The organism is Nostoc sp. UHCC 0870 (assembly GCF_022063185.1).
In the GTDB taxonomy this organism is placed as follows: Bacteria; Cyanobacteriota; Cyanobacteriia; order Cyanobacteriales; family Nostocaceae; genus Trichormus.
Genome location: NZ_CP091913.1, coordinates 2,393,528 through 2,451,198 on the forward strand (window position 1 = coordinate 2,393,528; position 57,671 = coordinate 2,451,198).

The 57,671-nt window shown below is 41.6% G+C and carries 45 protein-coding genes, 1 tRNA gene and 2 pseudogenes (2 of these 48 running past the window's edge); 17 read left to right on the top strand and 31 right to left on the bottom strand.

Going from position 1 to position 57,671, the window contains the following annotated elements; translation table 11 throughout:
- The 7 genes and pseudogenes from L6494_RS30955 to L6494_RS10420 form a co-directional block, all read right to left on the bottom strand.
- Positions 1-52, bottom strand: partial view of a hypothetical protein gene (locus L6494_RS30955; RefSeq protein ID WP_330911074.1) — the start only. Its footprint begins 353 nt before the window's first position; only the first 52 of its 405 coding nucleotides appear in the window; it begins with the start codon at positions 50-52; its stop codon lies beyond the left edge, outside the window.
- 15 nt (positions 53-67) lie between these two features.
- Positions 68-1,219, bottom strand: coding sequence for an FIST signal transduction protein (locus L6494_RS10400; protein ID WP_237994507.1), 1,152 nt, complete (start codon positions 1,217-1,219; stop codon positions 68-70).
- Positions 1,220-1,347: 128 nt separating this feature from the next.
- Complete coding sequence (locus L6494_RS31135) at positions 1,348-2,154, bottom strand: sensor histidine kinase (protein WP_442947009.1); 807 nt, start codon at positions 2,152-2,154, stop codon at positions 1,348-1,350.
- Positions 2,155-2,268: 114 nt separating this feature from the next.
- Positions 2,269-2,649 (bottom strand): annotated as a pseudogene (locus tag L6494_RS31140) (response regulator); the annotation flags it as partial.
- Positions 2,650-2,840: 191 nt separating this feature from the next.
- A complete protein-coding gene (locus tag L6494_RS10410) occupies positions 2,841-4,058 on the bottom strand; it encodes a hybrid sensor histidine kinase/response regulator (protein WP_237994512.1) in 1,218 nt (405 codons plus the stop codon).
- Between the two features lie 49 nt (positions 4,059-4,107).
- On the bottom strand, positions 4,108-6,534 hold the full coding sequence (locus L6494_RS10415; protein WP_237994514.1) for a sensor histidine kinase: 2,427 nt from the start codon (positions 6,532-6,534) through the stop codon (positions 4,108-4,110).
- Between the two features lie 430 nt (positions 6,535-6,964).
- Positions 6,965-7,600 (bottom strand): response regulator, encoded by a 636-nt coding sequence (locus L6494_RS10420; protein ID WP_237994515.1) that lies wholly within the window; start codon positions 7,598-7,600, stop codon positions 6,965-6,967.
- 255 nt (positions 7,601-7,855) lie between these two features.
- Here L6494_RS10420 and lipA point away from each other — a divergent pair, with 255 nt between their 5' ends.
- The gene (gene lipA, locus L6494_RS10425) at positions 7,856-8,755 is read left to right on the top strand and encodes a lipoyl synthase (RefSeq protein ID WP_237994516.1); all 900 of its coding nucleotides are present in this window, start codon (positions 7,856-7,858) and stop codon (positions 8,753-8,755) included.
- 435 nt (positions 8,756-9,190) lie between these two features.
- Here the strand turns inward: lipA and L6494_RS10430 are convergent, their stop codons facing one another.
- The 4 genes from L6494_RS10430 to prfC all read right to left on the bottom strand — a co-directional run bounded on the left by L6494_RS10430 (position 9,191) and on the right by prfC (position 16,815).
- A complete protein-coding gene (locus tag L6494_RS10430; protein ID WP_237994519.1) occupies positions 9,191-10,459 on the bottom strand; it encodes a glycosyltransferase family 4 protein in 1,269 nt (422 codons plus the stop codon).
- 1,072 nt (positions 10,460-11,531) lie between these two features.
- The gene (locus L6494_RS10435) at positions 11,532-12,029 is read right to left on the bottom strand and encodes an RNA recognition motif domain-containing protein (protein WP_237994520.1); all 498 of its coding nucleotides are present in this window, start codon (positions 12,027-12,029) and stop codon (positions 11,532-11,534) included.
- A gap of 743 nt (positions 12,030-12,772) precedes the next feature.
- A complete protein-coding gene (locus L6494_RS10440; RefSeq protein WP_237994521.1) occupies positions 12,773-14,974 on the bottom strand; it encodes a zinc metalloprotease HtpX in 2,202 nt (733 codons plus the stop codon).
- Between the two features lie 212 nt (positions 14,975-15,186).
- Positions 15,187-16,815 (bottom strand): peptide chain release factor 3, encoded by a 1,629-nt coding sequence (gene prfC, locus L6494_RS10445; RefSeq protein WP_237994522.1) that lies wholly within the window; start codon positions 16,813-16,815, stop codon positions 15,187-15,189.
- A gap of 674 nt (positions 16,816-17,489) precedes the next feature.
- On the opposite strand from prfC, the gene hemB reads away from it, so the two are divergent.
- Positions 17,490-18,470 carry a porphobilinogen synthase gene (gene hemB / locus L6494_RS10450; RefSeq protein WP_237994523.1) on the top strand — a complete coding sequence of 327 codons (981 nt, stop codon included), beginning with the start codon at positions 17,490-17,492 and terminating at the stop codon, positions 18,468-18,470.
- Positions 18,471-18,575: 105 nt separating this feature from the next.
- Here the strand turns inward: hemB and L6494_RS10455 are convergent, their stop codons facing one another.
- Complete coding sequence (locus L6494_RS10455) at positions 18,576-19,721, bottom strand: transposase (RefSeq protein ID WP_237994524.1); 1,146 nt, start codon at positions 19,719-19,721, stop codon at positions 18,576-18,578.
- 574 nt (positions 19,722-20,295) lie between these two features.
- Positions 20,296-20,469, bottom strand: a complete 174-nt coding sequence (locus L6494_RS10460) for an AbrB/MazE/SpoVT family DNA-binding domain-containing protein (RefSeq protein ID WP_237994525.1) — start codon at positions 20,467-20,469, stop codon at positions 20,296-20,298.
- Positions 20,470-21,085: 616 nt separating this feature from the next.
- Between L6494_RS10460 and L6494_RS10465 the strand changes: the two genes are divergently transcribed.
- The 9 genes from L6494_RS10465 to L6494_RS10505 all read left to right on the top strand — a co-directional run bounded on the left by L6494_RS10465 (position 21,086) and on the right by L6494_RS10505 (position 31,632).
- The gene (locus tag L6494_RS10465) at positions 21,086-24,826 is read left to right on the top strand and encodes a CHAT domain-containing tetratricopeptide repeat protein (protein ID WP_237994526.1); all 3,741 of its coding nucleotides are present in this window, start codon (positions 21,086-21,088) and stop codon (positions 24,824-24,826) included.
- Positions 24,827-24,999: 173 nt separating this feature from the next.
- On the top strand, positions 25,000-25,962 hold the full coding sequence (locus L6494_RS10470) for a trypsin-like serine peptidase (RefSeq protein ID WP_237994527.1): 963 nt from the start codon (positions 25,000-25,002) through the stop codon (positions 25,960-25,962).
- 363 nt (positions 25,963-26,325) lie between these two features.
- Positions 26,326-26,616, top strand: a complete 291-nt coding sequence (locus tag L6494_RS10475; RefSeq protein WP_237994530.1) for a helix-turn-helix domain-containing protein — start codon at positions 26,326-26,328, stop codon at positions 26,614-26,616.
- A 280-nt stretch (positions 26,617-26,896) separates the two neighbouring features.
- Positions 26,897-27,880, top strand: coding sequence for an alpha-ketoacid dehydrogenase subunit beta (locus L6494_RS10480; RefSeq protein ID WP_237994532.1), 984 nt, complete (start codon positions 26,897-26,899; stop codon positions 27,878-27,880).
- A gap of 63 nt (positions 27,881-27,943) precedes the next feature.
- A complete protein-coding gene (locus tag L6494_RS10485; RefSeq protein WP_237994535.1) occupies positions 27,944-28,117 on the top strand; it encodes a hypothetical protein in 174 nt (57 codons plus the stop codon).
- A 44-nt stretch (positions 28,118-28,161) separates the two neighbouring features.
- On the top strand, positions 28,162-29,583 hold the full coding sequence (gene secD, locus L6494_RS10490) for a protein translocase subunit SecD (RefSeq protein WP_237995938.1): 1,422 nt from the start codon (positions 28,162-28,164) through the stop codon (positions 29,581-29,583).
- Positions 29,583-30,566 carry a protein translocase subunit SecF gene (gene secF / locus L6494_RS10495; protein WP_237994538.1) on the top strand — a complete coding sequence of 328 codons (984 nt, stop codon included), beginning with the start codon at positions 29,583-29,585 and terminating at the stop codon, positions 30,564-30,566. Before secD ends, secF begins: the two co-directional genes overlap by 1 nt.
- Positions 30,567-30,623: 57 nt before the next feature.
- Positions 30,624-31,028: a hypothetical protein gene (locus L6494_RS10500; protein WP_237994541.1), complete on the top strand. Its 405-nt coding sequence runs from the start codon at positions 30,624-30,626 to the stop codon at positions 31,026-31,028.
- Between the two features lie 133 nt (positions 31,029-31,161).
- A complete protein-coding gene (locus L6494_RS10505; protein ID WP_237994543.1) occupies positions 31,162-31,632 on the top strand; it encodes a GNAT family N-acetyltransferase in 471 nt (156 codons plus the stop codon).
- Here L6494_RS10505 and L6494_RS10510 read toward each other — a convergent pair.
- The 6 genes from L6494_RS10510 to L6494_RS10535 all read right to left on the bottom strand — a co-directional run bounded on the left by L6494_RS10510 (position 31,595) and on the right by L6494_RS10535 (position 36,704).
- Positions 31,595-32,506, bottom strand: a complete 912-nt coding sequence (locus L6494_RS10510; protein ID WP_237994546.1) for a sensor histidine kinase — start codon at positions 32,504-32,506, stop codon at positions 31,595-31,597. The two genes, L6494_RS10505 and L6494_RS10510, sit on opposite strands and share 38 nt — an antisense overlap.
- A 64-nt stretch (positions 32,507-32,570) precedes the next feature.
- Positions 32,571-33,167 (bottom strand): L-threonylcarbamoyladenylate synthase, encoded by a 597-nt coding sequence (locus tag L6494_RS10515; RefSeq protein ID WP_237994549.1) that lies wholly within the window; start codon positions 33,165-33,167, stop codon positions 32,571-32,573.
- A 225-nt stretch (positions 33,168-33,392) separates the two neighbouring features.
- Positions 33,393-34,328 carry a peptide chain release factor N(5)-glutamine methyltransferase gene (prmC, locus tag L6494_RS10520; protein ID WP_442946992.1) on the bottom strand — a complete coding sequence of 312 codons (936 nt, stop codon included), beginning with the start codon at positions 34,326-34,328 and terminating at the stop codon, positions 33,393-33,395.
- Positions 34,329-34,449: 121 nt separating this feature from the next.
- Positions 34,450-35,250 carry a Tic22 family protein gene (locus tag L6494_RS10525; RefSeq protein ID WP_237994551.1) on the bottom strand — a complete coding sequence of 267 codons (801 nt, stop codon included), beginning with the start codon at positions 35,248-35,250 and terminating at the stop codon, positions 34,450-34,452.
- A 734-nt stretch (positions 35,251-35,984) separates the two neighbouring features.
- Positions 35,985-36,058 (bottom strand) — tRNA-Pro (locus tag L6494_RS10530).
- A gap of 91 nt (positions 36,059-36,149) precedes the next feature.
- On the bottom strand, positions 36,150-36,704 hold the full coding sequence (locus L6494_RS10535; RefSeq protein ID WP_237994555.1) for a GNAT family N-acetyltransferase: 555 nt from the start codon (positions 36,702-36,704) through the stop codon (positions 36,150-36,152).
- 406 nt (positions 36,705-37,110) lie between these two features.
- Here L6494_RS10535 and L6494_RS10540 point away from each other — a divergent pair, with 406 nt between their 5' ends.
- Both L6494_RS10540 and L6494_RS10545 read left to right on the top strand, forming a co-directional pair.
- The gene (locus L6494_RS10540; protein ID WP_237995942.1) at positions 37,111-37,830 is read left to right on the top strand and encodes a hypothetical protein; all 720 of its coding nucleotides are present in this window, start codon (positions 37,111-37,113) and stop codon (positions 37,828-37,830) included.
- A 168-nt stretch (positions 37,831-37,998) separates the two neighbouring features.
- A complete protein-coding gene (locus tag L6494_RS10545; RefSeq protein WP_237994558.1) occupies positions 37,999-38,907 on the top strand; it encodes an alpha/beta fold hydrolase in 909 nt (302 codons plus the stop codon).
- A 304-nt stretch (positions 38,908-39,211) separates the two neighbouring features.
- Here the strand turns inward: L6494_RS10545 and tsaD are convergent, their stop codons facing one another.
- The gene (gene tsaD, locus L6494_RS10550) at positions 39,212-40,258 is read right to left on the bottom strand and encodes a tRNA (adenosine(37)-N6)-threonylcarbamoyltransferase complex transferase subunit TsaD (RefSeq protein ID WP_237994560.1); all 1,047 of its coding nucleotides are present in this window, start codon (positions 40,256-40,258) and stop codon (positions 39,212-39,214) included.
- A gap of 253 nt (positions 40,259-40,511) precedes the next feature.
- Between tsaD and L6494_RS10555 the strand changes: the two genes are divergently transcribed.
- From L6494_RS10555 to L6494_RS10565, 3 genes are all read left to right on the top strand, one after another.
- Entirely contained in the window at positions 40,512-41,006 is a 495-nt protein-coding gene (locus L6494_RS10555; protein WP_237994562.1) for a Photosystem I reaction center subunit III, read from the top strand.
- 38 nt (positions 41,007-41,044) lie between these two features.
- A complete protein-coding gene (psaJ, locus tag L6494_RS10560; protein WP_015137730.1) occupies positions 41,045-41,194 on the top strand; it encodes a photosystem I reaction center subunit IX in 150 nt (49 codons plus the stop codon).
- A gap of 162 nt (positions 41,195-41,356) precedes the next feature.
- Positions 41,357-41,869: a photosystem I reaction center protein subunit XI gene (locus L6494_RS10565; RefSeq protein WP_237994564.1), complete on the top strand. Its 513-nt coding sequence runs from the start codon at positions 41,357-41,359 to the stop codon at positions 41,867-41,869.
- 97 nt (positions 41,870-41,966) lie between these two features.
- On the opposite strand, the gene gmk is transcribed toward L6494_RS10565, so the two are convergent.
- The 5 genes from gmk to hetZ form a co-directional block, all read right to left on the bottom strand.
- On the bottom strand, positions 41,967-42,569 hold the full coding sequence (gmk, locus tag L6494_RS10570; RefSeq protein ID WP_237995944.1) for a guanylate kinase: 603 nt from the start codon (positions 42,567-42,569) through the stop codon (positions 41,967-41,969).
- A gap of 185 nt (positions 42,570-42,754) precedes the next feature.
- Positions 42,755-43,021, bottom strand: coding sequence for an extracellular matrix/biofilm regulator RemA (gene remA / locus L6494_RS10575; RefSeq protein WP_237995945.1), 267 nt, complete (start codon positions 43,019-43,021; stop codon positions 42,755-42,757).
- A gap of 306 nt (positions 43,022-43,327) precedes the next feature.
- Positions 43,328-45,652 carry a transglutaminase TgpA family protein gene (locus L6494_RS10580; RefSeq protein WP_237994566.1) on the bottom strand — a complete coding sequence of 775 codons (2,325 nt, stop codon included), beginning with the start codon at positions 45,650-45,652 and terminating at the stop codon, positions 43,328-43,330.
- 253 nt (positions 45,653-45,905) lie between these two features.
- Entirely contained in the window at positions 45,906-46,880 is a 975-nt protein-coding gene (locus tag L6494_RS10585) for a PatU (protein ID WP_237994568.1), read from the bottom strand.
- Positions 46,873-48,105 (bottom strand): heterocyst differentiation protein HetZ, encoded by a 1,233-nt coding sequence (hetZ, locus tag L6494_RS10590; protein ID WP_237994577.1) that lies wholly within the window; start codon positions 48,103-48,105, stop codon positions 46,873-46,875. Before hetZ ends, L6494_RS10585 begins: the two co-directional genes overlap by 8 nt.
- Positions 48,106-48,313: 208 nt before the next feature.
- Here hetZ and L6494_RS10595 point away from each other — a divergent pair, with 208 nt between their 5' ends.
- A complete protein-coding gene (locus L6494_RS10595) occupies positions 48,314-48,787 on the top strand; it encodes a hypothetical protein (RefSeq protein WP_237994580.1) in 474 nt (157 codons plus the stop codon).
- Positions 48,788-49,005: 218 nt separating this feature from the next.
- Here L6494_RS10595 and sds read toward each other — a convergent pair whose 3' ends face one another.
- The 6 genes and pseudogenes from sds to L6494_RS10625 all read right to left on the bottom strand — a co-directional run.
- On the bottom strand, positions 49,006-49,977 hold the full coding sequence (sds, locus tag L6494_RS10600; protein ID WP_237994582.1) for a solanesyl diphosphate synthase: 972 nt from the start codon (positions 49,975-49,977) through the stop codon (positions 49,006-49,008).
- A 1,540-nt stretch (positions 49,978-51,517) separates the two neighbouring features.
- Positions 51,518-52,375, bottom strand: coding sequence for a glutamate racemase (murI, locus tag L6494_RS10605; RefSeq protein ID WP_237994584.1), 858 nt, complete (start codon positions 52,373-52,375; stop codon positions 51,518-51,520).
- A gap of 120 nt (positions 52,376-52,495) precedes the next feature.
- Entirely contained in the window at positions 52,496-54,346 is a 1,851-nt protein-coding gene (locus tag L6494_RS10610) for an N-acetylmuramoyl-L-alanine amidase (RefSeq protein WP_237994586.1), read from the bottom strand.
- A 362-nt stretch (positions 54,347-54,708) separates the two neighbouring features.
- Entirely contained in the window at positions 54,709-56,544 is a 1,836-nt protein-coding gene (locus L6494_RS10615; protein WP_237994588.1) for an N-acetylmuramoyl-L-alanine amidase, read from the bottom strand.
- A 603-nt stretch (positions 56,545-57,147) separates the two neighbouring features.
- Positions 57,148-57,531 (bottom strand): annotated as a pseudogene (locus L6494_RS10620) (cation:proton antiporter); the annotation flags it as partial.
- An 82-nt stretch (positions 57,532-57,613) separates the two neighbouring features.
- Positions 57,614-57,671, bottom strand: the 3' portion of a protein-coding gene (locus L6494_RS10625; RefSeq protein WP_237994590.1) for an EVE domain-containing protein. It continues 362 nt past the right edge of the window; 58 of the gene's 420 nt are visible here — the last part of the coding sequence; its start codon lies off the right edge, out of view; its stop codon occupies positions 57,614-57,616.

Below are 57,671 nucleotides of genomic sequence, written 5' to 3' on the forward strand. Positions count from 1 at the left end.
GTAGTATTCTATTAGCTTTTTCAAGCTTTTGAATTTCCTGTTCGCAATTCATAATTTCTGTGAGATTTTATTTAGTTCCTAAAATTAAAGTAACGAATGTTTCATTATGAAAATGCGTTTTACCAGTAGATTTTATTGGGGCAATCTCACCATTAGAATAGAAACCACAAGCAGGTAAAAACTGATTAAAATAATTTTTTGTATTCAGGTATTCTTGCTGGGTTTCCATTCCCAATATTTGTCGTCTAGCTACACAAGAAAAAAATAGTACGCCTGCTGGTTCTGTCCCTGGATAATTATTCATAGCATTCATAAATGATGCGTGAGAAGCTGCCAAAATATCTTGATGTCCAGCTTCAGAAATTTGAATGTTTGCTTGCTCAGGAATATCTGCAAAAAATGTAATGCTACCTATTGTTTCATCATAGGCGATCGGTGCTCTCAGATAAAAACTTACTCCATCTTCATCAAACACTGCTAAGGGATATTCCATTGAAGGTGGTAGCGTGCCTAAATAATGTCGATAGAAGTCTAAAGCTGGTTGACCATCAATTTCATAGACTATGTTTTTCTTTACTTTAGTCACTTTGCTAGTTTTACCAATGGGAAACCAACCACTAGCTACGCCGTGGGAAAAAAGAACATTACCAGAAAACAATAAAACTGGGACTGAATCGCTGAAGACTTCTGTTTGAAAAAATTGATAAGTATTTTGATATTTTGATTGATCAGCTGCTAAACCACCAAATATGGGAAATTTTTCTCCCAAAGCTAATTTTAAGCCATTTAATATTGATACACCACTAGTTGTCAGACTTTCTGGATGGGTCAAGCATAATTGAGGTACTGCGGTAGTTTTAGTTTTTGCCTGTTCTACAGCTTGCTTGGCTGCAACAATGGGATCGATAGAAACGTTCAATCCCACTCCTGCAAAAATTTCAATTTCATCTGAGCAAAACAACATCAAAGTAATTGAGTCTTGCTGAAACTCTAAGACTGAAGAAATTTCTCCATCCGTAGTTCCACCAATTAACTCAATTCCAGGAAAAGCCTGATGAATTTGTTGCAAAATGAGAGTATGGTCAAAGTCAATAGCACTAAACAGAATTCCGGCTTGAGGAGTTTCTCCAGTTAGGGAAGTAGTACATTGCTGAATTACTTCCTCAACTGCTGCTAAGGAGTCTGGGTCATTGCTATGGCCAACTACTATCTTTAACATCAATTTAACTCTTTAGTGAATCAACCTCTATACCCATATAGTTCCCAAATTTATATAAAAAATTTACTATTGAGCAAAGTGAAGTATTTATACTCCCAAAATTTATTGAATTTTGAGATATGCAGAAGTTATATAGTAGGAATAGTAATTGTAAACTCTGAACCTTTCCCGATAACGGAATTTACATCTAAATTACCCTGATGCTTTTTCACAATAATTTGCTGGGCAATTGATAATCCTAAACCTGTACCTTTACCTACAGCTTTCGTAGTAAATAAATGGTCAAATATCTTTTGCTGAATTTCTTCAGACATACCTAGACCATTATCTTTAATTTTAATTAATACCAGATTTTTATTATTATTGAGAATAGTTTGAATAATAATATGATGAGGATGTTGTTGAATCTCCTCTATGCTACGTTTGGTATTTGATTCCTCTATAGCATCAATAGCATTAGCTAATAGGTTCATAAATACCTGATTCAATTGTCCAGGAAAACATTCTATTAAAGGTAAGTCTCCATAATCTTTGATAACTTCAATAGGAGGACAATTTTCAGAACCTTTGAGACGATGTTTGAGAATTAGAAGTGTACTATCAATACCTTCATGGATATTGCACTTAACTTTATTTTCTGTATCAGCCCTAGAAAAAATTCTGAGACTACTGCTAATATCTCGAATGCGCTGAATTCCTTCTTTCATTGCAGAAATCAAGTTAGGTAAATCGGCACGTATATATTCCAAATCCATTGCTGTGATTTCTTCCTGTATCTGTATTACAGGCTCAGGATAATGATGTTGATAAAGGTCAATGAGGTTAATCATGTTCTGGAAATATGTGAAACTATGACCTAAATTGCCATAAATACAACTCACAGGATTGTTAATTTCATGAGCTATACCTGTAACTAACTGCCCAAGTACAGACATTTTTTCTTGTTTTACAAGCTGGACTTGAAACTCTTGTAATTCTCGTAATGCGTTATCAAGTTTAGCCGTCCGCTCTGCTACTCTTTGCTCTAAATTTTTAGTTAGACTCCTCAGTTGTAGATGTGTTTTAATGCGAGCTAATACCTCTTCTTTTTGAAAGGGTTTTGTGATGTAATCAACTGCGCCCAAATTTAACCCATTGACTTTGCTATCTGTATCTGTAATCCCAGTCATAAAAATTACAGGAATATCTTGAGTGACTGAATTGGATTTTAAATATTTACAGGTTTCAAAGCCATCCATTCTTGGCATCATCACATCTAATAAAATTAAATCTGGTAATCGAGATTGTATCTTCTCGATTGCCTGTTCTCCATTACTGGCTGTAGCTACTGCAAAGCCTGCTGCTATTAGTGCTACTGAGATAATTTCTAAATTAGTCAGAGTATCATCTACAACTAAAATTAAGTTATTTTCTGTTGATATATCAAGCATTTTTATAGGAATTTTATTGTATAGTTATTCGTTAAGCTAAAAATAGAAGATAAATACTAGAGAAAAGGCATGATCAGGTTTTTATTATCTGAATATTGAGCATACATCATCTCAATATCAACAGCCTATAAGATTATAGTTCCCAGAAAATCAGTGATTACAACAACCCTACTAGTAAAAATTTTAAATAACTACAATATTTTACTAGTTGCTTGCTGAATAGGAATAGTAATCAAAAATTGCGTCCCCTCTCCTAGGGCTGATTTTACGTCTAAAGTACCTCCATGTTTTTCTACTATAATTTCATGAGCGATCGCTAATCCAAAACCTGTACCTTTTCCTAGGGGTTTAGTAGTGAAAAATTGATCAAACATCCTCTGTTGAACTTCTTCGGAAATTCCTGTACCATTGTCACTAATTGTAATCAATATAGATTTTTTATCTTCTGTAATAGCTGTACAAATTTCAATTGTGGGTGTGTCAGAAATTTTTTCGCTAGTTAATGATTCTTCTATAGCATCAATAGCGTTAGAGAAAAGATTCATGAATACTTGGTTTAGTTGACCTGCATAGCACTCTACTAAAGGTAATTCACCATAATTTTTAACTATGTTAATTCCTGAATTTGTTGATGTAGATTTAATACGGTTACTTAATATAATTAGTGTACTATCAATACCTTCATGTATGTTAAATAGTTGAAATTTTGTATCATCCAATCGTGAGAATAAACGGAGCGATCGCACAATTTTTTCAACCCTTTCAGTCCCCATTTTCATGGATGATAATAGCTGGGGTAGGTCTTGTTTAATAAAATCTAGATCAATCTCATTTGCGTAACTTTCAATCTCTGGAACTGCATTTTTAGTGTATTTTTCGTATAAGTTCAATAATTGCAATAGGTCGGCAATATAATGTTGAGCATGAATTAAATTGCCAGAAATAAAATTGACTGGATTATTAATTTCATGAGCAATGCCTGATATTAGTTGTCCTAAGGCAGACATTTTTTCTTCCTGTGCCAACTTTAATTGAGTGCGGCGTAATTCTAAATGAATATTAATTCTTGCCAATACTTCCTGATATTCGATGGGTTTAGTAATATAGTCTACTGCTCCTAGTTCTAATCCCTTTACTTTGTCAAGCAGGTCAGAACGAGCCGTCATAAAAATTACTGGAATATTTTTAGTTTTCGGATTTTGCTTAAGTTGATAGCAAGTTTCAAAGCCATCCATGTCTGGCATCATTACATCTAATAAAATCAAATTAGGTAATGTTTCTTCTGCTTTTCTTAAAGCACTTTTACCGCTTTTTGCCACAGAAACTTTAAACCCTGCTTGATTGAGAATTACAAATAGAACCTTGATATTTGTGGGAATATCATCTACAATTAAAATTGAATTAGTCATCTACTAAATCCTTGTAAAAAACCTAGTTTTCTTTCTGGTTATTAGGGAATTAATTCTGGGTAAATAATTTCCCATCTAAATAAGGTTGAATCATTTGGACAATTGCCTCATCTTCAAAATCTTCTAGGAATTGCAAAACTAGCCTAGAAAATTGGGTATATTTTTCATCTAAATTTTGAATGCGACTTATTTCTTCTTGAATACCAACAATATAGCCAGCTTTAGCAGCTTGGTATAAATTTATCAATTCGACTGAAGGAGGATATACTATTTCCTCCTTATCATTAGGAGATTCTCGCTCATATCCAATCATATTTTCTTTCACTATGGATAAATCTGATATTATCCCAACATTCACCACTGGTAAATCTAAGTCAAACCAAAATCTACTACCTTGACCATAGATACTCTCAACTTTAATTTCACTACCCATCATTTCTACAATTTGTTGACTGATGGTAAGTCCTAAACCTGTACCTTCTGATTTTTTTAAAGTATTCCCCACCTGCTCAAAAGGCAAAAATATTGTTTCTAATTGTTCATTGGTCATTCCCACACCTGTATCTACAATCTGAAATCTAACTGTAGATACAGGTAACTGCTGATTTGATTGGAAATTATCAATTACTTCTACAATAAAAGTTACTGTGCCATCTTGTGTAAACTTAATAGCATTACCTAAAAGATTAATTAAAACTTGGCGTAGGCGTTTTTCATCAGTCTTAATATTAGTTGGTAAATGACTATCTATTTGGCAAATAAATCCGATACATTTTTGATCTGCTTTAACTCGGCAAATATCAGACACTCCTAATAGTAATTTTTTAAAATCAAATGATTCTGGATAAAGCTCCAATTTCTTTGATTCAATTTTGGTAATATCTAAAATGTCATTAATCAAATTTAATAAGTAAAATCCGCAATCGTAAATAATATTAACACCCTCCATTTGTTCAGCACTGGTATGTGGATCAAATTGGATAATTTGTGCATAGCCAAGAATACCATTCAATGGTGTGCGAAGTTCATGGCTGATGTTAGCTAAAAATTCGCTTTTGGCATGGTTAGCAGCATCAGCAACCTCTTTAGCTGCTGTAATTTCTGCTGTTCTTTCGGCAACACGTTGTTCTAACTCTTGATTAGTCTTTTCTAAAAATGTAAAAGATTGACGTAGTTGACCTGCCATTTGATTAAAAGATTTGGCAAGAATACTCAGTTCATGAACGCTAGAAATGGCAAGTGTTTGCTCAATTTCGCCAGATAAGATGGCGTTCCGTCCGCCGTAGGCGATCGCACTACTAGCTTGAGTTAATTTTGAAATAGGATTGGTTATCCAACGAGAAGTATATATACCCAGTGCAGTAGCCAGAATTAAAGCCCCTAAACATAACAAAATAGTTGTACGAGTATTGGTATTAATTTGTGCCATAAATTCACTTTCAGGGACAACTACCACTACCACCCAATCTAAACCCAATGGATCATACCAAGGTGTGACTTGCACAAAATGATTTTCACCTTGTATTTTTATTACAGCTTCTTGAGTAGATTTAATATTTATAAGGCTGCCAAAATTATGTTGTAGATATTGTGCTGTACTTTGGATTAAATGATTTTTACTATTTAATGCTGATAGTCTTTCTGCTTCCCCATTTACTAACTTAAATTGTGACTCATTTGCCGAAGTAGCTACTATTAATCCAGAACGTTCTAAAATAAATATTTGACCGGTTTTACCAATTTTTAAATCCGCTAAAAAATTATTAATCTGTGATAATATCAAATCAACACTCATGACACCAGCAAATTTATGCTGCTTCTGAACCAGAGGATAACTAGAAGATATGGAGAGAATTTCTGGTTTATTTTTCCATTGATATATTTGACTCCAAACAGGTTTATTTATCTTCACTGCATCCGTATACCAAGCTGATAAACGAGGATCGCAATCTTTAACTTCTATTAATTTCCGGTGATTCGCTTGACTGTCAGTTGTATAAGCGTAAATCTTACCAGTTTCTTTGTTTTCAGAAATTTCATTAATTAATATCTGTCCATTATCTAAACGTTCAACACCAATAAATTCACCTTGAGGATTTGCAAAGCTGATATAGCCAACATTAAATACTTGCATCTGTTTGGCAAAATAACGGGCTGTAGACGGGAAATCACTTAAATTCAGCATCCCCATTTCTACAGCATCTAAATTAATTTTATTGATCTTATCTGGCGTTTTTAAGTACGTATCTAAGTGCTGAACAACTAGTAAATTTACCTGCACTATCAGTTGATTAGCAAGTTCATTCACTGCCTTTTGTCCATTTTTAAAAGAGAGATATCCCACAATTCCTACTGTGGCAAAAATTTGTATAATAAAGGGGAGAATTAAGATAAACCGTAGGGGCAACTGTTGAGAAAGTTGTAAACCACGGTGCATCATTCTTGTTAATTTTAGATAGCGAAGAAATTTGAGCATAAATCTCTGGCATTATTTTTCTGATTCTCCTAGTCAATATTATGAGCTGCATTGCTAAGTTGAGGTAGCTCTTTGCAGTCATTGCTCCACTAGTTTAATATCAAGCCTAAAACCCCATCCCCTTGTGGGGGTGGCGGTTGACTTAGTTAGATTGAGTATATATTAAGATGATAAGCAGTTGTTAACACTATTTTTGATTGATAGTATGGTCAAATCTGACTTGATTGCTACTTAACCCTACCCAAATACAAAACAAGCCCGCTTTTGCGGACTTTGGTCAAGATATATCTATCTCGCTTTTTGACACTCTCACCGTTAACCTTTTGGTTGTGACGGGAGATGCTTTCTGAATTAGGTTTGTCTAGTATTGAGTCAACTCTGTTCTGTTTACAACCCAAACCCCGTTCAGATTTCCCAGTTTTCACTAATGCTACTTGATTTTTTGTTTAATAAAAGTTACTACCTGAGTTAATTGTTTCTTCAAGCCATCAATCTCTATTTGCATTTTGGCAATTTTCTCATGGAGTAATTGAATGTCAGCCGCAGAAGTAGCGTTAGCTTCAGTATTGGCGACTGCCGCAGTTTTCGTAACACTAACGGTTGCAACAGCACCATTTGTGACAGTAGCAGTAGTTGCTGCCACATTTTTGGCGGTTGTAACTGCTGCTGCTACAGGTTCTGGGCGTGGTAGTTTAGCCTTAGTCATTGCTGACTTAATAGCACCAATTAACTGCTTTTGGTCAAAAGGCTTACCCAAAAATTCAAAATACTCAAAAGGTTCGGTCATTTTTTCTGTAACCTCTTCCTTTCGACCGGACATAATGACCAAAGGAATCTTTCTTAAATCAGGGTGAGCTTGAACTTGCTGAAAAACCTCCCAACCACTCATTTTAGGTAGTAGAAAATCCAACATAATTAAGCTAAGTTTCTCTTGACGGATTAAATTTAGACCTTCCAAACCGTCTTTTGCTTCCAATACCTCGAAATTGCCAGGAGGTAGCATTTCTTTTACTTTTACCCTGACAACGGTAGTGTCATCGATAACTAGAATTTTGTTACTTGCCACGACTGATTGCTCTAAAAGAATATTTAAGTTTCAATAACGGCTACGCCGATTGACCGTGAGAATGCTCCCACTATACTCAACATTGTGATTAATTAGGGGATAGTATATTTCGGTATAAATCTCGTTGCTGCTAGTGTTTTACCAAACTCTACTTGCGTAGGGATAATTTTGTGTCATGGTAAGATTTAAGGCTTGATCCTCAAAACACTCAGATTCTCTACTCCCTATTCCCATATTCTGAATTTTGAATTGATTATGACTTCCTCTCAATCAGCCCAAATCAGATCAGAAATTGCAGCTATGCCTAGCTGGTTACGCCGTTCTATTGGCAAAGCCAGCGAACTCTCCACAGTCCAACGTATTATTAAGCAACGCCAAATTCATACTATTTGTGAAGAAGGTCGTTGTCCTAATCGGGGGGAATGCTACGCCCAAAAAACAGCCACGTTTTTATTAATGGGGCCAACCTGCACCCGTGCTTGTGCTTTTTGTCAAGTAGATAAGGGTCATGCACCCATGCCTCTTGATCCAGAGGAAGCGCAAAAGGTAGCAGAGTCTGTGCAGCTTTTAGGATTGCGTTATGTAGTGCTAACTTCTGTAGCCCGCGATGACTTGCCAGATCAAGGCGCAAGTCATTTTGTCAAGACGATGACCGCTATTCGCCAACTCAACCCAGACACGCAAATTGAAGTTTTGACACCTGATTTTTGGGGTGGTGCAGGCGCAGGGGAAGCAGCACAAGCCGAGCGTCTAAGCATGATTGTGCAAGCCCAGCCAGCTTGTTTTAATCACAACATTGAGACAGTGCGCCGGTTAACAGGGCCAGTCCGTCGGGGTGCTAAGTACGATCGCTCTCTACGGGTACTAGCTATAGTTAAAGAACTCGATTCTACTATTCCCACCAAATCAGGGTTAATGCTGGGACATGGTGAAACCGTCGAGGAAGTGATTACAGTCATGCAAGACTTAAGAGCAGTAGGTTGCGATCGCATAACTATTGGTCAGTATATGCGCCCCTCTTTAGAACATCTCCCAGTCCAAAAATACTGGACACCAGAAGAATTTGACCAACTCGGCACATTAGCCCAAAATATGGGATTTAGTAATGTCCGTTCTGCTCCTCTGGTTCGCAGTTCCTATCATGCAGGGGAGTAGTAAATACAGGTATATATCTTGACATCTCCTCCGACTGGAAGTCAGGAGGATTCTAAACTGATGTTGCTACGGGGTCTGAAAGACCCTCTCCGCAACGTTTACTAATTGATTGTTAAATAACTCAATTAGCTTTGGCACTGTCAAAATGCCCTACCCACCTCGACTAGATTAAATCTAGTTGTATGGCTACTTGAATGTTAGGTGAAATGCGTGAATACGTTTTTGTTACGGAGTTTTTCATCCTATATTCACACTACTTGATTTTATCATGTTGTCTAATAAATTAGACAATTAGCTTTCATCCTCAGGCTTCTAGCCGGAGGATGAAAGCATAACTACGATAGTCCCCTCCTCGCAAGCGGGGAGGGGGTTGGGGGTGGGGTTCTTGTCCCTCACTCAACTAAGAAACGCTTATTTTCTACGGAATTGCAACATTTAATGACCAACTAATGCTGGTTCTAGAATTGATGCTTCTAAAATTTGAGTATATAGTTCACTCAAATTATCTGCCACACCACCCCAACTAAACTTAGATTCAATGTGTCTTCTAGCGGCTAGACCTAATTCATTTCGCCATGTTGGATTCATCAGAATTCGGTCAATCGCCACAGAAAAAGCCGCTACATCTTTTGGTGGTACTAATAAACCTGTTTTTTCTGTAACTACTGTATATTGAAGACCACCAACATCACTGGCGATAACTGGTGTACCACTGGACATCGCTTCAATTGCGACTAGTCCAAAAGGTTCGTAATGGCTGGGAACAACACATACATCGGCCGCCGCGTAGTAAGTCGGTAAGATTTCTTGACCAAGACGACCGGGAAGAGTTGTCAACTCACTCATGCCTAATTCTTGCACAATGCTTTCAATGCGATCGCGCTCTCTACCATCGCTAGTACCTGGGGTACTACCACCACCAATAATTAGTTTAAGTTTGCCAGAGTCGCGTAACTGAGATTCATTTACTGCACGGACTAAGGTTTCTATGCCTTTGCGCGAATCAAAACGTCCTACATACAATACAACTTTTGCGTCTTGTGGAATTCCTAATTCGGCTCTAGCAGATGCTCTGTCTCTTGAGCCAAATTGCTGGATATCTGTACCACAAGGGATAACGTCAATATAACCTTTTGGGGAAACTAGCGATCGCATATGCTGCTGTTCTTGAGGGCTAGTAGCAACAATTCTTTCTGCTGTTTCCAAGACTTGTTTTTCTACAGCTAAACGTTTAGTCGCAATTAAAGGAATCGTATCTACACTTTTGTATTTAACTGCTCCTAATGAGTGGTATGTGTGGACTTGTTTACTCCCTTGGAGAGATTTTAATTGCATTCCTACCCAACTAGAAAGCCAATAGTTGGTATGTACAACTGGATATTTAATGTGAGTTTCTCGTTGGAATTGCAGTAATTGTTGAACAAATTCTGGTAAATATTGGAAACCCTGATCTCGTGGTACAAATTCCACCGGCCCGGCTGTTAAGCGAATTGTTCGGCAGAATGGAGTATGTTGCACAATTGTCGCTTGTTCACTACTTACTCTGCGGCTAAACATATCAACTTGCCATCCCAATTCAGCGAGGGATTTACCTACTTCACGCACATAAACATTTTGCCCGCCAGCTTCCTCTTTGCCAATTTCAATCGCTGGATCTCCGTGGACAGAAATCAAGGCTATACGCTTTTCAGTGGTAGAGTTCATAGTTTGTGTGTTGCTGATGTGAATAAAGTTGTGGGCTATTCCGAGATTACTTACAGTGCATTTACTTGAATTATTTAGGAACATTAAGTAATCTTTATTTTAATTTAATATGTCAAATATTTTTGTCTATCTACTGCCGGGATGATACTTTTTCTTCAGTCTTTCTATTTCAATTTTTTATACATAATTAGTCATACTGAAATCTAATACTTGTGATAGATGAAGCTCTATTTAGTTATCGACAAATATGCAGATATAAACTTCTTATGAATATTAATAAATAAAATTTTTTAGTTAAAACATTGTTTTTATCTCAATAGATATACTATTTTTAGTAATTTTAATTAAATCTTACTACCGTATTTACACTTATTTTTTCGTCTAAATTATTCAGAATTAATCAAATAAATGCTTAAATATACTATAGGAATCCGATTTGATTTATGAAACAATCTAAGTAAAAGTAGGGTGTGTTGGGCGTAAGCCGCAACGCACCGAAGGCGTTGGGGAAGGTGCGTTACGCTGTCGCTAACACACCCTACTGGACTATTTATCTGTTCAAAAATCAAATATGAGTCCTATAAATTATCAGAGTTAATACTGAATAATGCTTTTACTTAAAAAAGTGTCTAATATTACTAATAGCTAAACAAAGTTTTTGTAGCTTATAATACAGATTTTTTAAAAATTTCTTGACTAAATTATTTACTTGAGCTTAAATTCAACAAATTGAAACCCCTCCAGCCTTAATTCAACACCTGATAAGACTGAAGGGGTTATTAATTAAAAATTGGACTTCTTTCTGGGAAAGAAAGTACCAAAAAGTTTGCTGTAATGAGATTTGATTCCAGTCGAGGAGTTGTTCCTTGCCCTCACTCTGGTAATGATGACTCTGGAAGATTCAGAAACGGTTGATAAGTTAACTAAACTAAGTCAGGTCGGGGGAAGGCCATCGAACTCACAATCATAGCTATAATCAACCCACTGTTGAGCCATGACGGGAACGTTAGCAATTAAAAATTAAAAATCAAATAACTTTGACTTTTAATTTTTAATCATTCACCCCTTTCACCTAGTTTGTGGTTTGAGCAGCCAGCATTTGCTTGAGCTTTTCTAATTCAGAAGCCCAACGTGGATCTGGACGAACTGCATCTGAATCAGATGTAGTTGTACTAGTTTCACGTCCACCACCACCGCGACGAGACTTCTTAGCACCTTTGTCACGGCGACTACTACCGCCTTCTTTGTTGGCTCTAGGAGTGGGAGTAGCAGTAGCAGCAGGTGTTGGTGCTGCTGGCTCTTCTCCTTCCTCACCTTTTGTCCGAGGTAACGCTTTCTCTAACTTGATAGGTGTTTCTTTGAACATCTGACCATTATACTTTTCTATAATTTGGTCAGCTTGTTCGTCATTATTGACTGTTAGAAAACCAAAACCCCGGCATTTGCCAGTTTTACGGTCTTTGATTAACTTAGTGGTGACAGCATCACCTTCTTCTGCAAAAACTGCTTGCAGTTCTTGACGGTCTATTTCTTCTTTTGGCAAATTGCCTATATATAGGCGAACGGACATGAACTATACCTCCAGAGTTGAATGAACATGGCAAGGCAAGAAAACAATTGCTTGGCATTGGCTTTTAAATGCTATTGACCAAGACTGCCATAAACCAATTTTTTTACTCCAAACTGTCAACCTATACAATACAGTTTTTTGTTGGGATCAAGCGTATTGAATCCAAAAGCGCATACAACGCTCTGTTAGTACCACCTTAATTCTAAAAGTTGTAAATTTGTTTTTAATTGTCTCTTGCCATCAGCATTTTTTTGCAATGCCTTTGCCCGCAGAATTAAATACCATCCCTTAGATTACCACGGTATTTTCTACGTAGCTAGTTCAGCATATACTTTTTTTGCAATAGTGTGATTGCATCGTAGCATAAAATACATATTTTCTCAAGAAAGAATATTGAATAGTCGGAAACAAAAACCAGCCATTGGCTGGTTGATTCCCTGCTGTGTTGGGAGGATAAACATCAATAGATTGGCGCAGACAGCTAACGGCAGTTACCAAGCTGGAACGCTAAGTTATTTCAGTTATCAATGATTTTGTAAATAAATGTAACACTTCCAAAGAAAATTTGCAATATTTATTTACATTTGATGATTGGGCATTGGTCAACCCCTTCCCTGGGGGACGCTTTGTGAATAATGTATAATCTTCGAGATGTTTCGCTTGGCTCAACATGACAGCTTCAGCATTTATGCAAGAGGTCTAGTGAAACAAATCCAAAATTCGTTAACTTTGGCGTAGCGGCGTTAGCCTGTGAGAAAAATATAAGCACCCAAAGCCTGGGCTGCAACAGCTATAACAGTAGACCAGATGGGATGGGGGCTATTGAGGGTTTTACCATTTTGAGTTTGCAGGGTTTGGATATCTACCCAGGGTGTTGCACCTCGACGAAACCAGCCTGTAACTATCACTTGGCGACCAATTAATTCTTGATGATAGATTGGTTGTCCTAACCAGGAAACATGGTGTAGTTTCACTAAACCTGTGTTGGACTGTAAAATTAAGTCTTGGGCTAAAGCGTTACTAATGCCGGGACGACCTAATAACTTACCGACAAAACGCACCTTGACGCTATCGATGGGGATGCTGGAGGGGTTGGCTAACAGGTAAGGTAACTGTTCATCGCCGTGGACGCTATTAGCTTTAATGTCTGGAAAAAAGGAGTTCATCCTGATTACCATACCGATACTAAAGCAGATGAGTAGAGAACCGATCACGAATGACCAATCTTCGTAAATCCACTTGAGATTTAAAAACTTGAGTGCAAAAGCAGTTTGCCAAGCTGACCAAATCAAACCCGCAAACAAAAAACCTAGGAGAATCCCTAGGAATGGTGCAATTTGTAATAAGAAAGATTGACGGGTAACGGTCAATGCTTGTTGACTGAGGGATTGCTGGCTAGCTAGATGTAATTCGGGGTCTATATGCCAGTACCGTGCTATTTGACATAGACGTTCAATGCGATCGCCTATTAACGGATGGGTGTTATTCAGGGTCAACCAACGCCGATAGGGATTTGTATTATCCCACATCAACATTGATTCAAAGTTGAGATGACCGGCAATGCTACCCAAAGTAATACTTTGTTGATAACTAACTGGCAATAATATATTTAAGCTTTCTAACTGCCAACTGGTGGATTCTGATTTTTGGATATCAGCAGCAATGCCAATGGTAATTTTGAGTAAGGCGCGAATCAAACCATTGGGATTACCGGTGATTTCGGCGGCGAGGCGATCGCTATGATAAGGACGCAAGCGCGAATATAGTAATGTCGTCCCAGTCAGCACACACCATAAACCATAGATAAGACTAGAGACGATGGTAAACGGCCAATGCCATATACTCTTAGCTGATGTATTTCCCCAAAGAGCAACTTGCTGATAGAGTTTATAAATTGGTAGCGTTACCAACAGTATTAAAGACATCAGGACAAAATCTTTGTAAGTGATTTGTCCTAGTTGCGCTGCATAGATGGTAGCAATTTCATCATCTGCTAATTGATCTAACAGACCTTGGCTGACGACAATTCGCGCATTTCTGGGTAAAGTGCCATAGGTGAGGGCTATGGGTGCAGATGTTGGTAAAATTCGCAGTTGGGGCGATGGCCAGTGGCGTTGTTGGCAGTAGCGATGCAGCACACGGGGCGTTTCTCGACTATGGTTGTGTAGAATATCTTTTGATAACTCACGCTGACCATAAAACTCTCCTAACAACCAATCTAATAACCAAGGCGAGAGGGCGATCGCCATGAACAAAACAGTAATTAAGACTGGGGTAGGATCACGATAGAGCAACTGCAATGGCTCTAAATAAGGCAGTTTAACCAAAGTCCAGTTAATTGTACCCGTTGCCAACTTAAACAGTTCTCGCAACACCCAAAACAGTGCCATGAATGTGCCTGCTGCTAGGAGTCGCAAGGGTATTAAACTTGGTTTTTGTAGAGGTTGCCAGACTTTGGCGCGTTTGGCTTGTCGCCAATAAATGCCAAATTCTTTAGTTTTGGCGTAACCTGTTGTGTCAATTAATGGGTTAGCGGCTAAATTTTGTCTGTCAATAAATGTATTTTGAAACCCCACAGAGGGCAAAGCAGATGAATAGCTAGCTTTGGCTTGGGCTGGCTGCTGCTTTGATACTTGTTTAACCTGGGTATTGTCTGATTTTTTGCGCTTTGTTTTGCTTTTTGTGAGGTGTACAAGAGCCGTTTTTGCCCATTCTTTCACCTTGGGGTTTTGACTGTCAGTGAGGGACTGACAAAGGGCGATCGCCTTGCGAACTTCACCACAGCGTGCATAGGCCATCACTAACCCTACCCTAGCTTGCAGACTAGCAGTTTCATTGCCCTGATGACTTGCTAAAGGTTCTAATTGAGCGATCGCTGCTTGATAATTTCCTTGTTTGAGGGCAACTAAACCAGCCTCCAAAGACGATTTAGCGTGTGAAGGCATAGAAATTTTGACACTCCATCTGTGTGATTTGCTCCACGGTTATAGCAAAGCGCGAATCAACAGATGCCGTGTACATCAACCCAGAGATTTCTATCAGAAGGCAGAAGGCTAATATTTCTACTACTCAGAACTCAGAACTCAGCACTCAGCACTCAGCACTCAGCACTCAGCACTCAGAACTCAGCACTCAGCACTCAGCACTCAGCACTCACTTACTCTTCCTCTACTTTTTGACTAGAAAACACTGGGGCGATCGCGCTGAGTTTCAACTCTGGATGATCTCCCTGTAACTGTTGACAGTTCCATTCATTGCGGAACAGTAAAACTGGGCGACCCATGCTGTCTTTGACTGTGGTCGTGTTAAATATACGTCCCACCTTATTCAAGGCTTCCCAGCCACCTTCTACCCAACGAGCGACGCTGTAGGGTAGTAGTTCCAGCAGGGTTTCTACACCATACTCGTTTTGTAAGCGAAACTGCACCACCTCGAACTGTAGCTGACCCACAGCTGCCATAATGGGGTCGCGTTTAGCTTCATCATTTGAATACATAATCTGGACTGCACCCTCTTCTCGCAATTCGGAGATGCCCTTTTGGAATTGCTTAAACTTCGAGGGGTTGGGATTGCGAAGAGACGCAAAAAGTTCTGGTGAAAAATACGGAATCCCTTCATATTCCAGCTTTTGCCCCGTATAAATTGTATCGCCGATCGCAAAAACACCTGGATTATTTAAACCGATTACATCACCTGGATAAGCCGTATCAATGGATTCGCGTTCTTGAGCAAAGAGTTTTTGCGGTCTTGATAACCGTACTACTTTGCCAGTGCGAGCATGATTAACTGTCATATCTTTTTCAAACTTACCAGTGCAGACCCGGATAAAAGCAACGCGATCGCGATGTTTTGGGTCCATGTTGGCTTGCAGTTTGAAAACGAACCCTGAAAATTCTGGATAAGTGGGGGGTACTTCGCCGAGGCTACTTGTATGGACACCTGGTTTAAGCGCGTAGTCGAGGAAGTTCTTTAGAAATAACTCTACCCCAAAGTTTGTCATTGCGCTACCAAAGAAAACTGGGGTCATTTTTCCTTGATGGATCAAATCTAAATCTAGTTCTGGCCCTACCCCTTCTAATAGTTCTAAATCATTTTTGAGTTGGTAGTACAAATCCTGTTCCAGTAGTTCCTCAACTTTGGGGTCGCCCAAGTCTACAGTAGTATCGCGGGCTTCTTTACTGCCGTGTGCGCTGCGTTCAAATAGGTGAATTTGTTGCTGATGTCTGTCAAAAACACCTTTAAAGCGATCGCCCATCCCAATCGGCCAGTTGACTGCATAAGTTTGCAAACCCAACTCTTGCTCAATTTCATCCAACAGTTCCAGTGGTTCTCTACCCGGACGATCCAACTTGTTAATAAATGTAAAGATTGGTAAACCTCGCAGTTTACAAACCTCAAATAATTTCCGTGTTTGGGGTTCAAGACCTTTAGCCACATCAATTAACATCACAGCATTATCAGCCGCCGCCAGAGTCCGATAAGTATCTTCACTGAAATCTTGGTGTCCCGGCGTATCAAGTAAATTAATTTGGCAGTCTTTATATTCAAACTGCAATACTGTAGAGGTAATAGAAATACCCCGTTGTTGCTCCATCGCCATCCAGTCAGAAGTCGCCTTACGTTGCGCCCGACGAGCCTTAACAGCACCCGCCTCATGAATTGCGCCCCCGTACAGTAGTAGCTTTTCCGTCAGAGTAGTTTTACCAGCATCAGGGTGAGAGATAATCGCAAAATTGCGGCGAAGTTCAACTGCTTGACTAAGCTCCGTCTGAAGTTCAGTTGACATAGTATTTTATTGAGTTCCTTGTTACGTTACTTAACTTAATTTTTTCTACTTTAGCGAGTCCCTTCATCTTAAAACAACGAAGCTCATCACAAATAATGCAAAATTTAAAAGTATTTATGCAACCGTAACATTCCAACTACTGCCACAAACTCACAAAAAACTCTCAGCGCACCTTTGCGAATACCTCCGCGCCACTTTGCGTTTAAATTTACACCTAAACAACCGCAAGAGAAACTTTTAATAAAAATTATCATAAAACTTCCCAAAAAATTGAGAATTTATAATAGTAAGATTGAACGTTAATTCATATTTTCAAAAGACAAAATCAAAGATTTGTTTATAGCCTTTCCTAATGACATGAGGCATATCATAGCCCCCTCCTCGCTTGCGGGGAGGGGGTTGGGGGTGGGGTTCTTCTACCTCACTAAAGCGAGAACCGCTATATCCTCATGCTGGAAACAGACATCAACCACATTAGATTTTGAATACTCAATCCAAAATCTCAAATGCTTCTGCCTCCTGTAGAATACAAAATTGCCCCACAGCTTGATCAGGAGTAGGGCAAAGGACAGTTAAGCACTGTCTGTAGTCTGTCCGACAATAACAGAGTTTTATCTGACTTTTGTGACGGTTTATCTTGTGTCCATTATATTCCTACTTTTTCACAGAAATTTATGTTTCCCACCCATCGCCCCCGCCGTCTGCGTACCCATCCCCAACTGCGCCGGATGGTACGAGAAACCGTAATCACAACAAATGATTTAATCTACCCCTTATTTGCTGTACCAGGCGAGAGCATTGCCAAAGAAGTCAAATCAATGCCTGGAGTGTACCAACTTTCCGTAGATAAAATTGTCGAAGAAGCCAAAGAAGTTTATGACTTAGGCATTCCCGCCATCATTTTATTTGGTATTCCTGCCGACAAAGACACAGATGCAACCGGTGCTTGGCATGATTGCGGCATTGTCCAGAAAGCAGCCACAGCAGTAAAATCAGCAGTACCGGATTTGATTGTCATTGCCGACACTTGTTTGTGTGAATACACCAGTCATGGACACTGCGGTTATCTGCAAGTTGGTGACTTGACAGGAAGAGTTCTCAACGACCCCACTTTAGAGCTACTGAAAAAGACAGCCGTTTCCCAAGCTCAAGCAGGTGCTGACATTATCGCGCCCTCCGGGATGATGGATGGCTTTGTCCAAGCAATTCGTGTTGCTTTAGATGAAGCAGGATTCCAAGACACCCCCATTTTGTCCTATGCTGCTAAGTATGCTTCGGCTTACTATGGGCCATTTAGAGATGCAGCCGATTCAACACCCCAATTTGGCGACAGAAGAACCTACCAAATGGACCCCGGTAACGCGCGTGAGGCGATTAAAGAAATTGAGCTAGACATTGCCGAAGGTGCGGATATGCTCATGGTCAAGCCAGCCTTAGCATACATGGATATCATCTGGCGTGTGAAAGAAGCCTGTAACTTACCTGTAGCTGCTTACAACGTTTCTGGTGAATATTCAATGGTCAAAGCTGCGGCTTTGAATGGTTGGATTGATGAAGAGCGTGTAGTCATGGAAACCTTAACCAGTTTCAAACGTGCTGGTGCAGACTTGATATTAACCTACCACGCCAAAGATGCAGCTAGATGGTTGCGATAAGCTACGATTTATCCTTGTGAGAGACGTTTTGACACTCGCCGCAATAAATTGACGGCGATTCTAGCGGTTGTCCAAGTGAGGGATAAATCCACCCACTTGGACAGTTCACACTAATAGGGGACTGTCATTGACCCCACCCTCTGCATCGACTGTACCCATTGCAGATACAGCTTCCTGAAGACCCAGAGGGCATGACAAACCTATCCACTGACCTATATTACTGGCCGCATTAAAATCAGCATTACACCTATACCCGTCATAGCCTCTAAACCAATTCCCATTCCTCACACCCAGCACTCCGTTGCGGTGGTCAGTTTTACTAGTGTATGGGGCAGGTATGGATTCAACGGGTACACCCGCACGAATTGCTTTGTATCGAGTGAAAAATTCCAGCTGATAGAACGCCCATGTATCGCGGTTGTTTGCAGCGTCAGATTTAGTTTTCTGTTTCTGCTTCATTGTCTGACGACACCCAGACAAATCTTCAAACCGCAACCCCATTCCAAAGTCACTGGCGAACTGCACCAACTGCTTTGAAATCACATGGTTAATATGGGTCATGATACGTCTTTCACGTTGCTCTAGTCGTTTCACTTCCTTCAGCTGTTTGGCTTGTTGTAACTTGCGGCGAGTGCGTTGAAACTGTCTTCTTAGTCCCTTAACTCGTCCGCCCCGCCAAAACTTACCAAAACCATTAGGCAGTGCCGCCACAGCAATATTTGTTTGTCCTCTGTCTACTCCCATCCAGCCTTTGACTAATTGTGGTACAGCAACTTGCATTGACACACTAATCAGTGCATACCAAATTCCTTTTTTAGATTTGTATAACTTGAGAGAACCTAATTTAGCCTCTCCCGAAATCACTTTATCTAAAACATCAGTATGCGAACCTTGGTGAATAGATAGAGGTATCCGCCCTTTCCGTCCTCTCAATAAATTGAAAGCAACGGTGTAGAAATTGCCTTGCTTAGATATCTCGAAATTTTGATTATTAGTTTCTAGCCAAACTCGCTTAAATCGCTTGACTTTTGTTTTTGCGTTTGTATTACGAATAGTTTGGTTAATCCAAGCTGAACCTATTTCTACATGGCGAAAGGCAGAACTGGTCAACTTAGCACGTTCTTTTTTATCGATTAAAAGCAAGTCGTTAGCCACTTGAGTATTGATGGTAGTTAGCCTTTCAAGCTCAAGGGCTTTTACTTGATTTAGTCGATAAAAAGGTAGTTTTAATGTTAAGGTTAGTTCTGACATGACTGTATCTTACAATATCTGTAAGATAAGGACAAATGAATTTGTCCTGTTCGCTTATATCCCCCGGTTAAACACACGGGGGCTTTACGCATCACTCTCGTAATACAGCGTCTCTTAGTACAATTCGTAATGGACTAACGTCCCGCCCCGCTAACGTAATTCGTAATTAATAGGACTTACGCAACTGGCATATTTTTTATGTAGGGTGTGTGACGCTGCGAAAGTATTGGAACGTAGTCATCAGACTTATAGCGTCACGCACCAACCATCGATTGTGACACTTGCGTAACTCCTGATTAAGTAGAACCGGGTAAATAATTAAAGGTTTGTAGTGAGAACTTTAGTTCTCTCTGCCAGACGCTCCGCGTTTCCTTCGGAACACTACGTGAACGCGCAGCGTCCCGCAGGGAACAAAAAAGGACTAAAGTCCTTACTACGAAATCAGTCCTAGTATTTTTGCATTATTTAACATATAGGACTCATATTTGATTTTTAGTTATTGTCTAACTTCCTTAACAATTTGGCTTATTTCTTCCATTGTGGGTTGATTAGGATCAGGTTCTAAAGTTTCTAATTATTTGAGAAAATCATCTAAATTTACATTTGATTGAGTAATTTTTTCTAAAACAATAGAATTGCCTTGAATAATTATTCGGTATTCATCACCAGGTTGCAGTTGAGATTGAATCTCTGGTGGTAAAGTTATTTGTTTTTCGTCAGTCACTCTAATAATTGGATGTGTTTGCATAATGTTTACTATAGGAATGATATTTGATTTGTCAACATATACTTAGAAACCTTTAGAATGTGTGTTACTAAGAGCGTGTTTGAAAAGTGGTTTGCTATGATTTTAGACACTTGTTAATCCCCCCTAACCCCCCTTAAAAAGGGGGGAACAAGAATCAAAGTCCCCCTTTTTAAGGGGGATTTAGGGGGATCTGATCTGAAATGTTTTGCTACACCAATAGAGACTTTTCAAACATCCTCTAACACACACTACTAAAAGAGATATTAAATATGCAACTACATGAAATATTTTTTTATTATTACTTGAATTTTATCACGTTTTAAGTTGTTTTTAGCCCCAACATCAACTATGTAGATTTGAGCAAGTTTAGTTCACCGGAATCACCCTCCTCCCTGCTCCCTTGCCCCCTGCCCCCCTGCCTCTTCTACTCCCCACCCCAAAAAATCCGTTACCAAAACTGCAACCACGGATGAGTTCGCTAGTGATACCCAGTAGAATCAACATTAAAGTTTCAGCAATATCACTGGCGACAATTAAATATTTTACCAACAGAGGGAATTAATATCGGCAGGATAGGGCTGTAACTAATCACTGATTGAGGGTGTGAGGCTGAAGAATGGAGAGGAGTGTAAAGTCTCAAGGGTTATGTTGGTGCTGGCTAGCAAAAGTCACCCGCCACGGTTTAATTTTCTTGCTGAGTGCCGTTTTGCTATCGGAGTCAGTGGGGGCAACCCAGAGAAATCAAAGGTTGCAGATAGCACAGCAACCAGGAAACACACAACAAAATGCAACTCGCGCTGCTGCGCTAAAACTGACACAAGAGGGGGTACAACTTTATCAACAAGGGACAGCAGAATCACTGCGACAGGCAAGAGAGAAATGGTTAGAAGTCTTAAAACTTTGGCAGCAAGTTGATGATAAAGCTTGGCAAGCCGTTACCCTTGTTGGTATTGGACGTGTCTACGCTGATTTAGGAGAAAAGCAAGAGGCACTCACATACTACAACCAAGCCCTACCCCTATACCGGGCAGTGGGGGACAGGGGAGGGGAAGCCACTACCCTCACAGGTATTGGTGCTGTCTACTCCTCATTAGGAGAAAAGCAAGAAGCCCTCAAATACTACAACCAAGCCCTACCCCTATTTCGGGTAGTGAGGGACAGGGGATGGGAAGCCACCACCCTCAACAATATTGGCAATGTCTACTCCTCATTAGGAGAAAAGCAAGAAGCACTGAAATACTACAACCAAGCCCTACCCCTATTTCGTGCAATGGAGGACAGAGGATGGCAAGCCCTCACCCTCACTGGTATTGGCAATGTCTACTCCTCATTAGGAGAAAAGCAAGAAGCACTCAAATACTACAACCAAGCCCTACCCCTATTTCGTGCAATGGAGGACAGAGGAGGGCAAGCCCTCACCCTCAACAATATTGGCAATGTCTACTCCTCATTAGGAGAAAAGCAAGAAGCACTGAAATACTACAACCAAGCCCTACCCCTACTCCGGGCAGTGAGTGACAGGAGAGTGGAAGCAACTACCCTCAATAATATTGGCAGTGTCTACGCTGATTTAGGAGAAAAGCAAGAAGCACTGAAATACTACAACCAAGCCCTACCCCTAAGACGGGCAGTGGAGGACAGGGGAGGGGAAGCCACCACCCTAAATAATATTGGCTTAGTCTACGCCGATTTAGGAGAAAAGCAAGAAGCACTGAAATACTACAACCAAGCCCTACCCCTACTCCGGGCAGTGAGTGACAGGAGAGTGGAAGCAACTACCCTCAATAATATTGGCAGTGTCTACGCTGATTTAGGAGAAAAGCAAGAAGCCCTCAAATACTACAACCAAGCCCTACCCCTAAGACGGGCAGTGGAGGACAGGGGAGGGGAAGCCACCACCCTAAATAATATTGGCTTAGTCTACGCCGATTTAGGAGAAAAGCAAGAAGCACTGAAATACTACAACCAAGCCCTACCCCTACTCCGGGCAGTGAGTGACAGGGGAGGGGAAGCTACCATCCTCAATAATATTGGCTTAGTCTACGCCGATTTAGGAGAAAAGCAAGAGGCACTGAAATACTACAACCAAGCCCTACCCCTATACCGGGCAGTGAGGGACAGGGGAGGGGAAGCTACCATCCTCAATAATATTGGCTTAGTCTACGCCGATTTAGGAGAAAAGCAAGAAGCACTGAAATACTACAACCAAGCCCTACCCCTATTACGAGCAGTGCAGGACAGGGGAGGGGAAGCCGCCACCCTCAGCAATATTGGCTTGTTCTACGACGATTTAGGAGAAAAACAAGAGGCACTGAAATACTACAACCAAGCCCTACCCCTATTACGAGCAGTGGGGGACAGGGGAGGGGAAGCCGCCACCCTGAGCAATATTGGCAGTGTCTACTCTGATTTAGGAGAAAAGCAAGAGGCACTGAAATACTACAACCAAGCCCTACCCCTAAGACGGGCAGTGGGGGACAGGGGAGGGGAAGCCACCACCCTTTTCAACTTAGCTTACTTAGAACGCAACAGAGGCAACCTCGAACAAGCCCACACACATATTCAAGCGGCTATCGACATCATTGAAGATTTACGCACCAAAATCATTGACCAAAAACTGCGTACTTCCTACTTTGCCTCAGTCCAAGATTACTATAAATTCTACACCGACCTGCTGATGCAACTGCACAAAAAAGACCCATCCCAGGGCTACGACGCATTAGCACTGCACATCAGTGAACGTTCCCGCGCTAGGGGTTTAGTAGAACTGTTAACCCAAGCTAACGTCGATATCCGTAAAAATGTTGACCCCAAAGTCATCGCAGAAGAACGCCGCTTAAACTTGCTACTTGATGCTAGAGAACAACAACTATCACAACTAGTCAGTCAAAAACAACCACCAACCCAACTAGTAACAGCCACCAAACAACAAATTGCAGCTTTACTCAAACAACAGGAAAATTTAAAAAACAAAATCCGCACTACTAACCCGGAATATGCTGCGCTGAAATATCCCCAACCCCTTACCTTACCTCAAATTCAACAACAGTTAGATAAAGACACCGTATTATTGCAATACTCCTTAGATAAAAACCGCAGCTATCTATGGTTAGTCACCCCCAACTCTCTCAATACTTACGAACTCCCAGGAAATGAACTCCTAGAAAAAGCGGCGAGAAATTTACACCAACAATTAACACGTCCACTTGTTGCTGGTGCAACTCCAGAAGAACAAGCCCAATCTTTTGCTGATACAACTAAAGCCGCAAAGGAACTGAGTCAAATTATCCTTGCGCCTGTGGCTGGGAAGTTGGGAAGAAAACGTTTAGTGGTGGTGGCTGATGGTGTTTTGCATAAGATTCCATTTGCGGTGTTGGCTGACCTAACCCCCCAACCCCCTTCCCTACGAGGGAAGGGGGAGCAGGAGAAGGAGAAGGAGCAGGGGCAGGAGCAGGAGCAGGGGCAAAAGCAAGCGCAAGAGAACAATAAACTCCCCTCTCCGCTTCGGGGAGGGGTTGGGGGAGGGGTCAATTACCAACCTTTGTTAGTCAACCATGAAATCATTACTCTCCCATCAGTTACGAGCCTCGCTACCCACAGACAACAACTCAAAGGACGTAAACCCGCACCCAAAACCCTCGCGGTTATGGCTGACCCCGTATTCAGTGCTAATGATACACGCGTTACTGGTAAAGCACCGGAAACTTCTGCATCCCTCGACCTAGAACTAGAACGTTCAGCCCTGAAAAGGTCGTTGAATAATCTTAATCGTAGTGGCTTAGATAGACTTCCCGGTACGCGCCAAGAAGCTGACGCGGTGTTGAAAATGGTGTCACCTCAAGAAAGTCTGCAAGCCTTTGACTTTGATGCTAACTACAACTTCGTCACAAGCCAACAACTAAGTCAATATCGCCTGTTATTATTCGCCACTCACGGGATTTTCGATGACACCAACCCAGAATTATCAGGTATTGTCACATCTCTAGTAGATAAAGATGGTAAAGCGCAAAAAGGTTTCTTACGCCTCAACGATATTTTTAACCTCGACCTCCCCGCCGAGTTAATTGTCTTGAGTGCTTGCGAAAGCGGTCTGGGTAAGGAAGTCCAAGGGGAAGGCTTAATAGGATTGACAAGAGGACTAATGTATGCAGGTTCAGCCCGAATAGTTGTGTCTTTGTGGAAGGTGAATGATCAAGCCACATCTTTATTAATGCAGGAATTATACAGCCAAATTTTGAGGGAAGGGAAAACCCCTGCTGTAGCTCTGAGGGAAGCGCAATTGAAATTATGGGAACAAAAACAATGGCAACACCCCCGTTTTTGGTCAGCTTTTACCATCCAAGGAACGTGGGACTGAAGAGGCAGGGGGCAGCTACCGTGTACACACAAGTCGAACTACCCCCCTTAATCCCCCCTTAGAAAGGGGGGAAACCGGAAAATCTAGTTCCCTCCCCTTTCCAAGGGGAGGGTTAGGGTGGGGTAATAATCCGATGACTTTGCCAATGAATTTGTAATTAAGGAGTTTGAAAAATGACTAAAAAGCCTTTCTATAAGAAACCTTTGACTGTAATTTTCGCTTGCTTCCTCGCAGGAATTTTGAGTTTTACAACTTTAGGCGGTTGGGTATCTGTCCAAGCAAAAGAAACGAAAGCACCAGAATTTATTAAACTCGAAGATGCAGGTAAATTAAATCTATTAAGGAATAGTAAGCCCTTCAAACCTGCTAATCTGCAACAATCAGAAAAACCCTATCCAGCAGACAGAGCAATTATTGGTTGGGATGACCGTATTCCTATGATTAGTAGAGAATATCCTTGGTCAACTATTGGGCGAGTGCAGGGAACAACTACTGATTTTAAAAATTATCATTGCACGGGAACTTTAATCAGTGAAAATCTGGTTTTAACAAATGCTCATTGTGTGATTGACTCTAGAACCAATCAATTAAGTCGAGAAATTCGGTTTTTTCCTAATCTAATTAATGGTGTTGTTTCTAATAGAAGGGATATCGCTGTAGTTGAGCGTGTCATTTATGGTACTGATTTTACTGGGGATGAACTCAGTAATCAAATCAATGATTGGGCGGTGATGGTAATTGATAGGCCACTTGGTCGTAAGTATGGTTATTTGGGTTGGCAATCTCTACCTACTGCCAGTTTCTTGAAAAATCAAGATAAACTCTTCTTTGTTGGTTATTCTGGTGACTTCCCTGATACTAGAAAAAAAGGCTATGAGTTCTTGTCTGCTGGTCAGGGTTGGACTGCTTCATATCAAGCAGGATGCGGTATTGTTCAGGAGCAGCAGGGCGTATTATTCCATAATTGCGATACTACTGGGGGTTCTTCGGGTGGAGCTATTATTGGCTTAATTGGTGGTGAGCCTTATATTGTGGCGTTGAATAATGCGGAAATTACAGATTCACGCACAAGGCGGGGGATTATTAATCTGGCGGTGAGGGTTGATTTCTTGGATAGGTTGTTTGCGAGAAATTAATTCTTAGACTTATTGTATAAATAACGTCGTGTGCAACTTTCTCTGAAACCTAACCCCCAACCCCTTCCCTACAAGGGAAGGGGAGCAGGAATCAAAGCCTCTCTCCTTGCAGGGGAGAGGTACTCTAGCGAGAAGCCGCTCCGCGTCTTTGGAGAGGGGTTTCCCAACCTACGATTGTTGAGGTGAAATAGTAGGTTTTGTATGAGGTGTTACAGAAATTAGTGACTGAGTTTGTAAAAGAGTGCAGCGATCGCCTATAAAATAAATATAAATAATAAATTTAGTCTTTTGAATTTAATAATTGACAAATGATGTCAATTGATTTAACAAAAAACTTTAATTTCTGCAAAGGGAGCATAAGATATGGATATGCAAGTCCTGAGAGAGCGTGCTGGTATCAGCCGCGCAGAAGTTGCCTTCAGGCTTGCAATCAGTGAAACTAGCGTTCGCAATTGGGAAGCTGGGCGGACTGAACCCACAATGACCCCGAAAAAATACTTGGAAGCGTTACGTATATTTAAATGTACACCGGAAGAATTGGCGATCGCTAGCGAAAAGTCAATTAATCAACGACATAAGCGTAAACCAGGAAGGCCAAGACGCTTTCCAGAAGATCAGGTAGCACAGGTAACTGATTCGCCAGTTTGCAGCTGATAGCCTGCTAATTTAAAGTGTCCTACTAGCACGGTGACGCACAAGCAAAAAATCAAATAAACACTCTTCTCTCCTCTTGACTGTCACCTGTCCCCTGTCCCCTGTCACCTATGTTTCTTCAAGGTCTATCTAAAAGTAGATAACTTTAGCTCAAATTCACAGTAGATAATTGCTGGATGATAACTTTTTCTAACTGATCTCTAACTAGTGCGATCGCTCACCATATTAGTCGCGGTAGCGCGATAAAATTCTAAAACAATAGTTGTAAAAAAAGGTCTAAATGGCAGAAACACTATTTTTCAACGCTTTGCGGGAAGCCATTGATGAAGAAATGGCGCGTGATTCCAGCGTATTTGTTCTTGGTGAAGACGTAGGACACTATGGCGGCTCTTACAAAGTTACCAAAGACCTACACCAAAAATATGGTGACTTGAGAGTTTTAGACACTCCCATCGCCGAAAACAGCTTTACTGGTATAGCAGTAGGCGCAGCAATGACTGGGTTACGTCCGATAATTGAAGGCATGAACATGGGCTTTTTGCTCCTAGCCTTTAACCAAATCTCTAACAACGCTGGGATGTTGCGTTACACTTCCGGCGGTAACTTTAAGATTCCAATGGTGATTCGCGGCCCCGGTGGTGTAGGTAGACAACTAGGTGCAGAACACTCCCAGCGTCTAGAAGCTTACTTCCAAGCCGTCCCAGGATTGAAGATTGTGGCTTGTTCTACCCCTTACAACGCTAAGGGACTGCTAAAAGCTGCTATCCGTGACGATAACCCAGTATTGTTCTTTGAACACGTTTTACTTTACAACTTAAAAGAAAATCTGCCAGAGGAAGAATACGTACTTCCCTTAGATAAAGCAGAAGTTGTCCGCAAAGGTAAGGATGTCACAATTTTAACTTACTCACGGATGCGTCATCATGTGATGCAAGCTGTGAAACCTTTAGAAAAACAAGGTTACGACCCAGAAGTAATTGATTTAATATCACTCAAACCATTAGATTTTGATACCATTGGTGCATCAATACGGAAAACCCACCGCGTCATTGTGGTAGAAGAATGTATGCGAACTGGCGGTATTGGTGCGGAATTAGTCGCATCCATTAACGATCGCCTATTTGATGAACTGGATGCCCCAGTGCTAAGATTATCCTCCCAAGACATTCCCACACCTTACAACGGCGCGCTGGAACGTCTGACGATTATTCAGCCAGAGCAAATTGTGGAAGCCGTGCAGAAAATGGTAGCAATGCGGGTGTAGGGGTGTAGGGGTGTAGGGGTGTAGGGGTGTAGGGGTGTAGGGGTGTAGGGGGAGAAAAATACAATGCCTACCTACTCACTACTGACTACTCAGCACGGGCTAAACGCCGCGCTACCGCTAACAGCACTCCTCACTCCTCACTCAGCACTCATAACTCATAACTCCTCACTCAGCACTCAGCACCGGCTAAACGCCGCGCTACCGCTAACAGCACTCAGCACTCATACTCATAACTGATGCAAAGAGCGTTATTATAGCGTTTGTCAGTTGCGAGTTATGGTATGCAGAGACAGCGATCGCTTTTAGCGTTAATATTCGTTTTAGTCATAGCCGCCGTTGCGGCCATTGCGTTGATTCCTGTCCCCTTGGGGTTAGACTTACGCGGGGGTTCACAGCTTACTATTCAGGTGAAACCTTCAGCCGAAATCAAGCAAATCACCGAACGTGAATTAGATGGGGTGAAAAAAGTTGTTGAAGGTCGGATTAATGGTTTGGGTGTTTCTGAACCAGTTATCCAAACTGTGGGTACAGATAAAATCCTGGTTCAGTTACCAGGAGTAAACGACCCAGAACAAGCGGAACGAGTGCTGGGAGGTACAGCACAGTTAGAATTTCGCCAACAAAAACCCACTACAGAAACTCAATTATTTGCTTTTCAAGCATCACGCGCCGAACTAAAAGTCAAGCAAGAAGAATTAAGAAAAAGTAACGATCAAGACGCAATTAATAAAAATTTAGAAGATTTACAGAAAAATAATCAAGCGATCGCAGAATTATTTGAAAGTACCAATCCCCCCCTTGATGGGAAGCATCTTCAAGATGCCTATGGTGAACCTACTCAACAAGGTAACAACTGGAATGTGGCTATTCGCTTCGACCCCACAGGCGGTGAACTATTTGCCAACCTAACCAAAAATCTGGCAGGTACAGGACGCAGCATTGGTATTTTTCTAGATAATGAACTGATCAGTTCTCCTGTTGTCGGGGTAGAATTTGCAGCTACCGGGATTACTGGTGGCGCGGCTGTAATTACAGGTAGATTTACGGCCCAACAAGCCAATGATTTAGGCGTACAATTACGCGGTGGTGCTTTACCTGTACCAGTAGAAATTGCCGAAATTCGCACAGTTGGGGCAACCTTGGGTAAAGACAGTATCACAAGCAGCATCTATGCTGGGATTGGTGGTCTAATTTTAGTATTAATATTTATGGTGGTGTACTACAGACTACCAGGATTAATTGCGGATTTATCCTTAATCGTCTACGCCATCTTGACTTGGGCTAGCTTTTCTCTATTAGGTGTAACCCTCACGCTACCAGGAATCGCTGGATTTATTCTCAGTATCGGTATGGCAGTAGACGCAAACGTGCTAATTTTTGAACGCACACGGGAAGAATTAAGGACTGGTAAATCACTGTATCGTTCTGTAGAGTCAGGCTTTTACCGTGCTTTTTCCAGTATCTTAGATGGCAATGTTACAACAGTAATTGCCTGTGCAGCACTATTTTGGCTGGGTGCTGGTTTAGTCAAGGGCTTTGCTGTAACTCTAGCTTTGGGTGTAGCCGTCAGTATGTTCACAGCTATTACCTGTAGTCGCAGCTTAATGTTTGTCGCCATTTCCATTCCCGCACTACGTAAACCAGAACTATTTTGTCCAAACCTGCCAGCATCAGGGGCATCTAACAAGGCAGAGGTAGCTTAATGAAACTCAGTATTAACAAATCGCGATCGCTTTGGTGGACTATTTCTTGTGCCATCACCTTAGCTGGTATCATCTCAATGGTGATTTCTTGGCAAAACCCCAACATTCGCGCCCCCCTACGTCCGAGTTTAGATTTTGTTGGTGGCACAAGATTACAATTTGAACGAGATTGTACCAAACCTGGGAACTGTGACCAGCCATTAGATATTAACGTTGTGCGGGAAGTCGCTAAAGCCCAAGGACTTGGAGATAGCAGCATCCAAATCATTGCTGACAAAGAAACACGCCAAGATAATGGCATCTTAATTCGCACAAAAAATTTAGATCGCGAACAGCGTACCAAATTACAAACCGCCTTAAGTGAAAAAGTCGGCACTTTTGACGAGCAAAAAAATCAAATTGACACCGTAGGGCCGACCTTGGGGCGAGAGTTGTTTACCTCTGGTATCATCGCCCTGATTGTTTCTTTTGCAGGCATCATTATTTACTTAACCTTTCGGTTTCAGTTAGATTACGCCGTATTTGCGATCGTAGCCCTGCTTCACGATGTACTCATCACAACAGGAATCTTCTCAATTTTTGGTTTGGTTTTCGGTACAGAAGTAGATAGCTTATTTATTGTGGCTCTACTAACCATTACAGGTTTCTCTGTCAACGATACAGTAGTAATTTACGATCGCATTCGGGAAACATTAAAACTAAATCCTAACCAACCGATTACGGAGATTGTTGATGATGCAGTTAACCAAACTTTAGGCAGATCAATCAATACAACTTTAACCACCATGCTGCCATTGTTCGCTATCTTCCTATTTGGTGGCGAAACCCTGAAAAACTTCGCTTTAGCTCTAATTTTTGGCTTCATCGCTGGAGCATATTCTAGTATTTTCATCGCCAGCACCCTTTTGACAGTGTGGCGAGAACGTACAGCTAAATCTACAGTAGTAGCAACTGCTGGAGTAACTGATACATCTGTTGAGTAGTCCCCAATCCCCAATCCCCAATCCCCAATCCCCAGTCCCCAGTCCCCAGCATTGCCTATGACTCAACCAGAACAACCTGCAATTCCTGGCAATGAACAATCCTTAGCGCAACAAGTCCAAAAGCTACACCAGTTGACCGTATATGGGAGGTGGCTATTTGTTGGCTTTTTATGGTTGACAATTGCGCCTTTGTGTTTTTGGAATCTCCGCTCAGAAATTGCCTTATGGCAACAATACTTTACTTGGGCAGCAGTGCGTTATGGAATTTTATCTCATCCACTGTCTGCGATCGGTTTAGCTTTTTGTATTGGAATGACTACTTCCGTTTTAGTTTGGCAAAGTCGAAATATTTTACTAGGTTTACCACACCAAGAACAGCAACGCCTAGAAAAACAAGTATTTCAGATTCGCCAGCAAGGCCCTACTCATCCTTTATGGAAGTGGGTAGTCAATAGTCAATAGTTCAACCCCTGTCACCTGTCCCCTGTCACCTGTCCCCTGTCCCCTGTTGCATACATATACACTAACTCCGTAATTTCTTGCACAATATGATTGAAAGACAGTAAAAATACTGCCACATCGGAGTGCCTACATTATGAAACACTATCAGATTCAGTTTCGTGAACATCGCCATGCTGAAATAGACCTTTACCAACTCCAAGAGTTATTCGATCTTGCAGCTTTTTGGGCGAAAGGACGCAGTATTGAGGATTTGAGTATAGCTATTACCAACAGCGATCCAGTAATTTCTGTATGGGATGCAGAAAAACTGATTGGTTTTGCTAGAGCAACTTCCGATGGTATCTATCGGGCGACAATTTGGGATGTGGTAATTCACCCAGAGTATCAAGGTACTGGACTAGGCAGCAAATTAGTCGAAACAGTTTTAAGTCATCCCCGAATGCAGGTTGAGCGAGTTTACCTGATGACCACTCACCAACAAAAATTCTACGAAAAAATTGGTTTCCAAGCTAATAGCACTACAACTATGGTGTTGGACAACCAATCGAAAATTAGCACTATGACTACTATGGAAGTTCAGCTTCAAGAATCGCTAGGGGTATAGATATCTGTAGTCTAGTTAACGGATCTCTTTCAGAGATGGGAGATGGTAAGATATCTAACTTGCCTCCCATCACTTCTAACAGCTTTTGATTAAGTAATAGTTTCATTCCTGAAGAAAAACCAGTTTGATTTGGCTCAACATCAACAGACTTATCCTCAGATGTCAGCAAATCTATAGATTCATGATTTAGGAAGGCGTGATTAGGTAAATCTAGGGAAATTTGCACAAAATCACTATTAATAGCAGTAGAAATACAAATACTCCCTTCCGCCATCTGAGAAATAGCAGTATTTACTAAATTCAGTAATATTTGCCTGAACCAACGTTGGTCAGCCAAAATATAAGTCTCGCTATCTGGAGGCAAAATTCGCAACTTTAAATTGCGATCTACTGCCAGCATATAAGTTAAATTATAAACTTCTTGTAAAATCTCAGCTACAGGTTGGGGCTGAATATCTAGCTTGTTAGTCCCGTGTTCTATTCGGACAACATTGAGAATTTCATCCATCAGATGTAACAGCTTTAAAGCCCGTTCATGAGCTTGGGCAATAAATTCACGCTCTTCTGCCGGATCTTCGCATAAATCTGACAAAATTAACTGATGTAACCCAATCAAACCATTGAGAGGCGATCGCAATTCATGGGTAGTCCTCGCTAAAAACCCCCCTTTAAACAAGCTCATTTCCTTAGCCATTTCATACGCTAGCTGCGTATTTTTGATCTCTTCTGGGAGTGATAGCGTCTGCGTTTGATCTGTTGGCGTTATTGGTGAATCACTAGCAATGGGATTTACAGACTTTTTTGTTACCAATCCACGATAACCAACCCCTATTAATAGTCCTACTCCGAGATATATCCAGTTACTCCAATTCATAATTTGGCAGTTATTAACTTTTTAATTGACCACAAAAATGAAAAATCAGTTTCCAACTTAAATATTAAACATCTAAGTTTACTGCACCTTGACGTAAAATTTGCCAATTGCCCCCTGTCCATTTAGCAACAGTAGACGGCTGACTCAGTACAGTATTTTCACTGAAAAAATCCGGGGCTGTGGATTCCAAAGTCATCACTTCAGGAAACTGAGCGTCAATTTCTGCCATAGTTGCTAAAGCTGGCTGACCTGACAAATTAGCACTAGTAGTAGCTAGCACACCTGTTTGAGACAAAATTTTTTGCGCGATCGCACTTTTCGGAACTCGAATCCCAATTGTTGTAGGATCAGTCGGATTCATAGCCTTTGGGACGCGATCGCTAGCCGGTAAAACCAATGTCAATCCTCCCGGCCAATAGCGATTTACCACTTTTTGCCAAATCTGATATTCTGCTTCACTACCTTGCACATAAGGCCATAAATCTGCTGCATCAGCCGCCATCAAAATTAAAGGCTTATCTTGACTGCGCTGTTTAGTAGCAAAAATCAACGCCGCTTTCTCTGGTAAAGCCGCCAGCGCAGGAACGGTATCAGTAGGAAAGCTGACCACACAGCCAGAACCCACGCCAGCTATTAATCCCTCTAAAGAAACTCTAGTCACGTCGCTTTGCTCCGAATTCAAAATTCAAAATTCAAAATTCAAAATTCAAAATTAAATACCCCACAGATAAATCCGGGGGCTTGATTTAATCTTGTTTGAATTTTTTCTTCTCCATAAATAAATTTAGGGGCTTGTACCCTTTTTTTCTTTGGTCATAATTATCAGTATGAGTTAAGCAAACCATAACTCATAACTCATAACTCATAACTGATTACTCATAACTCATTACTCAGCACTTACAAAAGCTAAAGCAAACCGTTCCACACCCTCTAAATCCGTGTGAATTTGAATATTCTCATAACTACCCTGCTTTTGCAGAAGCATTTTTACCGCCTCAGCCTGTCCTGCCATCATTTCAATTAACCATACGCCGCCAGGTTTCAAATAACTGGGGGAGAATTCTATCAAGTGACGAATATCATCTAAGCCATCAAAACCACCATCTAGAGCTAAATGTGGTTCATGCTTGGCTACTTCTGGTTGTAGTGTCGGTACAATATTGCTGGGAATATAAGGTGGGTTGGATACCATCCCACTAAATTGACCTTTAAGGGCTGCTAACGGCTGCCACCATGACCCTTGATAAAATCGTATCCGGTCGGCTAAACCCAGATTATCGGCGTTTTTTTGTGCGATCGCTAAAGCTTCTAAACTGTAATCAACAGCATGAATTGTAGACTCTGAAAAGGCATCCGCTAGTCCTAAAGCGATCACACCACTACCAGTCCCTAAGTCTACCCAATGTCCTTGTTTTAGCTGTGACGAGACTTCACTTCTAGCCGCCATCACAGCTAAATCAATCAAGCATTCGGTTTCTGGTCTGGGAATTAACACCGCATCCGACACCTTCAGTCTAAAATTTCGCCAAGGTGTACTGCCAGCAATGTACTGTACTGGCAAGCGATCGTCTAAGCGTCTGTGCCACAAATGGTCTAACTCTTCTAAAGACAAAGCCATAATAATCTCAGCTTTGTCTTTAAAAGAGTCTAAGCGCAGTGCCAAGCGATCTAAGCCTGCTACCTCTTGGAGTAACCAATCTATTTCTGCTACTGGAACATTATTTGCGATCGCTTTTGCGATCGCTCTACTGCGCCATTGCCAAAGTTGTAACCCAGAAACTAAATTTAGCTTTTGCTCTACCATTTCATAGGACTTACGCATTGATCAAAATCATCAGCTATTAACGGTTAATTTTTCTAAATATTAGTCGCCAAAAGGCTAAAACGACCTATTTTATTAACACACAATTTCTCATTTGTACAGTGCGTAAGTCCAATATTCATTATTTTTTCGGAGCGGGTGCAGACGCTGGTCGATTTGGCGCAGGGGATTTTTTAACTAGCGATTGAATAAAACTGATAGACTCTCTTGATGGATACAAGACAATTTTGTTGATCATAGGATCATTGCTGCTATTAAGAGCTTCCATCACGCCAAACAGATCCACCACCTGAATCTCAGTATTAGCAGCTTCACCTGGTACAGCTTTTTTAAATTGATCTAACAAAGCTACAGCTTGCTCTTTCTCAAAGAAGAAAGGAATATACCTCTCGCTACCTTGTGCAACAGGTATAGTCAAATAGCTATTCTCTTTCTTAAATTTAGGTACAAATAAGGGGATACCATTAAATTGATTCCCTTTTTGACCAGTCTGATTTAACAGGCTAATTGCTGAATCTACCTGTTGTTGCATCGGCATTAAAGTATAAATAATCGAATCTGACTTCTTTTTTCCTTCTAGGACTATTTTATAGTAGTCAGCTAAGGACAGAGGCCTTACTTGTAGACTGTTTGCCAGTTGGGGATTTTCTTTCTTTAGGCGATTATCTAAAAATTTCTGAGCATCCTGCTTACTAATAAAAAATCCTACTTGAGAGATTGTCTTACCTTGGTTATTCCTAGAAATAATTACGAATTCACCTTTAGCATTGGTGAGCGTAAACACAGGAACTTCTTGCAGCTTTTTAACCACCTGCTCCTGTGGTAATGCTACTGCTTGTAGATTCCCTACTCCTGGCAAATCGGCTGATAATACACTACCAGCAATACCCAATATTACGCCCAAGCGAACCAATGCTTTCATGACTGTTCCTCGCATCAATACTTCAATTTAGTTATTAAGTTAGCCAAATAGTTGGATTTGCACAGCACCAACTAGTCTTAGTTATATAGCAATCCCTTCGATATGTGAAAAAGTTGTGCCGTTGTTAAATGCTAACAATCATCTCTCAAAACGTGATATTTTGACACTCCTCGACCTAAAGGTACGAGGATTCTTGATTCATAGGCACACCTTAAAGCTAGAAGGAATTAGGCTCGCTAATTCGACTCCCTCACCAAATAACCCTACCTAAAGGTGGTATTACTCAGCTATGGCAACTAGTTCCAGTGGGCTTGCCTCCCCAAGCGTTCGGGTACTTGCTGAAAGTGCCTTAAAAAGCCGTCCTAGAAGCGATGCACTGAGCTTGCCGAAGTGGACGGGGCTTGTATCCCATTGTTTTCGGTCACTAGTAGACTGTGATCAAGTTATATTTTTATCAAATTTACCTTGGTATGCGCCCAGCAATACTGTAAATGCCCATGATATGTAGCCGTTGTAGCATTTATGAAGCAAAAACTTTCTCAACTTCAAGCAGTCAATGCCATTGTATTGCCTTTCTCAAAATTAGAGACATGATCAAATAGTTAATTGTTCCACCAATCCCATTTCTAGTCACTCAGCCCAAAATTTTTATGTAGAAGCGCGATTAATCATGACTCTACATAAAAGCTTTGCAACCCTAATTCAACTTGGGTTTATGTATCAATTAATCTAAATCGGGATGACAGGATTTGAACCTGCGGCATCCTGCTCCCAAAGCAGGCGCGCTACCAAGCTGCGCTACATCCCGGACAGATGATTTCATGTTCATCAGCAATATTAACACTATACCATAAATAGCTAACTTTTTTATAGTCAGCTATTTATTCTGGTACAGAAAATTAATGAGGATACCAAAACATACCTTTGATACCTTCTGGATCTGCCATAAAACCCATAGTTCGGTAGAAATCTACCACATGAGGATCGGCGAAAAGAGTCACATTACTGATCTCTTCACTTCTGAGTTTTTTGAGGACGTATTTCATCAATGCCTTACCCATTCCTTTACCTTGAAAGTCTGGGTGAACTACCACATCCCAAATAGTGGCGTTAAAGGCATGATCTGAGGTAGCACGGGCAAAACCAATCAGCCGCCTCTGGTTGCCTCGCACCTGCCACATTGTGGCTACGAGAAAACTATGCTCAATAGCTTTTTTGACTTTTCTTAAGGGACGACGCGACCAACCGACAGCATCACAAAGTTCTTCTAGTTCATACAGATCAATATCTCGCTCAGTGCTAAAAACAATACGTTCTGCACTCCGAGTGACTCCTGATGAATCACTGTTGGAGTAAGAATTGCCTGTAGCGTCTACTGTATGCTCTTCAAAAGAGTTTGTTTTACTTGTTGTCGCAGATTCAGAGGTACTAAACCAAGTTTTCCAAAAACCCATGCCAACGTGGTTCGGGGAGTATAACTGAAATTGGTTTCCACTATTAAAAGTGTTGATTCACTCTTAACACAACCACTACCCTTCTTTAAACCTTACTCTCAATTTTTTTGGAGATTGTCGGGATTTTCAATGGCAACAGCTAGTTAATAGCGTGTTTCACACCAATCATATTCAACTTTAGCACTTTGTTGTCAAGGCTAGGAGAAATTCAGTGAACTACCTTGCCAGATAGATGGGACTTCCCAATTCAGATGATTGCAGGGCAAGATGGGGAACACTAGGGAGAGAGTGGAAAAAGGAAGTACAAAAATAAAAGGCAAAATCAAAGAATCTTTTGACTTTTTTATGTCCAGTCCCCAGTTCCCAGTCCCCAGGCGAAATAAGCAAGCGAGTTTTAACACCCAAGATGGCTTCTGGCTTAAAATCTTCAACACTGGAACTCCTAAAACGCTTTAATCGAGCGTTTCCCCAGTTTTATGAGCAATTTGTCAGCAGTGAAATTCAACTGCAAAATTTACGGTTAGCGTATCGTCTCTATAAAACCAAACGGGCTGTAATTGAGCTAAAACCGGAAGGTAATAAAAGTGCCTTGCATTTTGCTTACCGTAATCAGTCCTTTCTCCTCAGCGATATCTTTGGTGTGCTAGCAGCTTATGGGCTAACAATCCACGGGTTGAGTTTATATGGACAAATTCGCCCTCCCATGCTCGTTTTTATCAAACTTTTGGTATCTCGTGGTAGTAAAGCCTTGACGGAGAAAACCGCAGAAAATGTTTGTCGTGCCATTCGTGAGGCTTTAGGGGGGCGATTTGAGGTGGAAGAAATGCTGGCAGTAGAATTTAATCTAGACGTTGGTTTAGAACAGGTACAGACTGAGTTTTATGTCGATCCTGTATTTCATCTCCCGGCTTTAGTAATTGAGGCGGATAATCAGCCAGGGTTATTTTACAAAGTGATGTATGCCATTTGGCAGGAAGACCTTTTAGTTGTCAATGCCAATTTACTAGTTTGGCGGGGACGTACAAGGCTAATTCTCTACTTGTTAGGGCCTAATGAAAGCCTAATTCCTGAGTATCTGGGGCATAAAATTGCTGAAGGAGTACGTCAAAGATTGTTAGGTAAGTAGTCAGTGCTGAGTACACAATTAGTAATTATTTCTACTTGATATTGCCTATACCCTGACATTCTTTTATTTGCCAAATCATTTTTTAAATTTTTTAGCTTGCTTTTGGTAGGGATTTTGAATTTTTAATTTCTATCTGATCGTACCTACTCTTGAGGGTACGATATAAATATGGCAACTATTGAAATCTTGGGTTTTCCTCACGCATACGAGCTAACAGCTCCAACGTCCTACCCCCATGCTTTAGTATTCATCCACGGTTGGCTCAATAGCCGTGGATACTGGCAACCTGTGATTTCTCGGTTGTCAGTTGATTTGCAGTGTCTATCCTATGATTTACGAGGTTTTGGTGAATCTCAGTCTCAGCTAGACACTGATTTTAGTCAAGCCGAAAGTTCTGTCAGTTTGTCGTCTAGCTCTATTAATACCCTTAATTCTCCTTTTGAGTCTCTCCATACACCAGCAGCCTACGCTCAGGATTTAGTAGCCCTTCTGCAACAGCTAAATATTACTAGTGCTTGGTTAATTGGTCACTCTTTGGGAGGTACGATCGCACTTTGGGCAGCTGATCAAATGCCTGAGTGTATTAAGGGTGTGATTTGTATCAATGCAGGCGGTGGTATTTATCTGAAAGAAGCTTTTGAGCAGTTTCGTTCCGCCGGGCAAAAATTTTTACAAATCCGTCCCCGTTGGTTGTCTCAAGTACCTTTAATTGATTTACTTTTTACTAGAAACAGTGTCTCTCGTCCTTTAGATCGCTATTGGGCGCGTCAGCGCATGATTGATTTTATTGTGGCTGATCCAGAAGCAGCTCTGGGATCATTACTAGAGTCCACAACGGAAGAAGAAGTCAATCGTCTACCAAAGTTAGTATCACAGTTAGAACAGCCAGTTTATTTTCTGGCTGGTGCTGACGATAAGGTCATGGAACCTAAGTACGTGCGTCATTTAGCTAGTTTTCATAGGCTTTTTCAATACTGTGGAGATAATGTGATTGAAATTCCTGATTGTGGACATCTGGCAATGTTGGAACAGCCAGATGCAGTTGCTAATCACATTCGGGAAATAGTCACAAAGTAGGAATAAAAAAATATCCAAACTGTAGGGTGCGTCAGTGCGATAGAACCTAACTATACTCAGAAATTATTCATACTGACGCACCCTACCCAACCATCAATTGCGGATAATTTATTTTTTGGTGTTCCCTTACTTCTGACTCATTACTCTAGGAGTTACGCAAGTGTCACAATCGGTAGTTGGTGCGTGACGCTATAAGTCTTATGACTACGTTCAAATACTTTCGCAGCGTCACACACCCTACGTGAAAAATTGCCAGTTGCGTAAGTCCTATACTCATTACTCATTACTCATTTATAGTTTTGAACTATTGACGAACATACAACTTCATCACTTGGGTAAGTGGGAGTCGAGATTCTACACCCAAGGTTAGGGGGGATGTATGACCACGAGAGAAATGATCGGCGGCGGCACAGGCGATCATGGCGGCGTTGTCGGTACAAAATGTTAATGGAGGGAAGAGGACGCGGATGTTATGTTCAGAGGCTGCTGCTTGTAAGTTTTTCCTTAAGCCACTGTTGGCTGCTACTCCACCACCGACAGCAATTGTATCTAGACGATAATCAATGGCACAGGCGATCGCTCTTTTGGTTAATGCTTTCGCTACAGTTTCTTGAAAGCTGGCTGCTACGTCCGCCACTGGCAATGGTTTAGCATCTTTTTCTAACTGCTGTACTAAACGCAATACTGCTGTTTTTAAGCCGCTAAAACTGCCATCATAGCGATGAAACCCTCCACCCGGTAAGGACACTCTCCCTTCTGGTAGAGCAAAGGCTTGAGGGTTTCCTGTTTGCGCTAATTTATCAATGACTGGGCCACCTGGATAACCTAGCTTTAATAATCTAGCCACTTTATCAAAAGCTTCCCCAGCAGCATCATCACGAGTTTCACCCAGGGTTTCGTATATACCACATTCCCTAACATAAATCAAGCTTGTGTGTCCGCCGGAAACCAGTAAGCTAAGAAAAGGGGGATCTAAAGTTGGCTCACTCAAATAAGTGGCGTAGATGTGACCTTCGAGGTGGTGAACTCCCAAAAATGGTTTATTGTACAAAATCGCTAAAGTTTTGGCCGCCGTTAACCCTACTAACAACGCTCCGACCAATCCAGGGGCGCAAGTGGCTGCGATCGCATCAATTTGTCCCCAATCTAATTGAGCTTGCTCTAAGGCTTGAGCGATCGCCTGATTTATCGTTTCCAAATGCTGGCGAGATGCAACTTCTGGCACTACCCCACCATACTGCTGATGTACTGGAATTTGGGAAGTAATAATACTACTGCAAACTTGACGATTTTTAACAATTGCCACGGCAGTTTCATCACAGCTAGTTTCTATTGCTAAAACAGTTACCATTGCTACCAAGGAGTAATAAGTGCTGAGTCTGGAATGCTGAGTTTTGAGCTATAACCAAATACTCAGAACTCGTTACTCAGCACTCAGGACTCTGTAAGAACTTGTTTGAGAAGCTTTAACTTTTATTTACTTCAACTTTACTCGATTCCCGCCCAAGAGTATGATGACTTGCTAGTTAAGCAAATAAAGAGTGTACAAGCCGCTTCGTTTTGTACAAAAAACTTTTTCTTTTGTAATAAAAGGAAACACACCGATGAAAAGATTGTTTGCTTTGATGTTAGTGATTTGTCTTGCATTCAGTTTCGCACCCCCAGCTAAAGCTCTAGGCGCGAATCTGACCCCCTGTAAAGACAATCCTGCATTTCAAGCACTTGCAAAAAACGCCCGTAATACTACAGCCGATCCAGAATCTGGGAAAAAACGTTTTGAACGTTATTCTCAAGCACTGTGTGGACCAGAAGGCTATCCTCACTTGATTGTTGATGGTCGCCTTGATCGCGCTGGAGACTTTTTAATTCCTAGCATTCTGTTCTTGTATATTGCTGGTTGGATTGGTTGGGTAGGTCGTGCCTACTTACAAGCCATCAAAAAAGAAGCTGACACCGAGCAAAAAGAAATCCAAATTGATTTGGGTCTAGCACTGTCTATCATTGCTACAGGTTTTGCTTGGCCAGCCGCAGCCCTCAAAGAACTACTTTCTGGCGAATTAACTGCGAAAGACTCAGAAATTACTGTTTCTCCTCGCTAGTTCAACTTAATTCATTCACTTGTTTTGGAGACTAAATCATGGCAGACAAAACTGACCAAAGCAGCTATTTGATTAAGTTTATTTCCACCGCACCTGTTGCAGCTACTATCTGGCTGACAATTACAGCAGGTATTTTGATTGAATTCAATCGCTTTTTCCCTGACTTACTTTTCCACCCCCTACCATAAATTTAGAAGTTAGGGTATTGGGTATTGGGCATCGGGTATTGGGTATCGGGAATAATAATTTCCTTTACTCCTGCAATTCCCCATTCCCTATTCCCCACTCCCTAATCCCTTTGTTTCTCTTCGTGAAAATGCGATCCTTCTAATTTAGAGGTAACCTAAAATATGCAAGCAGTAGACGCATCAAAAAATCTTTCCAGCGATCCGAGAAATCGGGAAGTCGTTTTTCCCGCAGGTGATCCACAAATTGGTAATCTGGAAACCCCAGTCAATTCTTCTCCTGTAATCAAGTGGTTCATTAATAACTTACCTGCTTATCGCCCAGGTCTGACCCCTTTTAGACGTGGTTTAGAAGTTGGTATGGCTCACGGCTACTTGCTGTTTGGCCCCTTCGCTAAATTAGGCCCACTGCGTAACGCGGACAATGCTAACTTAGCAGGATTGTTGGGTTCTATCGGCTTGGTTGTGATTCTTACCGCCTGCCTATCTCTGTATTCCAACACTAACCCCGACAAAGCTCTGGCTAGTGTTACCGTACCTAAGACCCCAGATGCTTTTAATTCCAAAGAAGGCTGGAATAATTTTGCCAGTGCTTTCTTAATTGGTGGTATTGGTGGTGCAGTAGTAGCTTATTTCTTGACCAGTAATTTGGCTATCATCCAAGGTCTGATAGGCTAATTTTCTGTTGTGGGTAATTAGGCATTGGTGAAAAGTCAGTGATTTTTGACTATTACCTCTGCTTAATTACCGATTAGTAATTTGGAACGAAAAAGCTTTATTTGCCAAACACAGCCGCTTCAATGGCATTGAGAGCAGTTTCTAAATCATCATTGACGATTTGGATATCAAATTCATTAGCCGCTTGAATTTCCTCATGGGCGCGTTGTAGACGACGGGCGATCGCCTCTTCAGAATCCTGTCCGCGTTCACGAATGCGTTTCTCTAGTTCCGCAAAGGAAGGCGGCAAAATAAAAATACTTAAAGCTTCCGGGAAGGAAGCACGAATCTGTCTTGCGCCTTCTAGTTCAATCTCCAACACTACTAACCCTCCAGACTGCACTTGATTGAGTACAGCAGCGCGGGGAGTGCCATAGTAATTACCAGCAAATTCTGCTGACTCTAGGAATTCGCCTTGAGCAACCAACTGTTCAAACTTGTGGCGGCTAATAAAATAATAATTTTTGCCATCAATCTCCCCTGGGCGCGGGGTACGAGTCGTCGCAGAGACAGAGTAATAAAGTTCTGGATGACGCTGTAAGAGCGATCGCATTAAAGTACCTTTACCGACCCCACTCGGCCCGGTTAACACAATTAGCTTGCCTGACAAAGCACTTTCTTCGGTAGTAGCACAACTCTGGATGGGTAAGACTTGCATCATCCGTTCAACCTGTGAATTAATCAAGAGACATCATTCGTTAGTAGATTAGTAATTTAATCTGGTATGTGTCCCCAGAGCAATCCTTAACTAACGAATTTGTAGCACTAGTGACAGAAAATTCCTCTAATTCACATGGTACTGCTGATGTAGTCTCAATAGAGGTGGGGTGTTACTCCTACCCCTCATCAATTTTCTACTGTGTGATGCTCCTTAGAAATCACGAAACGATTAGCTACCGTTTCTGGTTGAATCGCCGACAAAATTACGTGACTGGAATCGGTGATGATTACAGCCCTAGTCCGGCGACCATAAGTAGCATCAATTAGCTGACCTCTGTCCCTAGCATCAGTGATAATCCGCTTAATCGGGGCAGATTCTGGACTCACAATGGCAACAACTCGGTTAGCCGAGACAATGTTACCAAAACCAATGTTAATTAACTGTATCTCCATAAAAAAACTGACACCAAATGTGGTGTTCAAGGCTAGTAATGAATTTATTCTCATGTTATCCCTAAAAAACGGTACTTACAACGCATTCAATCTATAGAGCTTGAGTTTTTTCAAAACACCTGCTTTTTTCGAGAGATCCACCGTTAAATTGCCGAAAAATATGCCTATAGAGACAGGAATAAATATACCTATAAGAGCTAGTGCTAAGTTTAATTGCTAATAGTATCTAAAAGTGATTTGTCAATATTGTAGTTTTCTGCAAAATATGTATATCTTGCAGAAAATTATTCCTAATTATTAATCAAATTATTTCCTCTGATGATGGGTAGATTTTTTCAATTCTTGCCATTTTTGTCGCAGTTGATGTAAGTTCGGAGTGTTACATCCATAACGCCAACTCACATAAGCTTGGCAAATATCATTTATGACCTGAGCATTGGCTGGAGTATGATGCCCAGATGATACTTTGGCATACTCTAAAGGTGTCTGTGCTGGATGCTTACCTAGACCTTTTTGATCTGCCCATTCCAGCATTTGTTGATACAGACGCTCCATTGGCGGTAGTTTACCTAAGCGACGGCGATGTAACCACTCTCGCCACTGCGCCCAGCCTAGCCAGCCCAAAAAAGCGGTTGTGGTTGCTAAGATTAAGCCTGTTAATATACCTACCCAACCTTGAGTAAATAAAGCGAAAAACCAAGCGATCGCTTTCCCAAACCAGCTAAATATTGTCCCAAATACATTGTTGAAGAAGCCTGTCACTGGAGAAGGTAGCCACCCAGCCACCCAATTCCAAAATTGCTTCAGCACACTAAAGGTCTGAGTTTCTTCAATGGAAGGTGGAATCAGGGGATGATTGGGAATAGGGTCAAAGGTAAACCAGCCATATTTGGGGAAATAAACTTCCGTCATGGCGTAAGCATCAGTATTCCGCACTACATACATCCCCGTAAAGGGATTAAACTCCCCTGGCGCAAACCCTGCTACTAGACGCGCTGGGATGCCAATAGAACGCAGCATGACTGTGAGAACTGTTGAGAAATGATCTGGATAACCGCCCTTATATTTAAATAAAAATGCTTCTACTAAGTCTTCTTTTTCGTCTAAAAAAGGGAACTCGAAGGGGTTTTTAGGGATGGAATAGTTTTGCTTGAGGTACTGGGCTAAATAAAGAACTTTTTCATAGGTAGAATCTAAGCTTTTTTGCGATTTCCCTATGCGTTCACGATTGTAGTTAGCTAATATTTCTTCGGTACGCTGTTTAACTTTGGTGGAAATTTCTGGGGGTATTTGGAGGTAATAATTTTTAATATTTCGGGGATAATTTGTAGTAGCTGTTCCTAATAAAGTGCGATCGCGGTACGGCACATCAGAAATTACTGTATAGGTGAGGTCTTCTGATAATCCCACAGGCGATCGCAAGCCATTTTCTTTATCCACTGCAATCATCGGTGTCGGGAAGTAAATTTCCCTGGGATAAGACATCGCCGGAATTAAGTTAGGTAAGTCTGATACTACCGTGTATGTCTGTATTACTTCCCTGGTCTTGCCAGAGATAGCAGGGGATGATAAAAAAATCTGATAAGACCAAGGCGATCGCTTAATAGTAGTCACATCTTCATTGCGGGAAACCTCCCAGCCTTTACCTGTGTAGCGGTCGAAGGCCAGCACCCGCCAAAATCCCTCAACTTGCGATCGCACCCGCATCACCACCTTGGGTTTCATCTCTCCCCGCAGGTTTTGGTTAATCTTGCTATTAAAACCGTAATAAAAACCGCTATCTACCTGTCCTGGTTGACCATTGTCACCTGATGCTGTGCTATTACCATTACCTTGGTTATCCGCGTTCCCTTGGCGGACATAACCAGGATTGATAATAGTCTGGCCGGTAAACCCGCCCTTCACCTCAATGGGAGAACTTACAGGAAAAGTTCGCAGTTGATAGCCAGGGAATCGGGGTAAAAATGCAAATACTACCAATCCTAAGGCGACAACTACGATAAATAGTGCAGAATAAGCAGGTAATTGTTGAGATAATTTAAATTCTTTTGACTTTTGGCTAGTGGCTTGTGACTTTTTCAGTCCTAGCTGCGAACGATAATTAACAACTAACGTCGGCAGTGCGATCGCTAAAAATAACAATAATATGGGTGCGAAGGCTAAAGTTTGACTCAACGTTGCCGCCACACCCAATAAAATTAAGCCAATAACTATGGAATAGCCTAAGTTTTTGCGCCGAGGCACATCAAAGCTATGCAGAATCTGGAGTTGAATTAATAACTCTGCTAAAGCCAACCGCGTATCATTCAATTCGCCAAATAACTGACCAAAGAAAGCACCCAAAGCCATTAACATCCCAATGGCAATGCAAAACTTGATAGTGACATTAGCTTGACGACGGCGGTAATAACTCCAACCTGCACCTAAAAGACTAAGTGGTATTGCCCACCAACTAAATGTAGTATTGGCGGCAATATCCACAGCTACAATACCTGTGATTACCAACGCTAGCACTAGTACCCGCAAGGAAATGGAGTCTTCCACTTCCACTGATGACGACCCCTGGTGATTGTGTCGTCCATAACTTACAGGCAGATGCCAAAATCGATTCAACCTGGTTAAATTAAACATTTCCAATTTCGGAAAAGCTAGAGAGTAGATGCTTATAGAGACAAATTTTCGGGAAGTTCCTTTAAGAAAACAGGAACTCCCCGAAAGCAGCCTTTGGGAGTAGAGATGTCTTGTAAATTTTCATTCTCGTTGCGGATGATTATAGAAACCCTAATGACCGCCCTTTGAGAAACATATTTTGATGCAAAACCACGATAATGCTCTTATCTATTGGTGTTGATCAACAATGGTGTGCTAGCGGTGGTAATCTCAGTTAGATTGTGGGATTAATCACAAACAACAATGGCAATTGATCAAGCTCTGGACACTCAACTTCTAAGGTGTAAGTTGGGTGAAGTTGCTGGCAAGAGATTTCTACACTCAAGCATCCGGGAATTGATGACTGTGCCATTGCAATAGAGTTATCGCCCCGCAATGTCAAAATTCCTTGAGTGGGTAAATCACCATAAACACGTAATAGTTTCGTGTCACCTTGGGAGTGGTATTCTACCCGCAGGTTGAGTGCGCCTGCACTAGTTAACCAGAGTCTTTCTACTACTGGCTTGCTTGGTGATACTGGTAGAGTGAGATTATCTAACAGTTGTTGGGCTGCCATCAGAGAAATCGCCATTTGTTGTTGAGACCCCAAATCTGAGTAATCACTCTCGATATTAGGAGTTGTCTCTAAAGTTTCTGGCGATCGATAGCTGCTGCGTAACACCAAACCAGCAAGATTGTTGATTGTGTGGGATTCGCTGGGGAATAAGCCTTCCACCACTTGCACTAATTTTGCCCCTATTGGTAGCGAAGATGTCACCATCTGTTGACATTTTGCTAATAATTCTTGGAATACTTTCTCTGGTAGGGGGATAGGTAAATTCAGCTTTGATTGCTGCGCCATCCACCCCCAGTTAGGGCTAAATACTAGTGATGGCTCATCCAGAGTATCTGGATAGTCTACTATTTGTGTTTCCCAGGGAAACAAGGGTGGGTGGTTTTCGGTGTGAATTTGTAACCGACGCTTGATGACGGCTTGAAAACGTTCTTGCACAGTAGGAATTTCTCCCAATAAAAAGGTTTGGGGTATACTTCCCAACTTTAGCTCACCACTATTTTTAGTGGCAGTTTGGCTGAGAAGGTGATCTCCCTTATCGGTATCCTCACAGTTTTCCCTATGGTTTTCTGGTTGATTGATACTTGCCAGAAAACCGAGTAGGTACTTTTGAAAGGATTCTGAGTCTCTATTCATGAGTAGATGCACTAGATCCGGATACTAAGGAATTACGAATTTCCCAAGCTTGTTCTAAAATTTTAAACCACCGTTTTTGTAGTTGTGCCATTGATAACCCTAAAGCTTTAGCAATTTTGTCATCGGGTTGTCCTTGTTGTTTCAAGTCTAGTAAAGCCCTTTGTTTCTCGTCTAATTGGGCTGTGTAGGCTTCCCACTGCTGAGGAGTTAAGCCTAAATTAGTATGTAAAGAAGCCTCTAACCATTCGTGTACTAGTTCCCATTTATGTAATAAAGCGAACCTAATTAAATGATACTTAAAGCGTTGTTGTAAGTAATCTCGCTGACGAGGAGTTAAACCTAAAACATTTTCAATTTCCTGGGCTGACATATCTTGGAGGCGCAGGGAAAAATAATCAGCACAGTCAGATTGATCACGTTGCTCCAAATAACTCATTAATTCCGTAACGACAACGGAGCGGAGTGTATCTTCTTCTGGTTCGGGTGCTGCTTGGGTAGCCATAGCTGAACGCAACTGCTGTACAGCAGGTTCTTCCCAAGTACCATCACCTTCATTGCTGCTACCTTCTGCTGCTTGTTCGATATCAACGATCGCTTCTGGGGGCTGCTGTTGAGAAAAAGTTTGAGCGCGGAGAATAATTAACTGCTGTTGACGACCAGGGAGGGGAATCCGCCGCTTACCGTAACGTTCGGTAAAGGCCATGTACTCTGATAGTTCTAGGAGAGTTTGGGGGCGATAGGTGGGGCCAAGTTGGTTTTCCCGACGAAAGGCGTTTAATGCTTCTAAATAAAAACTTTGTAGAAAATCTTCTATAATTGTCAGCCGCCCTTGATAACTCAATTGGCGTTGAGGAGGATTAATGTAACGATAAATAATTGCACTGAGGGTACTGTGTAATTCAACTCTGCCTCGGCTAGAACCTAATTGATAGTATCTCAGACACTGTTGTAGCCTATGTTTGGCTAAGGTCATGGCTGAATTTTCTACCGCACCGGAAGCTTGAATACGTTTACTTTCGTGGCAAATACGGTATACTTCGATGGTGATCCGATTGGCTACATCGTGGCAGTTCTTGTCTGAAGCTTTGGTAAACTGCTTAAGCTCTTTGTAGGCAAGCTGGAAGATTACTTCCTCACCGTTAGTATTTTCTCCGAAAGTGTTGGTGGTGGGAGCGGTGGGAGCAGTTGGAGCGGTTGGAATAGTTGCTGTTGCGGCTGAATTCATAGTCTCGGTTGTCAAAAGACCCTATACATAAACTTAAATAGAACTTGTGACGCAGGTGGGTATTGGCTTTATGGTTTTGCTTATAAGCTAAACGCATATTCATCCTTGGTTAAGGATGTGCTTGATTTTATTATTCCCAACTCTCATGGGATTAATCACATGGCGATAAATGTTATTGCCTTTACCCAACAGACGTTAACAAGTCATTATGGATTTAGAAACACAAATTCAATTGCTGATTAACAATGCACCCAACGATGGTGTAACACCACATCTTGTTGCAGCAATTGCTCCCGTGCTGGTGGCGATCGCTCAAAAGTTACGTCATTCCCAGTACCATATTCTCCAAGATGCGGAGGGTAGCTGGGTTTTAACTACCTTGAGAAATCGTGTCAACCCAGGAATCGAAAAGCGTGTTGTTTACGCTTTCCCTACCATACAGGATGTTTCCCTAATTTCCCCTGCTGGGCTAGACCCTCAAGTCACCCCAAAAATTGTTCCCGCAACCCACATTTTGTTCCAATTGGTGGCATTAGAACCCGTAGGTAGTATCGTTTTTTTGGAAACGCCGGGTAAAACCACTCACTCGTATGAAGTACAGCGTGCTAAATTCCAAAAACTCATACAAAAACAGTTACGACAACAGCCTAATAGTACAAACATACCTCCTGGTATTGCTTAAAAAAAAATTGGATGTTGGCTGTTTTCAATACACACCAACATCCAAAAATTTTTATCTCAAAAATCTCAAAAATTTTTCCTAAAAACCCAAAATTTTTTTTTCTACATCATGAGTGGCGAGTAAGGAGTAGGGAGTAAGGAGTAGGGAGTAAGGAGTAAGGAGTAAGGAGTAGGTATTGGTTAATAGTAATTTCCCAATACCCAGTCCCCAGTCCCCAGCTAATACAACCTACTCAGTCCATATTCAGCGATGTTGATCAACGTTTGGTGAGATTCTGAAGGCGGGAGAACAGCTAGATGGTCGATTGCTAGCTTAGTATGGTGAGCAGCTAAATCTCTGGCCTGTTGTATGCCTTGACTATCTTGAACCAAGTCCAATGCTTGCTCTAAATCTCCCGTTTGAGCAAATTCTCGCTCTATTAACACTTCCAAATAGGGTTTTTCGGCTAGGGCAAATAATACGGGTGCTGTCAGATTACCGCTTTTGAGATCCGAACCTACAGGTTTACCCAAAGCGTCGGCAGTGCTGGTAAAGTCTAAAATGTCATCGACAATCTGAAAGGCTATACCCAGATGACGACCATAAGCATACAAATGTTCTGCAACTTCTGAGGAAACTTCACTTAGTAGTCCCGCCGCTTTACCACTATTAGCAACCAACGAAGCGGTTTTGTAATAGCTTTTTTCTAGGTAAGTTTCAATTGAGATACTGGTGTCAAAGCGATTCAATCCTTGTTGAATCTCTCCGGTAGCTAAATCCATAATGACTTCTGAAAGTAGTTTGACTACCTGCAAGTTGTCTAAGTTGGCTAAATACCATGAAGATTGAGCAAAGAGAAAATCTCCGGCGAGGATCGCAATCCTATTACCAAATAAACTATGAACGGTAGGAACGCCTCGCCGCACGTCTGATTCATCTACTACGTCATCATGTACCAAGCTGGCAGTGTGAATCATTTCGGTGATTTCTGCTAGCCGGCGGTGACGCTGTGTAATATCTTGGTCTAACATGGTCGCCCGCGATATCAATAGCACGATGGCTGGTCTGATACGCTTTCCCCCAGCCCCGAATAGATGTTCGGCGGCGGCAAACAGAATGGGGTGGCGATTTCCAACTAGCTGTTTGAGGTTATCTGCTAGTATTTGCAGGTCTGCTTCCACAGGGGCAAACAGGGAGGTGGCTGGGGTCATGGGTGGGCGGACTCTGACTTTAGTTACGAAAGTTTACATATCCTAATATTCATTCTAAGATAAGCCTGTGCCAGCGCAAAGTTTTGCTCATAAGAATACTGACTTTTGACTTTTAACTTCTGCGTAGCGGTACTAGTGTGCATTTGTCTAAGTCAATCATTCATTAGAAAAATAAATATTTGCTATGTATTAATGTCTGTGTTTTAGAACTAAGTTTGTTTAAGTATTGTTACTACTCCATTGTTACGCACTACGTTAGACTACTAAGTGTTTTATGTAAAAGTCTTTTGCAGCAAGCATTATTTTTTTATAATTAATTTTTATATTAATTTATAATACATCTCTAAAAATATTTTTACCTAAAATACGTAATATTAATTACATATTAGCTAGATTTATGTATAAATTTAGTTCTTTGTCTTCCTCTGTAACTAGCGAAAAAATTTGAAATTTCCCCTCAAAATTAGCTTTGTTATGTTACGCTAGAATCTAGGGATTTTAAATATTTTCAGTCATTCACGCCACAACAGTAATTCACTTTTTAGTGACATTGCTATTTCAGTGTTGTGAGTTGCAAATATAACTTCGCCCAATCATCAATCAAAAAAGTCTTTTCTTGGTTGGTGTCGATAGCGAAAGATTCTTAACTAGGAGCTAGACGACTCTCTTGAGAGTTGTTGATATATGTTTTTGGCTTGCGTTGAGCGTAAGCACGGCTCTTGTTGTCAAGATATCAGCAAAAATAAAGCAGACTAGGTAGGCTGCGGAGGAGTGCAGTATTGGGTTGCTGTAAAGCAATGCAATTTCTGTTGTCGGATGTATGGTCTGCAATTCAATTAATTAAATAACCGATGCTTGAACCGTAGGGAATTAATTACTCTATCGGCAGGTTTGGCGTAAATTAATCCAGCCACCAACATGGTAATTGGTTGGGTAAGTTTTTGCTAATTTTATGCAATTTAATTATTTTTTTGAAAAGGTGCGGGTGGAATCATGGTTGACGGGAATATGTCTATGATGATTTTTATTTTAGCTGCGGGATATTTGTTTACTGTTTATCTATTATTGGGTTTGGCAAAACGCACCGGAAAAAAGCCTAGTCAATAGTCAAACCAATTCGCAATTCGCAATTCGCAATTCGCAATTGCAATCAGTGGTGGGTTCAAGCCCCCACTGATTGTTCGCGTAGCTTCCCGTAGGGAAGACCGCTAAATTTTCAATTTAGCGGGGGATTGAAACCCACATAATTACCAATTACCAATTACCAATTTGGTCAACAGTCAATAGTCAACAGTCAATAGTCAACAGTCAATAGTCAACTGTTGAATATTGACTAATAAACCTCTTGCAAAAGTCCGAAAATGAGATGTTTCGCTTCGCTCAACATGACAGCTTAAGTATTTATCGTAAATTCAAGGTTTTAAGACCCCTACGTCTACACGTAGTATCAGTTGAGTTGGGGTTTAAATCCCCGACTCCAACTGTCTTTAATAAGTAATGGGTATTTACTCATTACTCATTACTCATTTAAGCAAGAGGTCTAATGACTAGCAATATTAGCAAAATCGACTGATTCAACTATGGGGGTATGGCCTAGCCAATTGACTCCAGACTGAGCAAATTGCTGAGGTGAACCGCTAACAGCGAAGCGAGTTGGTAGGGGGGGGTGAGTGTTGGTTAAGCCTAGTAGGTCTAATTCTTGACTACAGGCGGTGACGACATGAACAGCAGGGTCAATAATTTTTACCTGAGTTGGGAGGAGCGATCGCACTACTGGCGCAAGTAAGGGATAATGGGTACAGCCATAAACTAAAGTATCAATGTCTTGTTGTAGCAAAGGTTCAAGATAAGACCTAGCTACTTCAGCAGTGTAGGGGTCTTGAATGCGGTTCTGCTCGATGAGTGGGACAAACTCTGGACAACCAACTTGCCACACGTCTACGTCAGGGTTGATTTCTAAAATGGCGTGTTTATAGGCATCGCTTTTAGCTGTGGCGGGTGTGGCTATGACACCTATACGCTTACCTTGCTGTACGGCTGCTTTTGCACCGGGGAGAATGACACCCAGAATGGGAATGTCATATTCGGCGCGGACAATTTCTAATGCGAGTGCAGAACTGGTATTGCAAGCCATGATCACCATTTTGACCCGTTGCTGCTGCATCCAGTCTAGAATTTCGCGGACAAACTGGACAATTTCGGCTTGGGAACGAATACCGTAAGGTAGCCTAGCGGTATCTCCAAAGTAAACAATTGATTCATTCGGTAATTGCCGATAGAGTTGGCGCAATACCGTTAGCCCACCTACACCACTATCAAAAACACCAATGGGAGCGCGTTGAGGCTCTTGGTCTAAGAACTCGTAAAGATTACCTTCAAAGCCGGAAGATGAATACACAGGCAGATACTGATTAAAATTTGGGGATTTAAAATACAGAATTTAGCAGACAATTGCCTAATTGACCATTAAATTCTGTAGGTATACCAATTAATCATTTTTACTATATTTTTAATTTGCTCATCTTTTTAAATATTGTAGGATACCGCGAGCGATCGCCTCTGCCATCCGGTTTTGATATTCTGCTGAACCCAATCGAGGATTATCTTCCCGACCACTCATATAACCTACTTCTACTAAAATAGAAGGCATAGAACTCTTTCTGAGGACGTAGAATCTGGCTTTGCGTGTGCCTCTATCTTTGATAGTACCAATACTTTGCAAAATATTCTTGCGGACAGCTTCCGCTAGGCCGTAGCCACTATCGTAATAATAGACTTCTAAGCCATTCACTTCGGGGCGATTCTCCACAGAGTTTGCATGAACACTGACAAACACTGTGGCATTAACTCGCTCGGCAATATCTACTCTACCTTGAAGCTCTACAAAGAAATCAGCATCTCGCGTTAATACTGCTTGCACACCGTTCTGTTCTAAAATAGCGGCTATCCTGCGACCGATGGGTAACACTACATCTTTTTCTAAAAGTCCACCCAAACCAGGCGCGCCTGGATCTTTCCCTCCATGTCCGGGGTCAATGACTACCAAAACTTTACCCCTGGGAACTGAAGAGTTTGGTATGGGCTGGGATGTAGTTCTGGGATTATCGGTATTTGTTTCTGGTGATTGCGCTTGGTTAGCTGATGGTAATGGTAAAGCAACTGGGGGTATAAATCGCCGCGAGGGTTGTAAATCTAATGCCAAAAGCTGGTTGCTGACTTGATTGAGTTCCCCTATTTGGACTCCTGCTGCTGGTTGTACCAAAACAACTACTGTATTGGGTGCTTGGGGTTGCAATCGTACCCTGAGAATTGGACTATTGGCAGTAAAAGCGGGGCCTTTGACGTTGGCAGCTAATTTGGCATTATTAATTGTGATACGGAATAATCCAGTGGATCTATCCCAACCACCTTGAGCCGATACCAATTGGTCAGCACGAATCAACAGTTGTTTGCCATTTTCGTCTAGTTCTATGGCTTGGATGGTAGCTGGTAAATTATTAGCAGAAATGGGTTCTGAGTTATTTTCTCTGGGCGACCTAACCACATTTTTGCTAGGTAAAACTACAAAGCCACCGACGCTGCTGGTACTGACTCGCCAGTCAGGGCTATTTTTATCCAGCAGCATTGTCATGCGTACAGTTTGGGGTCGGTTTTGTAATTGGCTAAATTGAATGCGGCTGACACCATAACGATTGACAGCAAAATCCTGCTGTTTGAGATTTGGTGATAAAGATGCGCCAGCAATATCGATATTGAGTACCTGTTGGTTTTCTGCGCGATTAAGTTGAATTTTAGGATTACCACCACGGGTGCGGACAAAAAAGCCATCGCCTGTGACTTGGAGATTTTCGATTTGAGTTACAGATGCAACAGTATTAACTTCTGGTTCGGGATTAGTGGGCGTGACCGTGTAAATATTTCTGGAAGATGGGTTAGATGGTGGTTGCTGGGCAATTTCTGGGTTATCTATTCTACTTTCAGAGACTGGTGTGGGTAATTGGACAGTCCAACGATTGGCACTAATCCCCACAAATTTGATTTGTTGGGGGTCGAGGGTATAACCAGGGGCTAGTTCTACTACTATCCGGGTGGTTTGGGGGTCAAACTGCCCCACACGCACTGATCGAATCGCACCCCCTACCTGTTGGGTGGACTGGGGTTTACCAAAGGTTATTCCTGGTAAGTCAATAACTAAGCGTGTGGGTTCAAAAATTAGTTGTGCTTGCGGTTGTACTGCTCCTGTGGTATTAATCTCCAAACGGTTTTGATTGGCATCAAATCGCCAAGAATCCAACCGAGTTGCCCAAGCTGGTGATGACAGTAACAACACCGTCCCTATAGTCCCGGTTATTAACCAGTCTAGTTTCACAATCTTTTCTCCTGATTCGCATTCGTGAGAGCTTTCGACAGTTATTAGTTATTCAGTTATCAGTTATCAGTGCCAGGAAAGCAAGCTTGATAACTGTTTACTGTTCACTGTTCACTGATGCAATCTCAACATATTGGCAAATCCTCACACCGTCACCGTCCCAACTTTGGCTTTGGGGCAATCAAATTTTGTATCGGTATAAAAATAAAGCTAATGGCGTAGTATCTTAGCACGCAGTTTTGATTTTGCCATGCGCTCTATTTTTAACAAGGGTATAGGGGTATAGGGGTATAGGGGTATAGGGGAAGAGAGATTGTTATGCGTGTGTTGTTTGGGTGAGTGGCTGTCAGGAGAATGACTATTTAGCGTTTGAGATATTGGAGAATCCCGCGAGCGATCGCATCTCCCATTTGGTTTTGGAAAGCCGGACTTCTCAATTTAGCCGAGTCCTCCCCACCGGTTAAAAATCCTGTTTCCACTAGAATAGAGGGCATAGAACTTTTTCTGAGGACAAAAAATCTGGCTCGCCGTACTCCCCGATCTCTAATATTCACACTTTGGCGAATGTTATTATGAACTGCGCGTGCTAAACCCAAACCACTGTCGTAATAATAGGTTTCCAAACCATTGACATTTGTGCGTCCCCCACCGATGGCGTTAGCGTGGATACTAACAAACACATCAGCCTTAGCTCTTTCTGCCATCTGTACTCTTCCGGGTAAACTCACAAAGTAGTCAGAGTTACGTGTCATCACTACTTGCACACCGTTTTGTTGCAAAACTTGAGCAACGCGCTGGCTGATGGGTAAGATGACATCTTTTTCACGTAATCCACCAATGCCAATTGCCCCTGGGTCTTTACCACCATGTCCAGGGTCAATCATCACTATAACCCTACCTCTAGGAGCGGGACGGGTTGGTGGGGTTACGGGTTGAGGATTTCGAGGATCTGGTAGTTGTCCTTGAATGGGGGGTAAAGGTGGTGTGGTGATGTTCCGACGCGAACCTTGTAATTGCAAAGCCAAAAGCTGACTACCGACTTGGTTGAGTGACCCAACTTGCACTCCGGCTGCTGGTTGGACTAAGACAACTACAGTATTGGGGTTTTGGGTTTGTAACCGGACTCGTAGGATGGGACTATTGGCATTAAAAGTTGGCCCTTTAACGTTAGGGGCTAACTTAGCGTTAGTAATAGCAATGCGGAACAGACCAGTATTTCTATCCCAACCACTGGTAGCAGATATATTTTGATCGGCGCGAATGACTAATTGGTTATCGGCTAAATCAATAGATTGAATAGTGGCTACGGCGTTGCTTGCAGGTACTCTGCTAGGTACGGTGACATTATTTGCTGAGTTATCAGAATTATCATTTCCTGGTAGTCTGACAACCCGACTGGGGAGAACTACCAAACCACCTGCACTACTTGAAGTGACCCGCCAGTCAGGGCTATTTTTGTCTACCCGTAAAGTCATGCGGACAGACGGTGTGGGGGTTTGCAGTTGGTTGAGTTCTACGCGGCTCACACCATGTTTGTTTACAGGAATATTTCGCTGGGTGAGGCGTGGTGATAGAGTTGCACCAGCGATATCCATAAAGATAGTAGTGCGATCGCGGCTGCGATTGACCTTAATTTGAGGATTACCGCCACTGGTGCGGACAAACAGACCATCCCCAGTCACTTGTAAATTTTCAACTTGAGTTGTTCCGGCTGCGGCAGTAACCACATTATTAGAAAATTCGGGTTTAGCGTCAGACTCCAGTGTGACTACGTTGTAAACACTATCTGGGTTAGACTCTGCCCTTTCCGCCGTTGGGGTGGGTAATTGAACAGTCCAACGACTACTAGTAATCCCGACAAATTTGATTTGTTGGGGGTCGAGGGTATAACCAGGGGCTAGTTCTACTACTATCCGGGTGGTTTGGGGGTCAAACTGCCCCACACGCACAGACCGAATCTTACCCCCTACCTGTTGCGTGGACTGGGGTTTGCCAAATGTTATACCGGGTAAGTCAATAACCACGCGTGTGGGGCTAAAAATCAGTTGTGCTTTTGGTTGTACCGCTCCTGTGGTATTAATCTCCAAACGGTTTTGATTAGCATCAAATCGCCAAGAACTCAAACTCGTTGCCCAAGTTGGCGATGAAAGTAACAACACCGTTCCCACAGTTCCAGTTAGTAGCCAGTCTAGTTTCACAATCCTTTCTCCTGATTCGCATTCATGAGAGCTTTCGACAGTTATCGGTTATCAGTTATCAGTCCGAGGAAAGCAACCTTGATAAATGTTCACTGATTCACTATCTCAACATATTGGCCAGTCGTCACACCTTCACCACCTAAACCTTTAGTTATAGTACCTTTATTGGATTTGAAAATTGGTATAAAAATAGAAATGAATGGGTTAGAATTTCAGTATGCCCTCAATTTTTACCTAACTATCAGGACATACAATTTATCCTCATAAAGCATCAGATGCAACAATGAGTTGACTAGATATTTATGATTGAGTTTTTTGATTGCTGGTATCGAATTTTTAGGTAAAAACTCCAACTAATGTTAAATGATGGGGCAAAATTTCTAGTCGCTACTTTTTAATTACTGAACAATCATCATAGATTAAGACTGAAAAGACTATAAAACTGACAACAAATAACATTCCAAATGTTAGTCCTAATAAACCGAAAAATAGAATTCACAATGTCAGGGGACGGATAATCTCAGACAGAAGTTTCCCACAAATTCGACATTAGGCATTGATTGGGATGCAAAAAAATTCTTTCCAGTCACCAGTCCCCAGTCCTTATTCCTCTAAAATCAATTTCTCTGAATTTTGTGCTACTTTATCTGATTCAGGAAAAACAAACCGTAACAAGGGAGGAGCTAAAAAGGTTGTGAGGATAACCATCATGATAATTGCTGCCCCCAATGATGCAGAGAGAACGCCACTAGCAGCACCGACACCAGCAAAAACCAATCCGACTTCACCTCTAGGAATCATACCCACACCAATAGCTAGGCGGTTAAGTTGGGATTGACCAAAGATGCTAAAGCCTGTGATCACTTTACCGACAATTGCTACGACAATCAGGAAAATTGCCATAATTAGACCTTCCCTGTTGCTGGGAATGGCTGGATTTAATACTCCTAAGTCCGTTTTTGCGCCTACAGTGACGAAGAAGATAGGAGAGACTTGCCCTTGGTAGCATCAGTCAGTGAAGCGTCAAGAATCACGGATGCTTCAGCCCGGTGAGTATGTCAAAAGAGCTTTATATCGATGTGCTACTGCTTGTTAATTCCATCAGGTATTGCCAATAAATATCAGGT

What these genes read in the sequence shown, in the direction of transcription:
- L6494_RS10435 (WP_237994520.1), bottom strand. Translation starts at nt 12,029, where the DNA reads ATGTCCGTTCGCCTATATATAGGCAATTTGCCAAAAGAAGAAATAGAC.
- L6494_RS10580 (WP_237994566.1), bottom strand. Translation starts at nt 45,652, where the DNA reads ATGTTTAATTTAACCAGGTTGAATCGATTTTGGCATCTGCCTGTAAGT.
- lipA (WP_237994516.1), top strand. Translation starts at nt 7,856, where the DNA reads ATGACTTCCTCTCAATCAGCCCAAATCAGATCAGAAATTGCAGCTATG.
- L6494_RS10510 (WP_237994546.1), bottom strand. Translation starts at nt 32,506, where the DNA reads ATGAATTGGAGTAACTGGATATATCTCGGAGTAGGACTATTAATAGGG.
- secD (WP_237995938.1), top strand. Translation starts at nt 28,162, where the DNA reads ATGCAGAGACAGCGATCGCTTTTAGCGTTAATATTCGTTTTAGTCATA.
- L6494_RS10475 (WP_237994530.1), top strand. Translation starts at nt 26,326, where the DNA reads ATGGATATGCAAGTCCTGAGAGAGCGTGCTGGTATCAGCCGCGCAGAA.
- L6494_RS10460 (WP_237994525.1), bottom strand. Translation starts at nt 20,469, where the DNA reads ATGCAAACACATCCAATTATTAGAGTGACTGACGAAAAACAAATAACT.
- L6494_RS10400 (WP_237994507.1), bottom strand. Translation starts at nt 1,219, where the DNA reads ATGTTAAAGATAGTAGTTGGCCATAGCAATGACCCAGACTCCTTAGCA.
- psaJ (WP_015137730.1), top strand. Translation starts at nt 41,045, where the DNA reads ATGGCAGACAAAACTGACCAAAGCAGCTATTTGATTAAGTTTATTTCC.
- hemB (WP_237994523.1), top strand. Translation starts at nt 17,490, where the DNA reads ATGTTTCCCACCCATCGCCCCCGCCGTCTGCGTACCCATCCCCAACTG.
- L6494_RS10565 (WP_237994564.1), top strand. Translation starts at nt 41,357, where the DNA reads ATGCAAGCAGTAGACGCATCAAAAAATCTTTCCAGCGATCCGAGAAAT.
- L6494_RS10430 (WP_237994519.1), bottom strand. Translation starts at nt 10,459, where the DNA reads ATGAACTCTACCACTGAAAAGCGTATAGCCTTGATTTCTGTCCACGGA.
- gmk (WP_237995944.1), bottom strand. Translation starts at nt 42,569, where the DNA reads ATGATGCAAGTCTTACCCATCCAGAGTTGTGCTACTACCGAAGAAAGT.
- L6494_RS10440 (WP_237994521.1), bottom strand. Translation starts at nt 14,974, where the DNA reads ATGCCTTCACACGCTAAATCGTCTTTGGAGGCTGGTTTAGTTGCCCTC.
- L6494_RS10555 (WP_237994562.1), top strand. Translation starts at nt 40,512, where the DNA reads ATGAAAAGATTGTTTGCTTTGATGTTAGTGATTTGTCTTGCATTCAGT.
- L6494_RS10480 (WP_237994532.1), top strand. Translation starts at nt 26,897, where the DNA reads ATGGCAGAAACACTATTTTTCAACGCTTTGCGGGAAGCCATTGATGAA.
- L6494_RS10525 (WP_237994551.1), bottom strand. Translation starts at nt 35,250, where the DNA reads ATGAAAGCATTGGTTCGCTTGGGCGTAATATTGGGTATTGCTGGTAGT.
- L6494_RS10455 (WP_237994524.1), bottom strand. Translation starts at nt 19,721, where the DNA reads ATGTCAGAACTAACCTTAACATTAAAACTACCTTTTTATCGACTAAAT.
- L6494_RS10540 (WP_237995942.1), top strand. Translation starts at nt 37,111, where the DNA reads ATGGCTTCTGGCTTAAAATCTTCAACACTGGAACTCCTAAAACGCTTT.
- L6494_RS10470 (WP_237994527.1), top strand. Translation starts at nt 25,000, where the DNA reads ATGACTAAAAAGCCTTTCTATAAGAAACCTTTGACTGTAATTTTCGCT.
- L6494_RS10485 (WP_237994535.1), top strand. Translation starts at nt 27,944, where the DNA reads ATGCCTACCTACTCACTACTGACTACTCAGCACGGGCTAAACGCCGCG.
- secF (WP_237994538.1), top strand. Translation starts at nt 29,583, where the DNA reads ATGAAACTCAGTATTAACAAATCGCGATCGCTTTGGTGGACTATTTCT.
- L6494_RS10545 (WP_237994558.1), top strand. Translation starts at nt 37,999, where the DNA reads ATGGCAACTATTGAAATCTTGGGTTTTCCTCACGCATACGAGCTAACA.
- L6494_RS10585 (WP_237994568.1), bottom strand. Translation starts at nt 46,880, where the DNA reads ATGAATAGAGACTCAGAATCCTTTCAAAAGTACCTACTCGGTTTTCTG.
- L6494_RS10505 (WP_237994543.1), top strand. Translation starts at nt 31,162, where the DNA reads ATGAAACACTATCAGATTCAGTTTCGTGAACATCGCCATGCTGAAATA.
- hetZ (WP_237994577.1), bottom strand. Translation starts at nt 48,105, where the DNA reads ATGAATTCAGCCGCAACAGCAACTATTCCAACCGCTCCAACTGCTCCC.
- L6494_RS10535 (WP_237994555.1), bottom strand. Translation starts at nt 36,704, where the DNA reads ATGGGTTTTTGGAAAACTTGGTTTAGTACCTCTGAATCTGCGACAACA.
- L6494_RS31135 (WP_442947009.1), bottom strand. Translation starts at nt 2,154, where the DNA reads ATGTCTGTACTTGGGCAGTTAGTTACAGGTATAGCTCATGAAATTAAC.
- L6494_RS10410 (WP_237994512.1), bottom strand. Translation starts at nt 4,058, where the DNA reads ATGACTAATTCAATTTTAATTGTAGATGATATTCCCACAAATATCAAG.
- L6494_RS10415 (WP_237994514.1), bottom strand. Translation starts at nt 6,534, where the DNA reads ATGCTCAAATTTCTTCGCTATCTAAAATTAACAAGAATGATGCACCGT.
- L6494_RS10500 (WP_237994541.1), top strand. Translation starts at nt 30,624, where the DNA reads ATGACTCAACCAGAACAACCTGCAATTCCTGGCAATGAACAATCCTTA.
- tsaD (WP_237994560.1), bottom strand. Translation starts at nt 40,258, where the DNA reads ATGGTAACTGTTTTAGCAATAGAAACTAGCTGTGATGAAACTGCCGTG.
- sds (WP_237994582.1), bottom strand. Translation starts at nt 49,977, where the DNA reads ATGACCCCAGCCACCTCCCTGTTTGCCCCTGTGGAAGCAGACCTGCAA.
- prfC (WP_237994522.1), bottom strand. Translation starts at nt 16,815, where the DNA reads ATGTCAACTGAACTTCAGACGGAGCTTAGTCAAGCAGTTGAACTTCGC.
- prmC (WP_442946992.1), bottom strand. Translation starts at nt 34,328, where the DNA reads ATGCGTAAGTCCTATGAAATGGTAGAGCAAAAGCTAAATTTAGTTTCT.
- L6494_RS10465 (WP_237994526.1), top strand. Translation starts at nt 21,086, where the DNA reads ATGGAGAGGAGTGTAAAGTCTCAAGGGTTATGTTGGTGCTGGCTAGCA.
- L6494_RS10595 (WP_237994580.1), top strand. Translation starts at nt 48,314, where the DNA reads ATGGATTTAGAAACACAAATTCAATTGCTGATTAACAATGCACCCAAC.
- remA (WP_237995945.1), bottom strand. Translation starts at nt 43,021, where the DNA reads ATGGAGATACAGTTAATTAACATTGGTTTTGGTAACATTGTCTCGGCT.